The organism is Bacillus sp. DNRA2, assembly GCF_012843265.1.
In the GTDB taxonomy this organism is placed as follows: Bacteria; Bacillota; Bacilli; order Bacillales; family Cytobacillaceae; genus Bacillus_BU.
This window is the reverse complement of sequence record NZ_JABAIT010000001.1, coordinates 288,357-346,027: the sequence shown is the minus strand read 5'-3', so window position 1 is coordinate 346,027 and position 57,671 is coordinate 288,357. Positions and strand designations below refer to the sequence as shown.

At 39.7% G+C, this 57,671-nt stretch carries 54 protein-coding genes, 1 tRNA gene and 1 other RNA gene (2 of these 56 cut by a window edge); 14 read left to right on the top strand and 42 right to left on the bottom strand.

What is annotated here, in order from left to right; translation table 11 throughout:
- On the bottom strand, positions 1 to 349 hold the 5' end (the start) of the coding sequence (locus HHO41_RS01600; RefSeq protein ID WP_169095055.1) for a ThiF family adenylyltransferase. The gene continues 677 nt to the left of window position 1, outside the view; the window shows 349 of its 1,026 coding nt (coding positions 1-349); its start codon is at positions 347 to 349; the stop codon falls past the left edge of the window.
- 159 nt (positions 350 to 508) lie between these two features.
- Here HHO41_RS01600 and HHO41_RS01595 point away from each other — a divergent pair, with 159 nt between their 5' ends.
- Both HHO41_RS01595 and HHO41_RS01590 read left to right on the top strand, forming a co-directional pair.
- A complete protein-coding gene (locus HHO41_RS01595; RefSeq protein WP_169095054.1) occupies positions 509 to 2,344 on the top strand; it encodes an aldehyde ferredoxin oxidoreductase family protein in 1,836 nt (611 codons plus the stop codon).
- 535 nt (positions 2,345 to 2,879) lie between these two features.
- The gene (locus HHO41_RS01590) at positions 2,880 to 3,848 is read left to right on the top strand and encodes a nuclease-related domain-containing protein (RefSeq protein WP_169095053.1); all 969 of its coding nucleotides are present in this window, start codon (positions 2,880 to 2,882) and stop codon (positions 3,846 to 3,848) included.
- A 97-nt stretch (positions 3,849 to 3,945) separates the two neighbouring features.
- Here the strand turns inward: HHO41_RS01590 and HHO41_RS01585 are convergent, their stop codons facing one another.
- The 5 genes from HHO41_RS01585 to HHO41_RS01565 all read right to left on the bottom strand — a co-directional run bounded on the left by HHO41_RS01585 (position 3,946) and on the right by HHO41_RS01565 (position 8,328).
- Positions 3,946 to 4,230 carry a MoaD-like domain-containing protein gene (locus HHO41_RS01585; protein WP_169095052.1) on the bottom strand — a complete coding sequence of 95 codons (285 nt, stop codon included), beginning with the start codon at positions 4,228 to 4,230 and terminating at the stop codon, positions 3,946 to 3,948.
- A gap of 48 nt (positions 4,231 to 4,278) precedes the next feature.
- The gene (locus HHO41_RS01580; RefSeq protein WP_169095051.1) at positions 4,279 to 4,551 is read right to left on the bottom strand and encodes a ubiquitin-like small modifier protein 1; all 273 of its coding nucleotides are present in this window, start codon (positions 4,549 to 4,551) and stop codon (positions 4,279 to 4,281) included.
- A gap of 238 nt (positions 4,552 to 4,789) precedes the next feature.
- A complete protein-coding gene (locus tag HHO41_RS01575; protein ID WP_169095050.1) occupies positions 4,790 to 6,229 on the bottom strand; it encodes an NAD-dependent succinate-semialdehyde dehydrogenase in 1,440 nt (479 codons plus the stop codon).
- 44 nt (positions 6,230 to 6,273) lie between these two features.
- On the bottom strand, positions 6,274 to 7,635 hold the full coding sequence (gene gabT / locus HHO41_RS01570) for a 4-aminobutyrate--2-oxoglutarate transaminase (RefSeq protein ID WP_481747074.1): 1,362 nt from the start codon (positions 7,633 to 7,635) through the stop codon (positions 6,274 to 6,276).
- 69 nt (positions 7,636 to 7,704) lie between these two features.
- Positions 7,705 to 8,328 carry a YczE/YyaS/YitT family protein gene (locus HHO41_RS01565; RefSeq protein ID WP_169095048.1) on the bottom strand — a complete coding sequence of 208 codons (624 nt, stop codon included), beginning with the start codon at positions 8,326 to 8,328 and terminating at the stop codon, positions 7,705 to 7,707.
- A 135-nt stretch (positions 8,329 to 8,463) separates the two neighbouring features.
- Between HHO41_RS01565 and HHO41_RS01560 the strand changes: the two genes are divergently transcribed.
- The 3 genes from HHO41_RS01560 to HHO41_RS01550 all read left to right on the top strand — a co-directional run bounded on the left by HHO41_RS01560 (position 8,464) and on the right by HHO41_RS01550 (position 11,614).
- Entirely contained in the window at positions 8,464 to 9,519 is a 1,056-nt protein-coding gene (locus tag HHO41_RS01560; protein WP_169095047.1) for a lactonase family protein, read from the top strand.
- A 560-nt stretch (positions 9,520 to 10,079) separates the two neighbouring features.
- Positions 10,080 to 10,745, top strand: coding sequence for an NAD(P)H-dependent oxidoreductase (locus HHO41_RS01555; RefSeq protein ID WP_169095046.1), 666 nt, complete (start codon positions 10,080 to 10,082; stop codon positions 10,743 to 10,745).
- 146 nt (positions 10,746 to 10,891) lie between these two features.
- Positions 10,892 to 11,614 (top strand): C39 family peptidase, encoded by a 723-nt coding sequence (locus HHO41_RS01550; protein ID WP_248278318.1) that lies wholly within the window; start codon positions 10,892 to 10,894, stop codon positions 11,612 to 11,614.
- 150 nt (positions 11,615 to 11,764) lie between these two features.
- On the opposite strand, the gene HHO41_RS01545 is transcribed toward HHO41_RS01550, so the two are convergent.
- From HHO41_RS01545 to HHO41_RS01510, 8 genes are all read right to left on the bottom strand, one after another.
- Positions 11,765 to 12,940, bottom strand: coding sequence for an ABC transporter permease (locus tag HHO41_RS01545; protein ID WP_169095045.1), 1,176 nt, complete (start codon positions 12,938 to 12,940; stop codon positions 11,765 to 11,767).
- Complete coding sequence (locus HHO41_RS01540; RefSeq protein WP_211170993.1) at positions 12,937 to 13,638, bottom strand: ABC transporter ATP-binding protein; 702 nt, start codon at positions 13,636 to 13,638, stop codon at positions 12,937 to 12,939. The genes HHO41_RS01545 and HHO41_RS01540 overlap by 4 nt, the downstream gene beginning before the upstream one ends.
- Positions 13,635 to 14,672 carry an efflux RND transporter periplasmic adaptor subunit gene (locus tag HHO41_RS01535; RefSeq protein ID WP_169095044.1) on the bottom strand — a complete coding sequence of 346 codons (1,038 nt, stop codon included), beginning with the start codon at positions 14,670 to 14,672 and terminating at the stop codon, positions 13,635 to 13,637. The genes HHO41_RS01540 and HHO41_RS01535 overlap by 4 nt, the downstream gene beginning before the upstream one ends.
- 55 nt (positions 14,673 to 14,727) lie before the next feature.
- On the bottom strand, positions 14,728 to 15,660 hold the full coding sequence (locus HHO41_RS01530) for a DUF4405 domain-containing protein (RefSeq protein ID WP_169095043.1): 933 nt from the start codon (positions 15,658 to 15,660) through the stop codon (positions 14,728 to 14,730).
- 216 nt (positions 15,661 to 15,876) lie between these two features.
- Positions 15,877 to 16,068 carry a hypothetical protein gene (locus HHO41_RS01525; RefSeq protein ID WP_169095042.1) on the bottom strand — a complete coding sequence of 64 codons (192 nt, stop codon included), beginning with the start codon at positions 16,066 to 16,068 and terminating at the stop codon, positions 15,877 to 15,879.
- Between the two features lie 205 nt (positions 16,069 to 16,273).
- Entirely contained in the window at positions 16,274 to 18,211 is a 1,938-nt protein-coding gene (locus HHO41_RS01520; protein WP_248278317.1) for an ABC transporter permease, read from the bottom strand.
- A 15-nt stretch (positions 18,212 to 18,226) separates the two neighbouring features.
- Positions 18,227 to 20,143: an FtsX-like permease family protein gene (locus HHO41_RS01515; RefSeq protein WP_169095041.1), complete on the bottom strand. Its 1,917-nt coding sequence runs from the start codon at positions 20,141 to 20,143 to the stop codon at positions 18,227 to 18,229.
- Complete coding sequence (locus HHO41_RS01510; RefSeq protein WP_169095040.1) at positions 20,130 to 20,897, bottom strand: ABC transporter ATP-binding protein; 768 nt, start codon at positions 20,895 to 20,897, stop codon at positions 20,130 to 20,132. The genes HHO41_RS01515 and HHO41_RS01510 overlap by 14 nt, the downstream gene beginning before the upstream one ends.
- Before the next feature lie 182 nt (positions 20,898 to 21,079).
- Here HHO41_RS01510 and HHO41_RS01505 point away from each other — a divergent pair, with 182 nt between their 5' ends.
- Both HHO41_RS01505 and HHO41_RS01500 read left to right on the top strand, forming a co-directional pair.
- Positions 21,080 to 21,751 (top strand): response regulator transcription factor, encoded by a 672-nt coding sequence (locus HHO41_RS01505; RefSeq protein ID WP_169095039.1) that lies wholly within the window; start codon positions 21,080 to 21,082, stop codon positions 21,749 to 21,751.
- Positions 21,748 to 22,773, top strand: a complete 1,026-nt coding sequence (locus HHO41_RS01500; protein ID WP_169095038.1) for a sensor histidine kinase — start codon at positions 21,748 to 21,750, stop codon at positions 22,771 to 22,773. Before HHO41_RS01505 ends, HHO41_RS01500 begins: the two co-directional genes overlap by 4 nt.
- A 24-nt stretch (positions 22,774 to 22,797) precedes the next feature.
- Here HHO41_RS01500 and HHO41_RS01495 read toward each other — a convergent pair whose 3' ends face one another.
- The 10 genes from HHO41_RS01495 to HHO41_RS01450 all read right to left on the bottom strand — a co-directional run bounded on the left by HHO41_RS01495 (position 22,798) and on the right by HHO41_RS01450 (position 32,345).
- Positions 22,798 to 23,664 (bottom strand): sensor histidine kinase, encoded by an 867-nt coding sequence (locus HHO41_RS01495; RefSeq protein ID WP_348981202.1) that lies wholly within the window; start codon positions 23,662 to 23,664, stop codon positions 22,798 to 22,800.
- 290 nt (positions 23,665 to 23,954) lie between these two features.
- A complete protein-coding gene (locus HHO41_RS01490) occupies positions 23,955 to 25,298 on the bottom strand; it encodes an RNA-guided endonuclease TnpB family protein (RefSeq protein ID WP_169095037.1) in 1,344 nt (447 codons plus the stop codon).
- Positions 25,299 to 25,600: 302 nt separating this feature from the next.
- Positions 25,601 to 27,538, bottom strand: coding sequence for a CoA-disulfide reductase (locus HHO41_RS01485; protein WP_169095036.1), 1,938 nt, complete (start codon positions 27,536 to 27,538; stop codon positions 25,601 to 25,603).
- 86 nt (positions 27,539 to 27,624) lie between these two features.
- Complete coding sequence (locus tag HHO41_RS01480; RefSeq protein ID WP_169095035.1) at positions 27,625 to 28,020, bottom strand: DsrE/DsrF/DrsH-like family protein; 396 nt, start codon at positions 28,018 to 28,020, stop codon at positions 27,625 to 27,627.
- 163 nt (positions 28,021 to 28,183) lie between these two features.
- Positions 28,184 to 29,059: a peroxiredoxin family protein gene (locus tag HHO41_RS01475; protein WP_169095034.1), complete on the bottom strand. Its 876-nt coding sequence runs from the start codon at positions 29,057 to 29,059 to the stop codon at positions 28,184 to 28,186.
- Between the two features lie 227 nt (positions 29,060 to 29,286).
- Positions 29,287 to 29,520, bottom strand: coding sequence for a glutaredoxin family protein (locus tag HHO41_RS01470; RefSeq protein WP_169095033.1), 234 nt, complete (start codon positions 29,518 to 29,520; stop codon positions 29,287 to 29,289).
- Positions 29,521 to 29,690: 170 nt separating this feature from the next.
- On the bottom strand, positions 29,691 to 29,924 hold the full coding sequence (locus HHO41_RS01465; protein WP_169095032.1) for a thioredoxin family protein: 234 nt from the start codon (positions 29,922 to 29,924) through the stop codon (positions 29,691 to 29,693).
- A gap of 51 nt (positions 29,925 to 29,975) precedes the next feature.
- Positions 29,976 to 30,980 (bottom strand): permease, encoded by a 1,005-nt coding sequence (locus HHO41_RS01460; protein WP_169095031.1) that lies wholly within the window; start codon positions 30,978 to 30,980, stop codon positions 29,976 to 29,978.
- 15 nt (positions 30,981 to 30,995) lie between these two features.
- Positions 30,996 to 31,349 carry an ArsR/SmtB family transcription factor gene (locus tag HHO41_RS01455; protein WP_169095030.1) on the bottom strand — a complete coding sequence of 118 codons (354 nt, stop codon included), beginning with the start codon at positions 31,347 to 31,349 and terminating at the stop codon, positions 30,996 to 30,998.
- 180 nt (positions 31,350 to 31,529) lie between these two features.
- A complete protein-coding gene (locus HHO41_RS01450; protein ID WP_169095029.1) occupies positions 31,530 to 32,345 on the bottom strand; it encodes an enoyl-CoA hydratase/isomerase family protein in 816 nt (271 codons plus the stop codon).
- 429 nt (positions 32,346 to 32,774) lie between these two features.
- Here HHO41_RS01450 and HHO41_RS01445 point away from each other — a divergent pair, with 429 nt between their 5' ends.
- The 4 genes from HHO41_RS01445 (at position 32,775) to HHO41_RS01430 (ending at position 36,187) form a co-directional block, all read left to right on the top strand.
- Positions 32,775 to 33,284, top strand: a complete 510-nt coding sequence (locus HHO41_RS01445; RefSeq protein WP_169095028.1) for a DoxX family protein — start codon at positions 32,775 to 32,777, stop codon at positions 33,282 to 33,284.
- A gap of 204 nt (positions 33,285 to 33,488) precedes the next feature.
- Positions 33,489 to 34,391: a DUF2935 domain-containing protein gene (locus tag HHO41_RS01440; RefSeq protein WP_169095027.1), complete on the top strand. Its 903-nt coding sequence runs from the start codon at positions 33,489 to 33,491 to the stop codon at positions 34,389 to 34,391.
- Positions 34,392 to 34,560: 169 nt separating this feature from the next.
- The gene (locus HHO41_RS01435) at positions 34,561 to 35,730 is read left to right on the top strand and encodes a hypothetical protein (RefSeq protein WP_169095026.1); all 1,170 of its coding nucleotides are present in this window, start codon (positions 34,561 to 34,563) and stop codon (positions 35,728 to 35,730) included.
- A gap of 49 nt (positions 35,731 to 35,779) precedes the next feature.
- On the top strand, positions 35,780 to 36,187 hold the full coding sequence (locus HHO41_RS01430) for an LAGLIDADG family homing endonuclease (RefSeq protein WP_169095025.1): 408 nt from the start codon (positions 35,780 to 35,782) through the stop codon (positions 36,185 to 36,187).
- 341 nt (positions 36,188 to 36,528) lie between these two features.
- On the opposite strand, the gene ssrA is transcribed toward HHO41_RS01430, so the two are convergent.
- The 5 genes from ssrA to secG form a co-directional block, all read right to left on the bottom strand.
- Positions 36,529 to 36,865: a transfer-messenger RNA gene (gene ssrA / locus HHO41_RS01425) on the bottom strand.
- Between the two features lie 216 nt (positions 36,866 to 37,081).
- Positions 37,082 to 37,549 carry an SsrA-binding protein SmpB gene (smpB, locus tag HHO41_RS01420; protein ID WP_169095024.1) on the bottom strand — a complete coding sequence of 156 codons (468 nt, stop codon included), beginning with the start codon at positions 37,547 to 37,549 and terminating at the stop codon, positions 37,082 to 37,084.
- Positions 37,550 to 37,652: 103 nt separating this feature from the next.
- Entirely contained in the window at positions 37,653 to 39,998 is a 2,346-nt protein-coding gene (gene rnr, locus HHO41_RS01415) for a ribonuclease R (RefSeq protein ID WP_169095023.1), read from the bottom strand.
- A gap of 36 nt (positions 39,999 to 40,034) precedes the next feature.
- Positions 40,035 to 40,781 (bottom strand): alpha/beta hydrolase, encoded by a 747-nt coding sequence (locus HHO41_RS01410; RefSeq protein ID WP_169095022.1) that lies wholly within the window; start codon positions 40,779 to 40,781, stop codon positions 40,035 to 40,037.
- Positions 40,782 to 41,112: 331 nt separating this feature from the next.
- Positions 41,113 to 41,346 (bottom strand): preprotein translocase subunit SecG, encoded by a 234-nt coding sequence (secG, locus tag HHO41_RS01405; RefSeq protein ID WP_169095021.1) that lies wholly within the window; start codon positions 41,344 to 41,346, stop codon positions 41,113 to 41,115.
- 172 nt (positions 41,347 to 41,518) lie between these two features.
- Between secG and HHO41_RS01400 the strand changes: the two genes are divergently transcribed.
- Positions 41,519 to 42,499, top strand: a complete 981-nt coding sequence (locus HHO41_RS01400) for a nuclease-related domain-containing protein (RefSeq protein WP_169095020.1) — start codon at positions 41,519 to 41,521, stop codon at positions 42,497 to 42,499.
- A gap of 248 nt (positions 42,500 to 42,747) precedes the next feature.
- Here HHO41_RS01400 and eno read toward each other — a convergent pair whose 3' ends face one another.
- From eno to HHO41_RS01350, 10 genes are all read right to left on the bottom strand, one after another.
- Positions 42,748 to 44,043 (bottom strand): phosphopyruvate hydratase, encoded by a 1,296-nt coding sequence (gene eno / locus HHO41_RS01395; protein WP_169095019.1) that lies wholly within the window; start codon positions 44,041 to 44,043, stop codon positions 42,748 to 42,750.
- Between the two features lie 71 nt (positions 44,044 to 44,114).
- Positions 44,115 to 45,650: a 2,3-bisphosphoglycerate-independent phosphoglycerate mutase gene (gene gpmI / locus HHO41_RS01390; protein WP_169095018.1), complete on the bottom strand. Its 1,536-nt coding sequence runs from the start codon at positions 45,648 to 45,650 to the stop codon at positions 44,115 to 44,117.
- The gene (gene tpiA, locus HHO41_RS01385) at positions 45,650 to 46,405 is read right to left on the bottom strand and encodes a triose-phosphate isomerase (RefSeq protein WP_169095017.1); all 756 of its coding nucleotides are present in this window, start codon (positions 46,403 to 46,405) and stop codon (positions 45,650 to 45,652) included. The genes gpmI and tpiA overlap by 1 nt, the downstream gene beginning before the upstream one ends.
- Positions 46,406 to 46,430: 25 nt before the next feature.
- Complete coding sequence (locus HHO41_RS01380) at positions 46,431 to 47,615, bottom strand: phosphoglycerate kinase (RefSeq protein ID WP_169095016.1); 1,185 nt, start codon at positions 47,613 to 47,615, stop codon at positions 46,431 to 46,433.
- 273 nt (positions 47,616 to 47,888) lie between these two features.
- On the bottom strand, positions 47,889 to 48,896 hold the full coding sequence (gap, locus tag HHO41_RS01375) for a type I glyceraldehyde-3-phosphate dehydrogenase (protein WP_169095015.1): 1,008 nt from the start codon (positions 48,894 to 48,896) through the stop codon (positions 47,889 to 47,891).
- A 116-nt stretch (positions 48,897 to 49,012) separates the two neighbouring features.
- Complete coding sequence (locus HHO41_RS01370) at positions 49,013 to 50,035, bottom strand: sugar-binding transcriptional regulator (RefSeq protein ID WP_169095014.1); 1,023 nt, start codon at positions 50,033 to 50,035, stop codon at positions 49,013 to 49,015.
- Between the two features lie 133 nt (positions 50,036 to 50,168).
- On the bottom strand, positions 50,169 to 50,414 hold the full coding sequence (locus HHO41_RS01365; protein ID WP_169095013.1) for a glutaredoxin family protein: 246 nt from the start codon (positions 50,412 to 50,414) through the stop codon (positions 50,169 to 50,171).
- Between the two features lie 60 nt (positions 50,415 to 50,474).
- The gene (rpoN, locus tag HHO41_RS01360; protein ID WP_169095012.1) at positions 50,475 to 51,791 is read right to left on the bottom strand and encodes an RNA polymerase factor sigma-54; all 1,317 of its coding nucleotides are present in this window, start codon (positions 51,789 to 51,791) and stop codon (positions 50,475 to 50,477) included.
- 232 nt (positions 51,792 to 52,023) lie between these two features.
- Positions 52,024 to 52,686: a class D sortase gene (locus tag HHO41_RS01355; protein ID WP_248278316.1), complete on the bottom strand. Its 663-nt coding sequence runs from the start codon at positions 52,684 to 52,686 to the stop codon at positions 52,024 to 52,026.
- A 122-nt stretch (positions 52,687 to 52,808) separates the two neighbouring features.
- Positions 52,809 to 54,149 (bottom strand): adhesive domain-containing protein, encoded by a 1,341-nt coding sequence (locus tag HHO41_RS01350; protein WP_169094776.1) that lies wholly within the window; start codon positions 54,147 to 54,149, stop codon positions 52,809 to 52,811.
- A 488-nt stretch (positions 54,150 to 54,637) separates the two neighbouring features.
- Between HHO41_RS01350 and HHO41_RS01345 the strand changes: the two genes are divergently transcribed.
- Positions 54,638 to 54,709 (top strand) — tRNA-Arg (locus tag HHO41_RS01345).
- Positions 54,710 to 54,936: 227 nt separating this feature from the next.
- Complete coding sequence (clpP, locus tag HHO41_RS01340; RefSeq protein WP_348981210.1) at positions 54,937 to 55,563, top strand: ATP-dependent Clp endopeptidase proteolytic subunit ClpP; 627 nt, start codon at positions 54,937 to 54,939, stop codon at positions 55,561 to 55,563.
- Between the two features lie 194 nt (positions 55,564 to 55,757).
- Here the strand turns inward: clpP and HHO41_RS01335 are convergent, their stop codons facing one another.
- The 3 genes in view from HHO41_RS01335 to HHO41_RS01325 are tightly spaced (at most 43 nt apart) and all read right to left on the bottom strand, a layout consistent with a single transcriptional unit that may run on beyond the window.
- The gene (locus tag HHO41_RS01335) at positions 55,758 to 56,015 is read right to left on the bottom strand and encodes an HPr family phosphocarrier protein (RefSeq protein ID WP_147534052.1); all 258 of its coding nucleotides are present in this window, start codon (positions 56,013 to 56,015) and stop codon (positions 55,758 to 55,760) included.
- Positions 56,016 to 56,029: 14 nt separating this feature from the next.
- Positions 56,030 to 56,986 carry a DNA-binding protein WhiA gene (gene whiA / locus HHO41_RS01330; RefSeq protein WP_169095010.1) on the bottom strand — a complete coding sequence of 319 codons (957 nt, stop codon included), beginning with the start codon at positions 56,984 to 56,986 and terminating at the stop codon, positions 56,030 to 56,032.
- Between the two features lie 43 nt (positions 56,987 to 57,029).
- On the bottom strand, positions 57,030 to 57,671 hold the 3' portion of the coding sequence (locus HHO41_RS01325; protein WP_282434252.1) for a gluconeogenesis factor YvcK family protein. It continues 327 nt past the right edge of the window; the window shows 642 of its 969 coding nt (coding positions 328-969); its start codon lies beyond the right edge, outside the window — the gene reads right to left on this strand; it ends in the stop codon at positions 57,030 to 57,032.

Here is a 57,671-nt window from a genome sequence, read left to right as displayed (position 1 = left end):
TCAACAGGTCTTCGGCATTATCCAAATTCAAATCAGAAAGGATTGGTTCGATAACGACCCCGGAATTAATCGCTTTAAGGTGTTTTTCCGCAGCGATAACTTTTGGCAAATTATGATTGGCGTCTTCTTCAGTATATAAAATTTGGCGTTGCAGATTGGAGTGTTCAACAATATCGCGGTCAATGATCCGAATATGACCAACGCCTGCCCGCACAAGATGATTGGCAATCACGGTTCCTAAAGCGCCCATGCCCACCACGACTACCTTGCTTTCGATAATCTTCAATTGGCCTTCTTCACCAATTGGCTTAAACAACATTTGTCTAGAATACCGATTTAATTCGACCATGGCCAGCCTCCTTTATATTTTTCATTATAAAATATTATTCAAGTAAAATTTATTAATAATTTTAGAAGTCAGAAAAAAAGGATTTTTTTAAATTATAGCTAATTTATTAGAGGTAGTACATTTTATCACTATAGAAAAGAAAGAGGTGTTTGTAACACGATGAATCTTGGTGGTTTTAAAAACAAGGAAGTTGTTGTTGATTTAACAAGCGGTGACATTACTTACAGAGAAATCAATGAAGATTTAGCCAGAAAGTACATCGGCGGTCGCGGTCTGGGCGTAAAGTATGTCCTAGATAATGGACCAGAGGTGGACCCTTTTTCCCCAAACAATATTTTATGTATTATGACTGGTCCTGTAACAGGATCACGCTCTTCCATGAGTGGAAGACTTGCTGTTGTGACTAAATCCCCCCTTACTGGAACAGTTACCGATTCTCACATGGGTGGTTGGACAGCAGCGCGTTTAAAATGGGCTGGTGTCGATAATATCATTATTAGTGGAAAGAGCGATAAACCAGTTTACCTTTATATTGAGGATGGCAAAGCGGAAGTCCGTGATGCTGCAGCAATTTGGGGCATGGGCACTCGCGGTGCTATCGCGGCATTAAAAGAAGTACATGGCGCAGACAACCTTAGTGTAATGAGTATTGGTCAAGCAGGCGAAAACCGCGTTTTATTTTCCGGCTTTATCAATGAGCATGATCGCTCTGCAGGTCGTGGTGGCACTGGTGCAGTTGCCGGTTCCAAACTATTAAAAGCAATTGTAATTAAGGCAGCTCAAAAAGGCAATATGCCGGAGCCAGCGTTAAAGGACGAATACAAAGAGGCAAATAAAAAAGCCGTTAAAGCAATCCTTGAAGGCGGATTAACTGCACCAAACAAAGGTGGTTTATCCGTTTACGGTACAAACGTGTTAACAAATCTCATCAATGAAGTTGGTGCGCTACCAACGAAAAACTCTCAGCTAACCCACTGGGATGAAGCTGAAAAGCACAGTGGCGAATACGTAAACAAACACTTGCTTGTTTCCAATAATACATGTCATGCCTGCCCGGTCGGCTGTAAAATCGAGGTCGAAGTGAAAGAAGGCAAATACAAAACGCGCGTCGAAAGTATCGAGTTTGAATCAGCTTGGTCAGTTGGTGCCAACTGCTTAGTCAGCGACGCTGAAGCCATTTCGTATATCATTGATAGCTGTAACGAATATGGCCTTGATACAATTGAACTTGGACACGCTTTCTCAGTTACAATGGAAGCTTACGAAAAAGGCATTATCGACGAGATACTCGAATGGGGCGATGCCGATGCGATGATCGAGTTGACTCGTAAGATTGCCTACCGTGAAGGCTTTGGAGCGGTACTGGCTGAAGGACCGGCACGTGCGACTGCGGCGTGGGGTGCACCGGAACTGTCCATGTCCGTAAAAGGTCAATCAATTCCAGCATATGACCCGCGCGGAATTCAAGGTATCGGCCTTGGTTATGCGACAAGTAACCGCGGCGCCTGTCACTTACGCGGCTACACTGTTGCCAGTGAAATCGCTGGTATCCCTGAACCGACTGATCGCCTTGAAGCGCACGGTAAAGGTGAACTGTTGAAGATTTTCCAAGATTTATTATCATTCTCTGATTCTATGAATATCTGTAAATTCTCATCGTTCTCTGAAAACGCCGAGCACTACGCTGAGCAATACGGCACAATGACCGGTGTACAATTAAGTGGCGAGGACGTCATGAAGATTGGAGAGCGCATTTACAATCTCGAGCGCTACTACAACAATTTAGCAGGGTTTAACCACCGCGAAGACGACTTCTTACCGAAGCGCTTTACAGAAGAGCCAGCTACCGGCAACAGTGCCGGCTATGTCAGCCGCATGGACATCATGCTTGATGAATACTATCAAGTCCGTGGTTGGAAAGACGGTGTCGTTCCTACGGAAAAATTGGTTGAACTCGGCATAATTGATGCTGGGGAAGCGGTTGGGGAGAAATAAGTGCTAGAAATTAGAAGGAGCAAAGTAATTGTTCTTTGCTCTTTCTTAAAATTACATATGATACCTTTTTTTAATTGTAGCTGCAGTATCCCATCGAGCAAATTGGCGAATAAAAGAGCACAAAAGCTCATTGTCGCTCATATCTTCATAAAGCTGAGCAAATAGTGATTATAGCGAGCATATTATAATGAGCCATTATTGAAGTCGAGCATAAATCCCCCAAATTCGAGCATAAAATTCGAAAAGCCGAGCATAAATCTTCGAAAGTCGAGCATATCCATCCGAAAATCAGGTAATTTAAAAAAGACCTCTTGGTATGCTTACAAAAAATCGCTCATTACACCCAAATCCCTTAATTTTAATGAAAATAAATCAATGTTCACATTTTTTATTTCCCCCATTTTATTGCTACAAGCAATTTCACTGAAAAAAATGCCATTTCCACACTGATTTTCACTACTTTGTCACATCTGAACCATTCAATCAAACTAGTAAATCCTATTCTTATTTTTCAAACAAAAGGAGAAATGCATTTATGTTCTTATCCCAACGTGAAGTCCCGATTGAAGCACAAAAATGTGAGGCATTACTGCGGAATATTTCCGAATTCCATCCTCGAATACCTGATATTAAAGCCCTCCTCAGAAGGAAAATGTCAGGGTTCTATGGTGAGAAATCATTAGACTATCATTTAAGCTCATTAAATCAAGATTATTATGATATTATTCCAGGAATTAGACTATCAAATAATGAGCGGAAGTTCCAAATTGATACATTAATATTATCAAACTTCTTTATATTGATTATTGAAATCAAAAATCTTAGAGGAGAATTAGAATTTGACTCAGCAAAAGGGCAATTAATTCAAAATGTCGATGGTAAAACTTATGGTTACGATGACCCTTTTGCACAAGTCAACGAACAAAAATTTCAGCTGATGAAATGGATGGAGAATCGAAAACTTCCACCAATTCCAATTGAAACCCTAGTGGTACTTTCAAACAATAATGCACTAATCAAAAAGGTTACCGGCTCTTCAAATAATTATTGGAAATTATGCAGATGTATTAATGCAAATGAAAAAATTCGCTATTTTGAAAATATGTATAAAACGGAGTACATATCACACAAGGATCGAAGACGACTTGGAAAATATATACTAAAACATAATATTCCAATTGAATTTGATATTTTATCTCGTTTCAATATCCCTCCAACAGATCTATTACCTGGAATCCAATGCACTCAATGTTTAAAGCGCCCAATGATATATACATACGGAAAATGGAATTGCCAACAATGTGGATATATATCAAAAAATACACATGAGCAAAAAATCTTTGATTACTTTTTGCTCTTTGAACCAACCATTACCAATAAACAGTTTAGAGATCAAGTATGTTTGGAATCACGCCATCAGGCAACCCGCATCCTCAACTCCATGAACCTTCAGCAACAAGGCACTAATAAAGGTCGAATTTATTTCCCGTTTCCGGAAAAATAAAAAAGCCGAGGGCGCTTTACAAGCAATCTATCCCTCGACTAACTATGAAACTACGCTCTTCCAAACCGCGAGACAGAGTGCATAAACAAGCAATCACTTAGCCCCCCACCCTCGTCGTTTTATACCGATATTTTTTCAAGAGCTCAGTAAGGGCCACTTCATCTTCGGCAACAAACCTTATCTTTACAGCATTCACCTTAAACACTGCCGTAAACGCCAGTTCCTTTTCACTTACAATATGGCCTTCCCAACCATCGCCAACAAACAAAATAGGAAACGAATCAACCGCCTCGGAACCCAGCCGCTTTCCTCCAAGCTCTTCAAAATACAACTCCAAATGACGCCGATTGATGCCACGAAATTCCAAATCACGGCTAATCATCGCGTGAGCAACCTGACCAACAACTATACGCAGCAGACTGTATCATCATTATCCACCCGCGACCGGAGGAAAGAGCGCAAACTGATCCGTTTCCTTAACAACACTAAATAAACCTTCACCGTGAACGATATTTCGACCGTTCACATACACGTGGACGAACGGCTTAAGTGTCTTATCTTCGGTAAATATTTCATCATGCAAGTCTGGAAACATTTCAATCATCGTATCTAGCACATCGATTACCCGTTCGCCATTTGGCTTGACTTCTACTGTAACCCCGCCGCAAATCTCGCGGAGGTTTGCAAATACCTTCACCTGCACCCTCATCGCTCCTTTCGTTCTATTTTCATATTAAAATCAAAAAGTAGAGTTGTCACTATTTTAATATTATTATAAAGAAAAGCGCAAGGCGCCCGCATATCGGCGACAAGCACAAGACGAGCCGGCCGGAAGGTTGCCTTTTACCTTCTGGACGGATTGGCTTGTGACCTCGAGCCGATGGCGCCTGAGCTAGACAATAAGCCAAAACCCCGTCCGAAAAAGAGAACGGGGCCGAACACTAAATCTCCAAACCTATCGAAATATACTTTATTTCTAAAAATTCATCGATGCCGTAGTGACCACCTTCTCGGCCGAGGCCGCTTTCCTTGTAGCCGCCAAATGGCGCTTGCGGGATGGATGGGAGGGCGTCATTTAGGCCAATAATCCCGTATTCAAGTGCCTCGGTAATTCGGAACGAGCGACTCAAATCATTGGTATAAACGTATGCCGCCAAGCCAAATCTCGAATCATTGGCACGGGCAATGACCTCTTCTTCTGTTTCAAATGTCGTGATTGGGGCAAGTGGACCGAAAATCTCATCTTTCATACAATCCATATCATCGGTTACTCCGGTTAAAATGGTCGGAGGATAAAAATAGCCTCCTCCAGCGCTATCCGGAAGCATTCCAACATAGCTTACTTTCCCGCCTTTTTTCTGAACATCATCAATAAAACCTTCTACCTTAGCTAAAGCTGCCCCATCGATTAATGGGCCGATATCGACACCAGCTTCCAAACCATTACCAACTACAAGCTTAGCCAATTCCTTTTGAAAAACCTCAACAAATTGCGGTGCAACACTTCTTTGCACATATACGCGGTTGGTACAAATACAAGTTTGCCCAGCGTTGCGGAATTTTGATTGCAATAGTCCGACAGCAGCCTTCTCTAGATTAGCATCTTCCATGACAATGAACGGTGCATTCCCGCCGAGCTCCAGTGAAATCTTCTTCACATTCTCAGCTGCACCTCTCATCAACGTTTTGCCGACTTCTGTTGAGCCTGTAAAGGTAATTTTCGTGACGCGAGGGTCGCTTAACCACGCTTGACCGATCTCACCTGATTTCCCAGTAATGACATTCAACACTCCGGCCGGAATTCCAGCTTCATGAGCCAACTCTGCAAGTTTCAAAGCAGTAAGCGGGGTTTGGCTAGCAGGTTTCACTACTGCGGTACAACCAGCGGCAAGCGCCGGAGCAACCTTTCTCGTAATCATTGCTGCTGGGAAATTCCACGGCGTAATCGCCGCAATCACCCCAACCGGCTCCTTGCGCACAAGAATCCGCTTGTTTGGTGCAGATGCCGGAATCGTTTCACCATAGACGCGCTTGCCTTCCTCAGCAAACCAGGAAATAAAGCCGTTGGCGTAATTGACCTCACCGAGCGCTTCGGACAACGGCTTTCCCTGCTCCGTCGTCATGATTCTAGCAATCTCTTCTTTATTTTCATCTATTAAATAATGCCATTTCATTAAAATTTTATAGCGATCCTCAGCTGTACGCTTCGCCCAACCCTTAAAGGCTGCAGAAGCAGCATCAACTGCGGCTCTGGCTTCTGCCCCACCTCCAGTAGGAACAGCGCCGATTACCTCTTGCGTAGCCGGGTTCACTACCTTAGTAAGTTCACCCGCTTCACGTCCTTGCCAATTCCCATTTAAATACATTGGATAAACCTTCATAGACCCCATTCCTCCATCTCCATTGATTGCCATAAATCCTGGTTCTAATGAGCCAAATCCTCTTGTGAAAGTACTGTTGTAACGGCATCTACCAAAATCGCCAAGCCCTCGTCAAGCTCAGCATCGGAAATCGTTAACGGCATCAAAATTCGGATCACATTACTGTACAGGCCGGCACTTAAAATCAATAAGCCTCGCTCACCAGCCGTCTTAATAATTTTACTAACAGCTGCTTTATTAGGGGTTTTGTTCGATGCCCCGTTCACGATTTCCATTGCCCACATCGCACCCAACCCACGAATATCACCGATTTGCTCTAACTTCCCACTAAGCGCAGTCATTTTCGTGCGGACTCGCTCCCCTAACACTTGCGCGCGGTCATTAAGCTTTTCAGACTCAATAATGTCCAACACAGCTAAAGCCGCCCGACAACCCAGCGGACTTCCACAATAGGTCCCCCCGATTTCGCCAACATCTGCTGCCTCCATAATTTCAGTTCGGCCGATGACACCACTAATTGGGACACCTGCACCGAGCGATTTAGAAACAGTAATCATGTCGGGCACAACACCAAAATGATCAATTGCGAAGTACTTGCCTGTTCGTGCAAAGCCGGTTTGAATTTCGTCGGCGATAAACAAGATTCCATATTGATCGCATATCGCACGGACTCTTTGAACAAATTCGACGCTCGGAACAATAAACCCTCCCTCACCTTGAATCGGTTCCATCACAACAGCAGCAATTGTTTCCGGTGCCACCTCAGCGAGCAGAAATTGTTCAAATTGTTCAATCATCATCTTGTTATATTGCTGCTCCGTCATCCCCTCCGGACGACGAAATGGATACGGATAGGGTGCCTTGTAGATTTCCGGAGCAAACGGCCCAAAGCCAAACTTATACGGTTTGACCTTGCTTGTCATCGTCATCGCCAGTAACGTCCGTCCGTGAAAACCTCTTGTAAAAGCAATAACGCCTTGGCGTTTTGTAAATTTCCGGGCAAGTTTCACTGCATTTTCAACCGCCTCCGCCCCACTGTTAAAAAATGCCGCCTGCTTTGGAAAAGCACCAGGTGCAAGTCCACACAACCGCTCAGCCAAATCAATATACGATTCATACATCATCACATTAAAGCCGGTATGAATAAAATCGTTTACTTGCTCGTGGAGCGCACTTACCACCTTCGGATGGGCATGACCGACATTCAGCGTTCCAATTGCGCCGGCAAAATCAATATAGGTGTTTCCATCCACATCCTCAACCAACGCCCCATTTGCCCTTTTCACAAAAGCTGCGCTGTTATTACTAATGCCCTTAGGGACAAATTGCTTCCGCCGCACTAATATTTCTAATGATTTCGGTCCTGGTACGGAGGTTTGCTGCTTTACAAATTTCCGTTCCATCACCCTCACCTCCAAGAAATTTTACTTCCTAATACTATTTTTATTTTTATAAAAATCACTACAGACTCCGATTCAAACAATAAAGTTAATCTTTCCATGAAACACGCTCATCGAAAGCTTATGGAAAAATTGAATCAGCTGACCAATGATCAGAAAAATAATAATGGTCCCCACTCCGACACCAACAGAACCGCCGACTACAAAGCTTAACAAAACTGCTGTGCCCTCTAAAAACGTGCGCGAAATAGTAAAGCTGATATTGAACTTTTTACTCAAGGCCACCATCGTTCCATCATAAGGCATTTTCGGAAGGTTCGAGGTCAAGTAAACACCTACCCCCATGCCGATTAATACCACTCCGCCAATAAAGACACCCCATTTTTCAAGGGGAGCAGCCGCGCTTAAATCAACATCCTTAAAGATGATTTCCATCCAGAAATCGATGAAGAGGCCCCAGATTACAAGCGTAATAAATGCCGCAAATTCTGGCCGTTTTTTTAACAGAGCCGCATTTACGAACAAAAAGAAGGCCTGAAACAACGCCATCCACGTCCCAAGAGTTAAGCCAACCTTCTCAGTTAAACCAATATTCACGATATCCCACGGTCCTGCCCCTACCCCGGAGTGAATAATCAAGCTCACCCCTAAACAGGCGATGGACAGCCCAATCAGATAATAAATCATCTGTTTCAGCATGTGCGAACATTCCTTTGTCTAAAGATACTCTAATCTATGTCACACAAAATGGAGTTCATGCTATTTTCGTTCTAATTTTAAAAATCAAAACAGGATTGCTATAATAATGAAACATACGCTTAGGAGGTACAACTAATGAATCAAGCAAACTTTACTGGATATATCGGTACATATACAAAAGGCGAGAGCGAAGGAATTTATTCGTTTAAGTTAGATAGTAAGTCAGGTAAAATCGGCGCAATTAAACCGGTTGCAAAGCTTGAAAATCCAACCTATGTCAATCTATCAGACGATGAACGATTTTTATTTTCCGTAGCTAAAGAAGGCGAACAGGGTGGCGTTGCGTCTTTTTCAGTGAATCACGAGACAGGCGAACTGACGAAAATTAATCAGCAACTTTCTGAAGGAGCGGTACCTTGCCACGTTAGTGTTGATCGCAAAAATCAAACGGTTTTAACCGCTAATTATCATAAAGGAACGGTTGAGGCCTATACAGTTAATGCTGAAACCGGAGTGATTAACCAAGACTGTGCTGTTGCCCGGCACGAAGGTTCTGGTCCAGACCCGCGCCAGGAAAAGGCCCACACCCACTTTGCCGGATTTACTCCAGATGAGAATTATCTTGTGGTTGTTGAATTGGGAATTGATCAAATTTTGACCTACAAGCTGTCTGGAGGAGAGTTAATAAAAGTGAGCAGTTTGGCGGTAAAACCCGGCAGCGGACCGCGCCATCTTGCTTTTCATCCAAATCAACGAATGGCTTATGTCATGACCGAGTTTAGCTCTGAAGTCCTCGTACTAGAGTATGATGCAAATTCTGGTCAATTTACGCAACGCCAAGCGATTTCCACTCTACCGGCTGATTTTACCGAAAACAATCAGGGCAGCGCGATCCATGTGACAAGTGACGGGAAATTTCTTTATGCTGGAAATCGCGGGCATAATAGTATTGCTGTTTTTGCGATTGATGAGGAATCGAATTTGCTTAGTCTTATCGAGTTTGTGGGAACGGAGGGCGACTGGCCTCGTGATTTCGCGCTTGACCCAAGTGAGCAATTTATTGTTGCTGCAAACCAAGAATCTAATAATCTTACCGTTTTTTCTAGAGATTCAATCAGTGGCAAACTTAGCTTATTGGAAGCAAATATCAAAGTCCCAAGCCCTGTTTGTGTAAAATTTAAACGGAGCTGATTTATGTTTTTTTGATTGGAGCGGAGGGAGCGAAGACTCCTGCGGGAGCAAAGGGCATGGGGAGACACCGCAGGCGCTTTGCGCCGAGGAGGCTCCCCGCACCGCCCGCGGAAAGCGAAGCTCCCGGAGTGGAAATCAAATAAACATAACACTAATCTAATCTTCATAACTTCCACATAAGTTCCACATAATATCTACACAGGTGTTGAGTAAGATTAAGACAAGGTAAGACGCGGAGTTGCCAACGCAGCTTCCACCCAATCAAGCATAACTCAACTGATATATTGAAGGTTCGGAAAAGCCTTCTTTCTAAAAATCGAATGATTAAGGACCCCGATTTTTAGGTTGTACTGATGTAACAAATCTTTCTGTTTTCTAGTTTTTTTTTAAAACCTCTCTATTATGGATGAGCTGGCCCCGATGGCCAGCTTCTTTTTTTTGTTTAAAAATGGCAATTCTGACACAGAAGGTTAGAAAAATCGTAATTTGTTCATTCCGTAACTCTTTCTTTATTTTTATATAATAAAAAAGTAATTATTTTAATGATGGGAATGATAGTTTTGACAAAATTACTTTATATAACTGCTAATCCCAAGGGCTTAGAAAAGTCTAAAGGGCTCCAAATTGGCGAGGCTTTTCTTGAAGCATTCCTCGAGGCTCAGCCTGATGCGGAAATAAAACGACTTGATTTATTTGAAGCAGACCTTCCGAAAATGGATGCTGATTTAGTATCAGCACGCGGCAAGATTGGCGGTTATGGCTATAAGCTTGATGAACTTCCGGAAATCGAACGTGAAAAATACATGGCGATGCATGCTGTTGCTGACGAATTTGTTGCTTATGATTATTATGTGTTCATATCACCAATATGGAATTTAAGCTCACCACCAGTAATCAAGCAATATTTGGACAATCTATTTGTGTCAGGTAAGACGTTCAATTATACGCCTGAGGGAGCAAAGGGTGCGTTAACTGGCAAAAAGGCACTTCACATCCAAACTCGAGGTGGATTATATAAAAATACCCCAATGGCAGAGCTAGAATCTGGCGACCGCTATTTAAAAATTGCGCTTCGTTTCTTAGGCATCGACGTGATGGAAACAGTGGTTGCAGAGGGCTTTGATTATTTTCCGAAGCAGGTAAACGAAATCGTTGAGGCTGCGAAAGCGGAAGCTAGATTGGCAGCAAAACAAATGACAGCTCAAGAGAATTTAATTTTATCATAAGTGGTAATGAATGGGTCTCAGCAATGAGGCCCTTTCGTTTTGGAATTTCGCAAGCAGCATGATTGATTTTTTGGTATAATAATATTTTAGTAAAGTATAGATTTTGACAGACTCCTTTTTAAAAATGAGTTTTGGGGGAGAGTCATTTGGCTAAAGTTGGAAGACTCAGTTTAGGCATGTTAATTATTGCACTCAGTGTGTATTTTAGTATCGGGACTTTTCAGGATGATGAATTGTATTTCAATATTTCCGAAGAAAACATTGAAGCGGCAGAAGAGGTCAAAATCGCCCAGGAGGCCCTCCTTAATGTTCCTTTGCTTAATCAAATGGATGCACCACAACTTAAGAGTGGCTGCGAGGTGACCAGCCTGGCAATGCTATTAAGCTATAAAGGCGTTGAAGTTAGCAAAAATCAGTTGGCAGATGAGATTGCCAAGGTGCCGTTTAAATATCCAACTGGTGAAAACGGCAACCCGAATTTCGGCTTTGTTGGTGATATGGCGAACGGCGCCGGACTTGGCGTGTACAATAGGCCGATTGCTGAACTGGCCGAGAAGTATGCTGGTGACCGCGTGATTAATTTAACCAATCAACCGTTCGATGTGTTGCTAAATGAAGTGGCAGCAGGAAATCCAGTTTGGATCTTGACGACGAAATCATTCGCGCCTGTTTCCGATTTTAAGACGTGGGAAACACCCCAGGGAGTCGTTGATATTACCTATAGCATGCATAGCGTAGTGATTACGGGGTATGAGCCGGAAAATATTATCATCAATAATCCCTATGGCCAGAAAAATCAAAAATGGCCACGCGACAGCTTCATCCAAGCCTGGCAGCAAATGGGCAGCCAAGCCATTGTGATTCGATGATGGATGTGTGCGCCGTGACATGACGTGGCGTTTTATCCGTGGATCTCGAGTTTTATCCGTGGATTCCACCACTCTATCCGTACATTAAAACAATTCTAATTTTACCAGCCACACAACAAAAAAGTAGAGGACACGAATCCTCTACTTTTTCTATTGATAGCGCAATGCTTCGAGCGGGCTAAGGTTGGCTGCTTTGTTGGCTGGAAAGATGCCGAACACGACACCGATTAATACGGAGAAGCTGACGGCGATACCGACCGACCACCATGAAATCGCCACCGCATACTCAAGCGCTGCTGACAATATTTGCGCACTGCCAATTCCAATTAACACACCAAGCACTCCGCCAATTCCACTCAGCACAATTGCTTCTATTAAAAATTGACCAAGAATGTCTTTCTTTTTCGCACCTATTGCTTTGCGAATCCCGATTTCTCGCGTTCTTTCTGTTACTGATACGAGCATGATATTCATGATACCAATCCCGCCAACAATCAAGGATATACCTGCGATTCCGGCCAACAGCATCGTCATCGTATCCGTTACAGAGGTTAACGCTTCGGCAATATCTGCCTGATTTCGAACACTATAGCTCGATTCATCGCCACCAAAGGCAATATTTAAGTTACGTTTAATCATCGCCATTCCTCGATCGACGGTATCTTCAGAGGTCATCTTCACCGAAGCTGAGGTAACAACAGTTTGTCCTAAAAAGCGTTGGGCTGTTGAGAATGGAATAAGGACTTTGTCATCGACAGACCCCTGTAATTCATCACCCTCTTCTGTAAGGACGCCGATTACCCTAAACGTTGAGCCATCAATTTTGACTTCCTTATCGACCGGATCAGTAAAACCAAATAATTCAGTTGCCACATTTGCACCGAGCACGACGACTTTATTGCGATTGTCCTGATCAATTGGTAAAACAAAACGACCTGAACGGACAGAAGTTTCTTCAACATTTTGATAGGATGGGGTCACACCTTGAATTGTCACGCTATCCATACTGGTTGTTCCGTTCTTTAGCGTGCCACTTCCTGAAACCGTTGGTGCGACTGCCTCCACCTCTTCAAGATCTTCGAAGGCTAAGACATCCTCATACGTGACCATTTCTTCTTCGGAATTTCCAGATAGGTTAATGGAAACCTTCGTTGTTCCTAAGCCGGAAATATCATCTGATACAGATTTTGATGCCCCTTGCCCAAGCGATACGAGCGCAATTACAGCTGAAATACCGATGATAATTCCGAGCATCGTTAACATCGAGCGGAGTTTATTAGCTAAAATATTTTTAAAGGCTATTTTTAAGGCTTGGCCAAATTTCAATGATAGACAACCTCCTCTCTTGCTAAAATCTTACCGTCATGGATACGGATAATTCGCTTTGCTTGTTTGGCAATATCCATGTCATGAGTAATTAGGACAATCGTATGCCCCTGTTTATTCAGTTCTTTCATTAATTTTAAAACCTCTGCACCAGTTTTACTGTCTAATGCCCCAGTTGGTTCGTCTGCCAACAGGAGGGGAGGATTCCCAGCAAGGGCGCGAGCTATAGCGACCCGCTGCTGCTGTCCACCTGATAATTCGGTGGGGCGATGACTCGCCCTTGAGTCCAAACCAACTTTTTCCAGGGCGCTCATCACGATTTCTTTCCGCTCAAGCCCACTCAAGCCCCGATAAATTAGTGGCAATTCAACATTTTCATACGCCGTTTGCTTTGGCAAAAGGTTAAAGGCTTGAAAAATAAAACCGATTTTTTGATTACGAACATCTGCCAAATCGTTATTTTTCAAAGAAAAAACATCTTTTCCATCAAGGTGATATTCGCCTTGATCTGGGACATCGAGGCAACCAATCATATTCATAAGCGTTGATTTACCAGAGCCTGACGGACCAATAATCGCGACAAAGTCGCCTTTTCTGACAGAAAAGCTAATATCATCCAGAGCTTTCAGCGTTTCTCCACCCATTTTGTAATACTTAGACAAGCTTTTGATTTCGATTATTGGTCGTTCGTTTGTCATTGTCCAGTTCCTCCTTGGTTACGCATTCCGCTACGATCACCAGGAGGCATACCACCTTGTCCCATGTTGCCGCCGTTAAAGAATCCACCTTGGATCATGTTTTTTTGATTTTGGTTATTACTATTATTGGAGTTAAGTGTTGGTAGCACGACCTCATCTCCCTCAGTAAGTCCGCTCACAATTTCAACCAAAGTGTCGGTTTGAAGTCCGATTTCAATAGTTTGTTGCTTCGTTTGGATGGTTTGTTGTGTTTTGTTCTGATCATTTGTTGAGCTTTCGGTTTGAGCAGAAGTAGCAGCTTGATCCTTAGAAGGAATCAGCACATAGTATTGATCATCCTGTTTTTGAATCGCTGCGACTGGTACGGTTAACACATTTTCCTTTTTATCAATCGTAATCGTTGCTTCCGCGGTCATTCCGATTTTAATTTCGGTTGGTTCGTTAATCTTAATATTCACCTGATATTTAGCCGTAGAACTGGTTGAATCTTCATTTGCCTCTTTGGCAACACTTGTAACCGTTCCAGTAAACTCCTTATCACTCAGCGCACTTACTTCAACTTTTGCGGTTTGTCCAACCTGTACTTTACTAATATCTAATTCATCAACATTGACAATCATTTCAAGGTTGTTGTAGTCCGTTACCGTAATTAGCTCAGTTCCCATTTGAACGTTACCATCAACGTCAACGTTTAATGCAGTAATTTCACCTGAAAAAGGAGCAACAATTGGGTCTATTTTGTCATCAACAAACGTAAGTAGTTCATCTCCTGCTGTCACTGTATCCCCCACTGCGACATTCACAGCCTCAACCGTTGCATTTCCTTCAGCCGTAATTGCTTCTTTATTTTCAGCAGAAATGTTCCCAGTTCCACTCACAGTGACTTCCACATTACCCAATTCCGCAGCAGTTGTTTGGGTTTGAATCGCTGGAGATGCGGCCGTTTCGTTTTTATTGGTAAAATAGTTGTATGCTGCAAATCCACCACTAGCAACAACGATGACGACCACGATACTAATGATCCATTTTTTCATGTTCTTCGTCCCTTCTTAACATATTTTGGAGTCTATCAATTGAATCCTTCATCGATTACATCAGTGGACTCTCTTTGCGCTTTAGCTTGATTTTTCCTAAGTAGTGGGTAAGAATCACAAACACCGCCATGATACCAAAGTAAGTAGCAATGACTCCTAAAGCACTAGGGCTTTCGCCAAATCTGCCCTTTTCACGTCTCATTTCATCACCATGAAAGCCGCTTTGTTCATCATCATTTCCTTGGAAATCTCCATCAGGAGGTGTTGGCATGTCGTCATTATCGCTAAAGCCTGAATCTGGTCTTGATGGCTTTTCACCATTAAAGCCTTCAGGTGGCTGACCATTTTCTCCAAATTGACCTCTTTCAAATCCTCGACCTTTTTGACCTTCAAATTGCACTTGCTGTGTACCGGTAAAAATATTAGCGGAGGAAGCTAAGTGTGATCCAAAGCCAGTCGCATACATTTCAAAAGCACCAAATAGAAACAGAGCTACAACCGCCATTTTCACACCATAATCAAACCAATTCGGAAGAGCTTTAACCTTGAAGATTTTTTTCGAAAGCTGGATGACCCATTGCCAATGAAGTCCGGTATGAACAGCAACTAAAACCAGCGTAATATAAGAAACTGAAATATGGAGCATTTGTATCCAACGCTCGTTTCCGATTGATAGGTTTGGGAAAACAACCCTTGAAATGATAATTCCTGTTACAATAATCGCTATCATGGCCACCAATAAGAGTAAATTTAATAAATAGCTAATTCGTGTTTTCCATGACAGCTTACGATTGAACAATTTTAACGTAACATTCTTCACCCATTTCACATTAAATAAGACGTGGGCCAGAATAGCACCGCAAATGGCAAGCCCGGCAATTTCATGAAAGGCCAATCCTCCTAGCACACGGTCATTGTAAAATAACGCAAAGGTTACGCCCATGATCAAATCCAGACCATATTGAACATACAGGATTTTCTTTTTCAAATCACGATTCTCCTAACTTGATAAATTTATCTTCTTTCATTACATAATGAAATTTTAAGCATTAAGTATGTCCAAACTATTAAGAAGCTTTGACTGAGACATTAAAGAAATTGGGCGAATCCGTAAAACTTTGGCAGCTCGTATCAATTTGAATAAAAAAAAGCCTCCATTCCCCTGAAAAGGAATGAAGGCTATCTAAAACATATAACAAATGAATTATTGCCAATGAGGTGATTTACCAAGTTCTACTAAGGCCCAAATAACATTAAACATAAAGACACCGATAGCAATTGGAATGGCAATTAATACCGTTCTGCCCATTTTTTCTTTAATAATCGCAAGATAATACCCACTGCCAAACAAAGTTGCACAAGCAAGAACCAGCATGACTACCAATACAATATACATCTTACCTAAACTCTCCCCTTATAAATCTGAATTTGTAATTCCTATTTCCATATAAAAATTAATACAAATACCCCTTGTCCTATTATAAGACTATTTATTGCAAAATTTAAATCATTTTGTCTAATTTTATTGTTTTTTTAATTTCCATAGTAAAAACTATAAAAAAGAAAAGGAGAATTTTTTAATCCTTCTCCTTTTTATAGCTCTAGCTATTCACAATTCGATTGTAGGTATTCACTGTCATTAGGTAATAACCCAAATATATCATCACAAATGCTGCCATTGCTGAAACGATTGGCACAACCAAACTAATCCCTATCAAATCGGAGATAAAGTTACTCGTGAATTTTAATATCACACAGCCATGCAAAATCCCTACTGTTAACGGGAGTCCGAATACGAACAACATTTGCTTGTTGATAGTGTGACGAATACCCTTTGTATTCACACCTATCTTCCGTAAAATAGCATAATCCTGCTTTGACTCAGTTGCCTCAGTTAACTGTTTAAAATAAATAATGCTACCCGTTGCACCGAGAAACACCAGTCCCAAAAAGCCAAGGATGAACAGCATGAGTGCGTTCCCTTCCATGCCCTCTTTATATTCGGAATAGTAAGCGGAGTAAGTTTGAAAATCCTTGCCGACCAACTCATTCACCGCAGCTGACGTTTCTGCAGCACTATTTTCACCCTTAACTTCATAAACCTTGTAGTTGAGCGGCCTCATCCCTTCACTTAATTCAACAAATCTTTCATCGCTTACTACAACCACAAAATCAGGATAAGCAAATGGCAATATGCTTCCATCAAGCATCGTGACAAATGTATACTGTTCATTTCGGTCTGGCAGCCGTAACACAAAATTTTTTCCCGCAAAATCAGCAGCAGTAAACTTGGTGAACCGTGGTTTAATTGCCGCGGCCTCATTCCCTGACAACGAAATGTCTTCCCCATCTCGATCCAAAGCTTCCATAACTTGATTCATTGTCGTTTCCGAAATAACTTGAAACGGTCCGGCTCCAGTTTCATAGTCCAATTTAAAGTCAAGCTTACCTTCAACGTTAATCACCGCTATATCTAACTGAGCGATAATTGGATGCTCCTTATCACTGGCAATTACCTGTTCGACTTTCTGGTCAAACTCCTCACCTTTGGACAGATGACTGTAACTAAATGGCACAACATCCTTGGTGCTTTGCTCATTACTATAGTAACCACTATAAGTTGCACCAAAAAAGCTAATCGTTGCCCCGCTCATTAAAGCAATCATACTGAAGGTACGAGCATTTCCCTTAATCCGATGCAATAGCTGCGTTGTTTCAATTAAATTGGTGCCTCGGTAGTAACGATGTTTATTTTTCTGAGACCATTTCAAAAGAAAAACGGTCACAAAGCGGAAAAATAAATCTGTACCAACTACAAGCATTAAGAGAGCAATTCCGTAATTCGTAAAAATATATGTTTCAGATAATTCCTCAGGAAATGGTCGTAAAATTAACCAGTAACTCACACCTAGAAGTATGAGTCCGACAACTGTTGAAAGTACTGAAGACTTTGGTGCATCTTCCCCTTTTTTCTCAGCCTGAAATAATTCGATTAATTTATAACGATAAATCATCCGATAGCCTTGAATTGAGGTGAACAAAATCAAAATCATAAAAACTAAAACCGTCTGCCCGATTGCCATCAGGGAAATACCAAAATCGACCTCTGCCGACGCCCCCATTAACTTGACTAAGATCATCGCAAACAATTTTGATAACAATGTACCGAGCAAAATGCCAATCACAAGAGCAATAAGCCCCATCATCACGTTTTCAAAGAAAAGCATTTGACCAATCGTTTTCTTACGCAAGCCAAGCATCGAATAAAGTCCAACTTCCCGCTTTCTTTTTCTCATAAAGAAGGAATTGGAATATAGAATAAATAAGGCAACGAACAAAATTAACACAAATGACGATGCCATAAACATAAACTTCATCGAATCTGAAATTAAGATGCTGTCCTGAATCTTTTCGCTATATTGGAGCGACACAAACGTATAATATATAACAATACTAAATACCAATGAAGTAAAATAAACCAAGTAATTGCTGAAATTCCCCTTGATATTTTTCATTGCTAATTGAAATAACGTCATCATATTCACCTCCATCTATTATGAATTGACAATTTGGTTGTAAGAATTAACCGTAAACAAATAGTAAACCAAATATATAAGCAAATATGCACCAAACGAAGCAAGGACAGGTGCAAGAACATTAGCCTCCATTAAATCAACACCAAAGATTGCTTTTAAAATAACGATACAATGCAAGATGCCAATTATAAACGGTAACATGAACACGAACATCGTTTGCTTCGCTACAGTTTTAAGAACTTGTCTTTTACTTACTCCTAGTTTACGAAGGATTTTATAACGATTTTGATCAAGTTGCGCTTCTGAAAGTTGTTTAAAGTAAATAATGCTGCCAGTCGCTGCAAGAAACACAAGCCCCAAAAACCCTAACAGAAAAATATCCATTCCAGAGGACTGTAATTCATTTTTATAGGTTCCATAAAAAGTGGAAAGCTGGGATTTGCTTTTACCAAGCTGAATCAATTTATTTGCCGTTTCCTCAGTTGTCTTTTCATCTTTAACCTTATAGGACTTTAACAAAAGTGACTGATTTGTTTTTCCAAGCTCAGCAAAAAGCTCATCACTCACAACGAAATTCATATCTGGAGAGCTCCAATATAGAACACGATCTTCCATCATCTTCTCAATTGTCAAATTGATAGAATCTTCATTTGTGATAAGTTTCAAAGTTTTATTGGAGTAGTCTTCAGCGGTGTTATCCTGCCATGGCCGAATCGCTACTGCTTCATTCCCTGTAAGCTGAATGATTTCATCACGTTGTAGAGATTTTTGAATTTGATTAAAAGTGGCGACTGAAATCAGATTTACCGGAACATCTTCTGGTTTGTAGCCATATGGAGTATAAGGAAGCCTGGATAGGTTTCCTTTAAGCGTGATAATTGGAATATCTAGCTTAGCCGTGATAGGATGCGCTTCATCATTTTCAATTATCCTCTCTACCTGTCGATCAAAGTTATCATTTATTGAAAAATGACTATAGCTAAATGGCATAAATTTCACAGCACTCTTTTCAACATTATAGTAACTTCCGTAACCGATACTGATCGAACATAAAGTAACAGCACTAAGTAAAGAAATCATTGTTAAGGTCGTCTGATATCCTTTAACTCGATACAACAACTGTGAAGTCGTAATCAAATTCATTCCTTTATAATAGCTCGTCTTATTCTTTTGCGCGGCCTTTAATATGAACACGATTAAGGATCGGAATAAAAGAAACGTACCAGCTACAATGCCGACTAAGAAAAGCAGTAATTGTATTCTTGGTTCTTCGATAATCGATTCAAAAATAATCCAATAGCTGGAATCTAGCAGGACAACAGCCATAACGGCACTGATAATTGACGCTCGTGGTACTTGTTCGCCTCTGTTTTCAGCCTGAAATAAATGAATTAACGAAAAACGAAAGATTAAACGATATGCCTGTATTGAGGTAAAGATGATGAGACAAAGAAATACAACCATGGTATTTAAAATGGCTTTGATTGAGATACCAAAACTGATATTAACTGGTATGTCCATCAGTTTAAGTAGAATCATTGCAAATAATTTCGACAGGATCGCCCCAAGTAAGACCCCTACAACAATGGCCGAAATACCCATGATTAAATTTTCATAAAAAAGCAGTTTCCCAATCGTTTTTTTCCTCACCCCAAACAAGGAGTATAAGCCAACTTCCTTCTTTCGTTTTTTTGTAAAAAAGGAATTTGAATAGAGTATAAAAACAGACACAAATAAAATTAATAGCAAAGATGCCTGAAAAAATACTGATTCCATTACATCCCATGATTCAATACTCGACTGAATATCCGGGCTAAATCGCAGCGATACAAATGTAAAATAAATCACAACGCTGAAAATCATTGAAAAGAAGTAAAGCAGGTAGCTTTTAACATTACCAAGCATGTTTTTCTTCATCAACCTAAATAACGTCACCTGCACCACCCCCAAGTGCCGACAATACATCTAAAACTTTTTGAAAAAATTCCTTACGAGTTCCCTTACCTTTAACAAGCTCGGTGAATAATTTTCCGTCCTTAATAAAGATGACTCGTTGACAATAGCTGGCGGCAAACGCATCGTGGGTCACCATTAAAATGGTCGCATGATCATGTTCGCTCAAACCTTTTAAGCTTTCCAACAAATCTGTTGCCGACTTCGAATCTAGCGCCCCAGTTGGCTCATCAGCGAGGATCAAGCTAGGCCTGGACACAATTGCCCGCGCTGCTGCTGTACGTTGCTTTTGTCCTCCTGAAATTTGATATGGGTATTTTTCTAAAATCGAGGTAATACCAAACTTATCAGCAACACGAGCAACGTCTTCCTCTAATTTGGTGGTATTGATTTTAGCCAAAGCCAGAGGCAACACAATATTTTCCTTGACGGTTAATGTATCGAGCAAATTGTAGTCTTGAAAAATAAATCCTAATTTGTCGCGTCGAAATTCTGATAATTGCGCTTCGTTCATCTTTAAAATATTAGTTCCATCAACGTTGATGCTTCCTGATGTCGGTTCATCAATGGTTGCCAATACGTTTAGCAAGGTCGTTTTTCCCGATCCTGACGGTCCCATGATCCCGACAAATTCACCCTCTTGAACCGTTAAATCAATTTCATTTAAAGCATTTACAATGACACCTTTTGAGCCATAAACTTTTTTAATTCCGCTTGCCTCAACAATGGTTCTCATCTATGTCAATCCTCCAGTTTAAAAGTTGCAATCCTTTGATACTTTCATTCTACCGTAATCATCCATAATCAAAGCTTACAGATCCGGCATACAACCTTACAATATTGTAAGTACGATTGCATTCCCGTTTTTTTATGGGATAGTATAAAGATGAAGGGGTAGAACCACACGGAGGTTATGTTATGAAAATCATGATTGTAGAGGATGATCCAACGATAAAAGATATGCTTGGTGAGTCACTTATCAAATGGGGCTTTGAGATCGCTAAAGTTGAAGAATTTGATGATATCCTCCAGCAATTTATTAATGAAAATCCTCACCTCATTCTCTTAGATATTAATTTACCCGCCTTTGACGGATTTTACTGGTGCAATAAGATTCGTGAAGTTTCAAAGGTACCGATTATCTTCATTTCATCCAGAAATACACCGATGGACATGGTGATGTCAATGAATATGGGTGGAGATGATTTTATTCAAAAGCCCTTTGATACCGATGTGCTGGTCGCAAAGATCAATGCACTATTGCGCCGTGCCTATTCTTATATTGATTTACAACCAAGTGTCCTCGAACATAATGGAGTCGTCCTTAACTTAAAGGATTGGGAGGTTTTTTGTGGCGAAGCAAAAATTGACCTATCAAAAACTGAATTTATTATTTTGCGGATCTTAATGCAGCAAAAAGGGGCGATCGTCAGTCGGAACAAAATCATGCGCAGTCTCTGGAAGGACGAAAGCTTTGTTGATGATAATACGCTGACTGTCAATATCAATCGCCTTCGCAAAAAGCTAGCCGAGTTAGGCAAAGACAGCTTTATCTTGACGAAAAAAGGGGAAGGATACATGATCCAATGAGTTTTATTGAGTATGTAAAGGATAAGCGTTATTTCCTGTTATTTTTCATGATTGTCATGGTCTTCACCTCGATTATCCTCATTGTCAGCGTTGATGGTGAGCCACTGTTGAGCAATCTTTTATACATGAATATCAGTTGTATGATATTTGCAGTTGGATATTTGACGGCAGGTTATTTCCACCATAGAAGGTTTTACCTTGAATTAAAAGGAGCCATTGACAGCAAGCAGAGAGAAATAGCCGCTATTCTTCCAGAACCCCAGAATACTCAGCACAAGCTGTTTCTTGAGCTTATCGAAAAATTCATTGCTGAAAACGATAAACAGCTCCAAACACTTCTTGATGAAAAACGTGATGGGCAAGATTTTATCATGACATGGATACACGAGGTCAAACTGCCAATTGCTGCCAGTCGACTAATTATGGAAAATAGTTCGGGCAAAACTGTCGATTCTGTCGTCGATAAGTTAGAGGATGAGCTGAATAAAATTGATCAATATGTCGAGCAAGCACTCTACTACTCTCGCATTGATACGTTTTCAAAAGACTATTTTATCGCTGAGATATCTCTGAATAAAATTGTTAAAAACAGCGTCAAAAAATATGCAAAGCTGTTTATTAATAAAGCTATTAGGTTCGAGATGAAAGATATGGAGCAGTTTGTCCATAGCGACAGCAAATGGCTCGGCTTCATCGTCGATCAAATCCTTGCCAATTCATTAAAGTACACCGATGTTAGCGGTGAAATTGCGGTTTATTTTGATGAGGACAATAAGGCAAAACGTCTAATCATTCAAGACAATGGTATCGGGATTTCCCCTGAGGATATAGGTCGTGTTTTTGATAAAGGCTTTACTGGCGCAACTGGGCGCAGCCATACCAAATCAACGGGTATCGGTCTTTATCTTGCCAAACAGCTTGCACAAAAGCTTGGCCATCGGCTTACGATTGAATCAGAGCAAGGTAGCTACACAAAACTCATCATTCACTTTCCGAAAATAAGAAATTACTATCACTTATAAAAAAAACAGACCAACAGCACAGTACTAATACTCTGCAGTTGGTCTTAAATCTGTTAGTGGAAGCAATATCGTAAAGGTCGTCCCTTCACCTTCTGTACTTTCAACTGTTATTTTCCCTTGATGCAAATCAATAATTTTCTTCACAATCGAAAGTCCTAAACCATTTCCATCCATTAATCGATTTCTAGACTTATCACCCTTAAAAAAGCGTTCAAAAATCCGCATCTGGACATCCTTTGTCATTCCAATTCCTGTATCTTGAATACGAACTCCTACTTCCTTATTATCCATGACTCGTAAATCCATCATGATTTTTCCACCTGAAGGAGTGAACTTAATCGCATTATGAAGCAAATTAATCCACACCTGATCCATTAGCTCCTCATCCGCATCGATGCTTACCGGATCAAGCTCAACCTCCATTTCGATTTGTTTCTCATTCCATTGCGGTTCACATGAAAGGACAATTCGCCGTAGCTGACGATCGAGCCGGTAGTTTTTGGGGTCCACCGTTGGATGTTCGGCCTCCAATGACGTGAGCTTTAACAAATTTTCACTTAACTTAGAGAGGCGTTTACTCTCTGCTTCAATAATACTAAGATAATGATGTCGTTCCTCCACTGACAAGTCATTTTGTTTTAGCGCATGAGCAAACCCACTAATTGACGTGAGCGGCGATTGGATTTCATGGGAGACATTGGAGATGAACTCCTGGCGCATTTTCTCCAATTGCCCCAATTCATTCGCCATGTGATTAATACTTTGGGCCACTTCATATAGTGGATTTTCAGGTGAATGTACTTGCTTGATGAACACAGATAAATCAATATTGAAATTTCCTTGGGCAATCATTTCCATCGCTTCAATGATCGGTCGGTCAACTACCCCCACTGAGGTGAATCTTTTCAGTGGGGGCTTGAGTTAGAACTCTAGGTCTTCTCGTCTATTGCTAGACTATTTGACGCTCTAGCGTTCATGCCACCTTACGGTAGCACCCCAAGTTAGTTTTTGGTCGGTACTGGCGACGAACTATCGTTTTCCCACTTGCACCCTCCCTGTAATAAGTTAAGGTTCTCCGAACGAATTCGGTGAAGTCATAGCCTTACGAACCATGTACTACAAGCCCCGGCACATATGTGACGTGTACACACGGATGGTTGACACACCCACTAAGCCATGCGCTAGACAACAGCCTTACGTTTTTGAACTTTTAATAGGATTGGTGTTTTCACTTTGAAATTTTCATCCAATTCTACAACTTCTGATTTTCTTAATGTATTCAATGCTCCGTTGATGTCGGCATGAATGCATTGTCCAGATTTACTTTGATACAAACCACGGGTGATGCGCTTTCCACTGAATTTATAGGTGGTTTTATCATCTTTTGACCAAACAGAAAGGGTATCTTTGTCTAGAAAACTAGCTTTTGAGGTATAGCTTTCTTCTTGTCTGAGAAAACGGATGCCTTCTTTTAAACATTTATTTTCTATGGCAGATATGAGTTTCTGAAATGGAATTTGGACAAACTGCTGATTGTTCCTTTTCCCCATATCACATTCTTGTTTCCAGCCCGCGTTATAGCCAATTACGATTGTATCAATGTTGAATTCTTTTACCTTTTTAAACAACAAGCCGACGGCTTGTGAAAAGTATCCATTGATTTGGTGCTCTCGTTTATTCCAAAACCCAGCTAGTTTGTTGGTCACGACCCGTTTAGAAATGCCGTTTTCGATATTTTTCTGCTGTAAATTACTTATGGCTTTATTAAAGTATTGGTTGATAGATTTTAACTTTTTCCCATCAATTAAGAAGGTATCCCCTATATTTGTCGCACAGCTTAACAATCTATCTACACCTAAATCACAACTTAAAGCGTTCACTGTGGTTGTAGGCTGTTTTTTCATTTGAGCGATTTGCACTTCATAAGTGTAATGCACCTCAAAGAACCGACCTTTTTGCTTTGGTTTGATTTCAATGTAGGAGATTTTCTGGTTTAATAAGTTCTTCGGCATACGGATTTTGATAGAACCGAAACGTTTTCTGAATTCCACATTCATTGGAATTGACCAGTATCCGTCTTTATCTGCTTTTGGAATTTGATAGATTTCAATAATTCGTTTTTCAGTGGAGCCGGAATACTTCGGAAACCTCGGACGACCAGTGAATTTTTCTGGATTCTTCTTCCACTGTTCCAATGCTTTAAAAAAGCTTTTCGCCTCTGAAAATAGTGTTCTACGTATAGCTTGAACCGAGTTCGATTGCACACCCCAATAGTTGACATCGGTCTGCATGGCAGTATCTACTTCTTTCACCGTTGCCATCCTATTGTTGTTTAAGGAACATTGTTTTATCGCATATAACCCAACATTCCGCAGTGCTTTTGAACTATGAGTCATACGTTGAAGTAACCGAAATTCTTTAGCCGTAAGACTAGCTCGTCCTAAGTTCTGTTTTTGAGTGAATCGTTGAATGTTTTCCGTTTTCTTTTGCTTTCGCAATACTTTAATTGCCTTTTTCCTTGTCATTTTGTTCACCGCCTTTCAAGTTGAATTTAATGTAATTTAATTTTAGCAATAGACAAAACGAGAATCGAATATTTGCTCCGTTATTGAGAAAAAGAATTCAAAAACACTTCAGCCTAACGGCTGACGTCAATTCATCTCCACCTGAATTGTTGGGCTTCACCCGCAACACAAATCAGATGGAGTCTTCTTGCCGGAAAGGCTAAAAACTGAATATGAACGAATAAATATTTAAACATTAAAAGGAGTCAAACATTATCCTGGTCTGGATATCGCTTGACTCCTTCATCATTTATTATTAAGTTTTATTTTTTCTTAATCCAAAACTTAATGATTTTATTTTCCTGTTCTGTTTTTAATAATTCATGTCCTGCGTTTTTAGCCCACACAGGAATATCATTTAACGCACCACGATCTGTCGCCTGAAGCTCAATCACCTGACCACTTGTTAAAGTATCAATGCCCTTTTTTAATTTTACAATTGGCATCGGACAAGCAAGACCTGCAACGTCTAAAACGACATCTGTGTTCATGTTATTTTCAACAACCGTTTCACCGCGGTCGTTTGTTGTCGTTTCTACATTTGTTTGAATATTAGAGCCGTAAACAGCAGAGTATGTTTTCCAACCACCATCAACATTTTTAACGTGATAGCCATGATTTTTAAGAACCCGGCTGGCTAAATAGCCACGCAGACCAACCTGACAGCTTACATAAACAGTTTGATCTTTTGGTATCTCATTTAATCTGTTTCTTAAGTCATCGAGTCGAATATTGATTGATCCTTCAATAAAGCCAAATTCTCGCTCCATTGGCTCACGGACGTCGATTAGTAGACCACCATTAGCGACAATCTCATCAATTTCATGCCATTGAACATGTTCCATTTCACCTTCAATAATATTAGAAGCCACATATCCAGCCATATTCACCGGATCTTTTGCGGATGAAAACGGTGGCGCATAAGATAGCTCTATGTTTGTTAAATCCTTAACCGTTAAACCACCTTTAATGGCTGTTGCAATTACATCAATTCGTTTGTCGGCACCATCCGCACCCACAGCTTGTGCACCGTAAATTTTCCCAGTTTCTTTGTCAAAGATTAATTTTAATGAAATTGGTGCTGCACCAGGATAATATCCCGCATGAGAACTTGGGTGGATATGAACCACTTCATAAGGAACGCCTAAACGCTTTAACGTTTTTTCATTATTACCAGTTGCGGCCACTGCTAAATCAAATACTTTGGCAATTGAGGTCCCAAGTGTTCCTTGATATTCCTCTTTTTTACCCATCATGTTGCTTGCGGCAATTCGGCCTTGGCGATTCGCTGGTCCAGCTAATGGAATCATTGCCTTTGTACCACTAATATAATCGACAATCTCAACTGCATCACCAACAGCAAATATGTCTTCATTAGAGGTTTGGAGATATTCATTCACAATAATGCCGCCACGGTCACCCAATTCCAATCCAGCCGCTTTTGCCAGTTCGTTTTCCGGTCTAACTCCGATTGATAGAATCGTCATATCTGTCTCAATTTCTGTTCCATCTGATAAAAGAACCATTTTACCCTTTTTGGCAAATGACTTCACGCCATTTTCAAGAACGAGCCGAACCCCTTTTTCTTGTAAATGTCGATGTAAAATGCTCGCCATTTCAAAATCAATTGGCGCCATGATTTGATTAGCCATTTCAACAATTGTCACTTCGATACCACGATCAACAAGGTTTTCAGCCATTTCAATTCCGATAAAACCACCACCGATTACAACCGCTTTTTGTGGCTTTTGCTCATCAACATAAGCTTTAATTTTATCTGTATCCGGGATATTCCTTAGTGTAAACAGACTTTCATTCTCTTCAAGTCCAGGAATCGGTGGCACAATTGGTTTCGCACCTGGTGATAACAAGAGCTTGTCGTAGCTTTCCTCGTATTGCTCATTTGTTGTTAAGTTCTTAATGGTAACCTTTTTATTTTCAGGATCTATGCTCAATACTTCACTTAAATTTCGAATATCCATGTTAAAACGGGCAGACATTCCTTCAACCGTTTGCACTAATAGCTTACTGCGATCTTTTATTGTTTCACCAATGTAATATGGTAAACCACAGTTGGCAAACGAAATATATTCTCCACGTTCAACAAGAATAATTTCCACATCTTCACTAATACGTCTTAGCTTCGCTGCTGCTGTTGCACCACCTGCAACACCACCAACAATAATCACCTTTTTTGTCACTGTTGTTTCCTCCTAGTTGACTGTCTCTTCACCCAATATTAGTATATGATTACCCACCGAGGTATAATATTAACGAAAAAAATTGATTAGAACGTTAGGGTAATATCTGCATCTTTGGCAAACTGTAAAAATGTTACAGCGCCTCCAACTTCAACACCATCTACAAAGGCTTCTAACTCTAATCCCATAACATCCATCGTCATTTGGCACCCGATAAATTTAACCCCTAACTCTTGAGCCATCGCTACTAACTCTGGAATTGCCGGAACATTGGCATTCGCAAAACCTTCTGCGAAATGCTCTTTTCCCTCAGGCATTGGCAGTTGTGCGTTTGCCTCTTTATGAATTAAATTTAATCCTTCAAATGTAAAGAAAATGGCTACTTCTTGGTCTGAGGCAGCTGCAGCTGTTGCGATATTAAAAACTTTATATGCATCAAATAATCCACCATTACTTGCGATAATTGCTACTCTTGTTGTCATGTGTAATTCCTCCAAAATGTTATTGAAACGAAACCTATACCCGCATAGGTATATTAGTATAATAATAAAAACCAAATCCGTTGTCAACAAATTATAAATAAAAAGCTGATGATGCTCATTATTATGCTCACATCATCAGTTTTTTATTATTTTAATATACTAATCAATCAGCGTTACTGATCAGTTTCTTAAGTTTTTCCTTATCGACAGGTCCAGTAATTTTTTGAACAATTTTTCCGCTCGGGTCAATTACATAACTTGTTGGAATTGTCATAGCCTGGTAAGTATCGGCGACCACTCCGTTTACGTCTAATAGCACTGGGAACGATATACCGTAATCCTCCATAAATTGATTAATATGTTTTGGATTCTTTTCTGATGTTGTTAGATTCACCGCAAGAATTTCAACTCCATCTTTACGATATTCTTCATAAAATTCTACTATATGCGGCATTTCCGCTTTGCAGGGCGGGCACCAGGTTGCCCAGAAATTCACAATGACAGTCTTCCCACGCATATCTGAAAGCTTTACCGCGTTTCCGGTAACAGATTCCAATTGAAAGTCAGGAGCTAAATTCCCTATTTGAACCCCTTCTATTTGTGATTCGTTTACTTGTTCTTTTCTATCTATTAACAGAAAGCCTGTAATCTGATTCGTAATTATGGTTATAAATATAAACATAATAATTGTCTGTACCGCTAACTTTTGGGGTACTTTTCGATATGTTGATTTTACAAAAAAATAAATGAGTGCAAACATGATCGCAAAGACGAGACCTTTAGTGCCACCAGTAAAATACAATAAGGAGAGTAGGCTTTTAAACACCAAGCTTGGCTCAAATATGATAAGACTTAACTTCCATATAATAAAGCCCCAAAAAAGACTGTCAGTCATAAGTTCGAATACGTTTTTACTAATTTCCTTTGTCTGGGTGCGATTGAGCATTAGTTTGACAAGAATAAGACCAAATAGGATTGCGCCACCGAGGATGAGCCATTTTAGGGCAATCGTAATCGAACCAATCTGAATATATTCCATTTTCCACTTCCTTCAACAAATATTCGTGCTTTTTGATACGAAAAAATAAGAGACTACTTCTAGTCCCTTAGAAAAATTTTGATATCATATAAATGACTCCTACCAGGAGCCAGAGCAAAACCCCAGGTCATATCGGTGGAATAATCCGTTTCTTGTTAGGGTCTTTTGGTTGGATTCCTCAGGAATTATTGCGGCAATCGCTCATCATGACTCCCCTTTTTATTTATTTAGCCTCTTAAAGCAAGCATAATATTTTGTGGGTCATAACCTAATACCCATTTTCCGTTAATTTCCGTTTGCGGCACACCCATTTGCCCAGTTTGACGCACTACATAATCCATCATTCCAGGTGATGCTTCCACATTTACCTCTTTAAACGGAATATTTTGATCAGCCAAGAAATTTTTTAACATTACACAATATGGACAACGATTAGTCGTATAAACAGTTACTGTACTCATTTGAATTTCCCCTTTGTTCATTACTTATCGCAGGTATTTGCGATGATTTAGCTTCATTATATACCCTGGTAGGTATTAGTTCAACCGATTCGCTCTTGATGAAATAAAAAAAGGAGCTTGGAAATTATCCAAACTCTTCTTAGTTATATTCCTATTCAATGGTCGCCAATTTAATTTTTTAGAATTGCAACAATTTCTTTTGGTTTCAAAACCTTTCCATTAGAAACAACTTTTTCATCAATAACTAAACCGGGTGTTGTCATAATCCCATAGGACATGATGTCTTTAAAATCAGTCACTTTAACTACTTCAGCTTCGATACCTAACTCTTTAATAGCAATCTCAGTGTTTTCTGCTAATTTCACACAACTTTTACATCCGGAACCTAAAATTTTGATTAACATATAACTTCACTCCTTAAGTTTCTAATGATAAAAATCCACATCAAACCATGTTTATAAAAATATATATCCAAAAGTATTAAAACTGTATCCTACGATGATAATTCCAACCGTAACGATTCCAAAAAATGTCGCTAAAAGCTTAGTCTTCACCACTTTTTTCAACATAATTAAAGATGGCAAAGAAAGAGCTGTAACCCCCATCATAAAGGCTAGTGCAGTCCCAATCCCTACTCCCTTTTCAACAAGAGCTTCGGCAATTGGCAATGTTCCAAAGATATCAGCATACATCGGAACCCCAACCACAGTTGCTAATAAAACAGAATACCACTTATCTTTGCCTAGTAATGCTGTGATGATGGACTCAGGTATCCAATTGTGAATAGCAGCACCGATCGCAACCCCAATGAAAATATATAACCACACCTTTTTAATGATGTCGATTACTTGTTCCTTTGAATAGTCTAATCTTTCAAGAGTTGATAATTCTTCTTGTTTGGAATCAGGCATCTTATTGTTATAGACAAATGATTCTACATATTTTTCTAGTTTCAACTTACTAATGATGCTTCCACCAATAACTGCTAAGATGAGGCCTACAACAACATAGGAAATAGCAATCTTCCAGTTAAATATACTTGCCAACAATATTACCGAAGCTAAATCGACAAGAGGTGATGAAATCAAGAATGCGAAAGTCACACCAATTGGCAATCCAGCACTTGTAAATCCGATAAATAATGGAATAGATGAGCAGGAGCAAAACGGTGTAACTGTACCAAGTAACGCACTCAGAATATTGGCTGTGATGCCATTAAACCTTCCTAAAATTCCCCTTGTTCTTTCCGGTGGGAAGAAGCTTTGAATATAAGAAATAACAAAAATTAGAACTGAAAGTAGGATAAAAATCTTCATAACATCATAAATAAAGAAATGAACACTTCCACCAATTTTACCATTAACATCTATACCGAAAACGTTACTTACCAACAATGTAACCAGATTATAGAGCCACTCCATTTTTAATATCTGGTTGTTTATCCATTCAAACACAAACATTGAATCATCTCCCAATTATTTTTCAAGCAAATTAGGGATTAGATTTATTAATTTTTCCTTATTTAAATGGTAGATCGTAAATTTCCCCTCTTTTCTTGATTCAATAATCCCTCCTTTTTCCATAATCCTTAAATGATGGCTGATGGTTGATGAAGCCCCATTCAACCCCGATACAATTTCACACATGCACATATCCTCAATCCAAAGCAGCGAAATAATCTTTAACCTCGTTTCATCTCCTAACCCTCTAAAAAAGTCAGCAACGCTTTCCAATTCCGCGCTGTTCAATACTTTTGGGAATTGCGACTCTGCTGAATGTCGAATTTTGTCCATTTCATCATTAGATTTCAAGTTCCATACCGTTTTCATCCCCAATTTCTCCCTCCTTTGTTTTGAATACTCTGGATGTCTGTGATCTTATTAATTATTATACATCTATTTTTCTAGTTTTATAGTTTTGTAAAGTGAACGTTTTTCGAAATACTCCATTACTTAACAACAGAAAAAGACTGCCATGTCTCGACAGTCCTTGTTACGTGATTATTTCAGCTAAAACTTTGGTTTTCGCTTTTCAATTATCGCATGTAAACCTTCTTGATAATCAGGATGTTCAGTTACGATTCCCATGAACGATGACACCATATCCAATGACGTTCTTAAATCTGTTTTTAACCCTTGATAAACGGTTCGTTTAATAAGGCGAATTGCTGTTTGCGGACCATCTGCAAGTTGATTTGCAAATTTGTATGTCTCCTTCATTAATTGGTCATGCTGCACTCGGCGCGTAATTAAACCGATTTGACTCGCTTCCTCAATATCAATAATTCTTCCTGTCAATAATAAGTCAAGCGCTTTATCAACGCCAATCAGTCTTGGCAATAAGTAGCCTCCACCGTCTCCAGGCACAATCCCAACCTTAACATACCCTTCGCCAAATCTAGCTTGGTCTGAGGCAATTCTAAAATCACATTGCAAAGCCATGTCGAGCCCCGCACCAATCGCATCACCATTGACTGCCGCAATTGTTGGCTTATCAATTTCCTCCATCAGTAAGGGAATTCTTTGAACATACTTCCATAAACTATTCTTTCTAGCCAGACTGGTGCTCGAAAAATCCTCATCTTCATACCCTGTAAGGTCTAGAAACCCTTTTCCCGCTTTCATCGATTTTATATCTCCACCCGCGCAGAAAGCCCGTCCATTTCCGGTTAATACTAAAACCCGAATTTCATCATTATCTCTAACTTCTTCCAGAGCCTTAATCCAGGCTTCAATCATTTTCAAACTAAAAGCGTTCCTGGCATCTGGACGATTAATGGTAATTGTTGCGATCCCCTCTTGTACTTCGAACAATAAATCTGACATTCTCCCATCCCCTTTCTATCTATCCATTATAAGGGGAAACACCTAGCCATCTCTTAACGACAATTTTACAAATTCCTCCATAATAAGATCGTTTCTGGCAAATTTAGTGTTTTATCGGAGACATTTTATATCTTGAAAATTAGGAATAAATTGCCATAGTATTTATTTTCGTCTCAATGAAATAGGTGAATCAATAACCTCCCCGTAATCCTGTAAACCCATATCCATTTAATTCCCAGCTCCTTAGCAATCCTAATTTTAATATATTTTATTTTTAAAGCCCTGATATGCACTTTTTAAATAATGTTCATTTTTATTTTACATAAATGTGAAAACCTAAAAGCCCTACTTTAAAACATCTCGAATTAGAGATATATTTTCATTGTGTTTATACAATAAACTCAAATAAATATTTAGGAGTGTTTTAACATGGTTAAATGGTTAAGAGAAAATACGATAGCTGCAGGAGTTTTGACTTTACTCCGATTGTTTATAGGATATTCTTGGTTGACTGCTGGATGGGGCAAATTATCTAGTGGTGCATTTGATGCTACTGGATTTTTGAAAAATGCTATTGCTAATCCTGTAAAGGGGCCAGACGGAAATGTTGTTTATAGTTGGTATGTATCGTTTTTAGAAAATATTGCGCTTCCAAACGTTGACGTATTTAATACAATCGTTCCTTTAGGGGAATTCTTAATCGGGTTAGGACTTATTCTTGGATGTTTAACTACTGCAGCAATGTTCTTTGGTTTAGTGATGAACTTCTCATTTTTCTTAGCAGGAACTGTTTCTCACATTCCAACAGACCTTTTCATTGGAGCAATCATTTTATTCTCTGGTTATAATGCTGGAAAATTCGGTTTAGATCGCTGGGTCATCCCCTTTATCAGAAAAACTGTATTAAAAAAATATAGTCCTGTTACAAAAAAAGGATAAGAAATGAAGTAACAAAACAAAACGACAAACTCTTAAGTTTTTTACTAGGAGCTTGTCGTTTTTGTATTTACTGTAAAGAACAGAAATGCTTTCACTTTTCGTATCTGTATTTGAGCGCTATAAAAACTTATTCTTTCCATTCATAATATCGATTTACAGATAATAACAATAGTATGAAAGTCATGAATAGAATGGAGGGATATTATGCAATATCATCCTCAACTCCCTGGTCATGTGAATATCGACCAATATAATCAGATGTTAGTCGCACCTGAAACCTTTGCTGCAAAACCTGAGTCTATTACCGAGCAACTATTTGTTGAACGTTCATTAACTGAAAATAAGTTCTGGTTAAGAATTATGAAAGAACATGCATTATTTTTAGGAGAAGGCTTCAACCGAAAGGATACTCATCTTATTCAACAAACTGATCGTTTTTATCAGTTTTTTGAACAACAAGAAAGGAAAGCATATCAAATCCCCAATAATGTAGAATTAGTTCGTAAATTTAACGAAGAAAGTATTGAATTGGTATTTGGCTTTAGAAATTTCAAGAGGAACTTACTAATCTTAATCATAAATTGTAAAGTAAGTGGTTTCAACTTTCCATTATTAGTTGATCATATTGCACGAGAAGCTGAATATTTTATGCGGACATTAAAAAAATTCAATCAAGGTATTATTGAGCCAATTCAGGATTCAATCATTAATGAAAATGTTTTCTGGTTGCGAATCATGATGGAACATTCTCGTTTTATTGCCTCATTGCTCGACCAATCTGAACGCAATTTAGTCAACACTGCCAGGAAATTTGGTGATGACTTTGAAACACTTTTAAACCAAGCCAGAGATGTTGAGTCCATGTTATCTAAAAAACAGCCAACTTATCCAATTATCGGAAAAATGAATAAAGACAGCGAAACCGCTGCTCAAGAGATACTTGCTTTTAAGAAAACTGGGTTAGAGCTTATTAAGTCATGTCAAATTCGTAATGTAATTAATCCCTTATTAGCAGACCATGTTGTTCGTGAAGCTGAGCACTTTCTCTATATGATACACGTATTAGAAGGACGCTTAAATGCTAAAAAGATGAGTGATATGCAGTAGTATTTTGAAACTCGCGTAGCTACGCGGGTTTTACTTTTTTTATTAGATGTCCAACATTGCTATCTTTTGGACAAAAAAATTTGAAAAAAGATATTTTTAAAAAAGCTCTCAAAAAACTAGAACATTTGTTCTTGTTGTGGTACATTAATCCTAAAGGAAGGTGACAGTAATGAAAAATAATACTTTTATTGGTGCACCTCATGATTTTCACAAATTAACGAAACAAGAAATTGGCGAATTGCTTCATTTTTCTCCAAAAGAAGTTAGAGCACAAAAGAAGGAATGCCTGCTATGTAAGCTGCAAGGTCAATTGAAAGGAAATGATATTTTATTTAAAAGCATTTATAAAAAACACGCTTTAAAGCTAGGAATGCACCCAAATCAAGTCGAGGAATACTTGAACATTACCAAAACTGAAAGATTGCGTTGGACAAGTCAGGAGAGATTAGTTGTAGTTGAATGGGTCCCTTTTAAAAAATGGGGTAAAGAATTAAAGTATCCGCTTTACGACACATATCAAATTAAAAATATTAAATTGAAAACAATCAACGACTGGCGCCGGGAGCATCAACAACAAATAAAAGAACATCGATTGCACGCAATAAAGAAAGCGCAGCAAACTAGAATCGAAAGCATTCAATTACATAAGGACTTTTATGCGAATAAATGGAAAGCCATGTTAGCAGATTGGTACAAAGACAACGGTAAATTAGGTGCAAGCTTGCAACTTTCATTCTGGACTATGTGGATCAGTCGTTGGGCCAAAGAATACCAACGTAAAGCCTATAAGGCAAAAAAGAATACCGAGGAGTATTTTAAAAAAAAGGAACTATTCTATTCAATGAAGAATGAAGCAATTCAGCGTTTAACACTATCACCCTATTCTTCACTATCATTTTACCAACCACCAAATCCTAAAAAAATCACCCACCTCGAGTTTTGCACACATCACTTCGACTTATGGAAACTGGAACGAGAAAATTTCGGTTATCTTTCCAAGTTTGACTTTTATTATGATAACGAAGTAGCAATTCACAACTGCGACTCATGTGAAGTCGACATAGAAGAGAACTATTACTCTTTATATTATCTAGCAATCGGCTATCAAGATTATCACTTTTCTTTTCACACACCTTACCCCATTGGTTTAGACTACTTACCCTCAAAAGATTCACTACCATCCATCTCACACGAAGAACTAGAAGGCATGTTCCGATTCGGACGACCACTATTTGACGAGGAAAAAATCATCTTTAGCGAAAAAGAGGTCATTAAGCACTTTAATGAAGCAATAGTAAAATTTGATTTGTATTTTGGGGCTGCGGTTAATATATGCTAAAAAATTTTATTACTTTCATAATTATGTGATTTAAAATGAGGTGGCTAAAATGGAGCCCTGGGAAGCAGCGTATGTCGCTGGGATTATTGATGGAGAAGGGAGCATCACATTGACAAGAATGCATCAGAAAGAGTTTCGTAGACCCAATATTACCATTGCATCAACAGACCTCGAATTACTCATCTATATTCAAGGATTAACAGGCGGAAATATAAATAATAAGAAAAATTACAATCCCGAAAAACATAAAAGGTCATATACCCTAAATATAAAGAAAAAGATAGAAATCTTATATACACTAGAAAAAATAACTCCATACCTCAGGATAAATAAAAAAAGAAACCGAGCAAACTGGATATTGAATCAATATGATGCTGTTACTATAAGAAATGGAAAATATACAGAAATTCAAAGGGAAAAGAAGTTAACATTTGAAAAAGAATTTTTTATGTTATAAAAAAGACTAGCCCGTTATCGGCTAGTCTTGTATTCCACCTATGTATGGTGGAGACGGTGGGACGTGCACTTCCATGCTTTCGTCATGGCACTGACTATATCTTGAACCTGATTTATTAACAGGTCCCCTGGCGTCTTATGCGAAACATAGTTTTTTACCTGTTAGGTAAGCATTTCGCATCCTAGTACTACCACTATTTGTGGAAGTCTATGAGTCGATACACGGCTGTTGAATTACTTCACATACCGCTCGGCATTGCCTTATCGCAATTGTTGCGACTTAGGTTTCACCGATAAAGCCAGGTTTTCACTCATGTGTTACCACACAAGGCGACTAATTACTAATCGAACCCACGTCCAGAAATATCGGCACTTAAGCTTCTACGAGTGTAGTCGGCATATTGGCGTTTCGCTGCATCTTTTGCCTACCGACAGGCGGCCGAGCAGCTAGTCTGGTTGTTCTCTTCCTTCTCCCTCAGACGGCGAGATCCGGCGTAGTCCACTAAGAGTGAGTCCCTTACCCTACCACATGGACGATGGAGGGAGGAACCGCTAAGCGCTTATTAAGCTGCTAAAGCGAAAGATTTGTTTGAGTTGCCAGTTATTGGCTTTGACGTTTTAACGAGGCCGATCCCCTCGACTCGCAACCTAAGCTCGAACTACCCCTGTCGAATCCGTAGCGTCCCCATGTTAGAATGGTCAGTGCGCTATTCACGACACTTGACGTTAGGATTGCTCATTGATTGTCTCGAGCAAAAGTTATCTTGCCACCAACTCGGTGACATTTATTATTATAGCATAGCGGGAAGGTTTTGCAATTGTTACTTCCTACCTATATTGCCATGGTAGCTTCTGCATATTAATCGACAAAATTCGGGTGGTGCCTGGTACCGAGTTACATCTTTTGTTTTTCGCGGAAGGCACGATCGATTTCACGTTTCGCTTCTTTCTTTTTCAAGTCTTCACGTTTATCGTATTTTTTCTTACCTTTCGCTAACCCAATTAACACCTTGGCAAAGCCATTTTTTAAATAGACTTTTAATGGAACAAGCGCATAGCCTGCTTCCTTGGTTTCACCAATTAAAGTATTAATCTGCTTGCGATGAAGCAATAGCTTACGAGTCCTAAGCGGATCGTGATTGTAGCGGTTTCCCTGTTCGTATGGACTTATATGAAAACTGTATAAATACATTTCACCATTGTGTATCCGAGCATAGGAATCCTTTAAATTACATTTGCCTGCACGAATTGATTTAATTTCTGTTCCTTGCAGAACGATGCCTGCTTCGTACGTTTCTTCAATGAAATAATCATGATAAGCTTTCTTATTTTGGGCAACAACTTTTCCTTCACCTTTTGGCATCGACTTCCCCCACTTTCTATCTCTTTATTTTAGCAAAAATTGACTTCAGTCACAATCATACTTAAAAGAGAGCCGCTAATAAGAAGCCGGCTCTCAGCAAACTCTATTTACGCTTTTTCTTACCCTCACGTTTAGCTTTTGAAGAATTATCGTAAGACTTCTTATTCTTCTTTTTCTTGCCGTCCTGCTTAGAAGAAGATGAGGACGATGAAGCTCCACCAAAACGATTATTACTACCACGACGAGGTTTCTTTTCACTGCTGCCAGTCTTAAACACACGTGGCTCGTCGGTACGTTCACGGCGTCTTGTTCCCTTCATGCCGACGATTTCAAAATCTATCGAACGCTCATCTTTATTGACATTAATGACTCGAACGGTAATCTCATCGCCAATCCGGTATACATTGCCAGTGCGCTCGCCAATCATCGCGAAATGACGTTCATCAAAGCGATAGTAATCATCCGTCATATAGCTGACATGAACAAGTCCCTCGATGGTATTTGGCAACTCAACGAACATCCCGAAGTTCGTAACAGAGCTGATAATTCCATCGTATTCCTCACCAATTTTATCAGCCATAAATTCTGCTTTCTTGAGTTCATCAGTTTCACGTTCAGAGTCAACAGCACGTCGCTCCATTTTTGAAGAATGCTCGGCAATCTCCGGTAGTCGAGCATCCCACTTCTCCCTAGTTGCCTGCTCCAGTTTCCCTTCAATTAAGTAGGTGCGAATTAAGCGATGCACGATTAAATCCGGATAACGGCGAATCGGTGACGTAAAATGCGTATAAAATTCAGTCGACAACCCAAAGTGCCCTAAGCTTTCTGGGTAATATTTAGCCTGCTGCATTGAACGTAGCATGACGGTCGAAATAACCATTTCCTCAGGCTTACCTTGAACTTCTTCAATTATTTCTTGAAGCGCTCTTGGGTGCACATCATTTGCTGTCCCTTTTACGATATAACCAAAGTTCGTAATAAACTCAAAGAAACGTCTTAGCTTATCCTCTTTTGGGTCCTCATGGATACGATAAATAAATGGAACATCCATCCAGTGGAAATGTTCAGCGATAGTTTCATTGGCTGCAAGCATAAATTCTTCAATGAGACGTTCTGCTACTGAGCGTTCACGCAGAACAACATCAGTTGGCTTCCCTGAATCATCAACTAAAACCTTTGCTTCTTTAAAATCAAAATCGATAGCGCCTCGTTGCATTCTTTTTTTACGCAATATTTCAGCTAGTTCACCCATCATTTCAAACATTGGAATGAGTGGTTCGTATCGTTTTAATAATTCTTCATCACGATCAACTAAGATCTTTTTCACATCTGAATAAGTCATCCGCTCTGTCGTTTTAATGACACTTTGAAAAATCTCATGGCTGACTACTGCACCATCCGGGTCAATTTCCATCGTACAAGAAAGTGTCAAACGGTCTACCTTTGGATTTAAGGAACAAATTCCATTTGAAAGGCGATGTGGGATCATCGGAATAACTCGGTCCACTAAATAAATACTGGTTCCACGATCTTCAGCTTCACGATCAATCGGCGACCCTTCCGTTACATAGTAGCTAACATCAGCAATATGAACACCTAGCTTGTAGTTTCCATTTTCAAGCTTCGTTACTTGAACGGCATCATCTAGGTCCTTCGCATCAGCGCCGTCAATGGTCACAATCACTTCAGCACGAAGATCACGGCGATTGGCAATTTCACTCTCATCAATAGAATCTGGTGTTTCATTAGCCTGTTTCAACACTTCTTCTTCGAAGGCAAGTGGAAGGCCATGCTTATGAATCACCGAAAGAATGTCCACTCCAGGGTCATTTTTATGACCAAGAATTTTGATAACCTCACCCTCGGCACTTTTTCGTCCTTCCGGATATGTGGTTAATTTTACAACCACCTTATGACCTTCAACAGCACCACCTGATGCTGCTTTTGGAATAAAAATATCACTGGCAAACTTCTTATCATCCGGAATGACAAACCCGAAATGTTTGCTTTCCGTGTACGTTCCAACGATTTGCTGAATGCCGCGCTCTAGAATTCGAACAACAGTGCCTTCACGGCGTTGGCCTGAAGTAGCAGTAGCCACCCGAGCAAGAACGATATCACCATGCATCGCATTGTTCGTTTCATTTGGTGGAATGAAAATATCATCCATACCAGGGTCATCAGGAATAACGAATGCAAACCCCTTAGCATGCCCTGTTAATTTTCCGCGAACTAAATTCATTTTTTCAGGAAGACCATACCGATTGCTGCGTGTCCGCACAACCATACCCTTCTCTTCCATCACAACAAGTGCTTTGACAAAATCCTTAAATGCCGATGAATCCTCAATCCCAAACGCCTGTTCAAGTTCCTGAACAGTTAACGGTTTGTACGCTTCATCTTTCATGTAAGTTAATAATCTGTCAATATGTTGCTGTATCTCATCCATTACATTCCCTCCTTTTACGAGAACTTTCCTTTTATGTTACTCTTTCCAGTCCAATTTTTCCAAAAATTGCAGAATATCCTCGTGTAACATATCTCGCTCCTTATCGAGCGTAATCACATGTCCTGATTCTTCATACCATTTTATTTGTTTAGTATGTGACTCTACTTCGTTATAAATGATATCGGCACTGTTGGTGTTAATCATGTGATCATGGCGTGCTTGGACGACAAAGGTCGGAGCATAGATCATATCGATATTATCTCTAACCTCAGAAATCAAATCTTGTAACGCCTTTAGCGTTTTCATCGGAGATTTTTGGAACTCTCCCATTTCTATTTCGATTTGTTCAGGCGTTTTACCTTCACGTTGTTTAAATTCGCGAGCATACTCAAGGATTCCTTCATACATTACCGCTTCGCTCTTTATGTACATCGGGGCACACATTGGGACAATCCCCTTTATAGGAACAGTGTATCCTAATTTCAGTGAAAATACGCCGCCGAGCGACAGCCCAGCCACAGCAATATCCTCATAACCAAGCGATTTCAAATGCTGATAACCGTTTGTGACGTCTTGCCACCAATCTTCTGGTCCGGTTTCAACTAAATGCTCTGGTGGTACGCCGTGCCCCTTATAGAGCGGAGCATGACAAGTGTATCCATTCTTTTCAAGAAAACGACCGAGCATGCGTACGTCTGCAGTATTTCCGGTAAACCCGTGCAGCAGCAACACGGCCCGTTTTCCTGCCTGAAATGTGAACGGCTTAGAGGCAACAACTTTCATATTCGCAACACCTTCAATCTATGTATGTATCCATCTTATTTTTTAACAAAGATTACTGTTACATTCCATTAATATGACTTAGTTTTAAAAATAAAGCTGTGTTAAAGCTTATTATTGATTTTTCGCAAGTTGATTGGAGCGGAAGGCACGAAGACTCCTGCGGGAGCAGCGGGACAGGTGAGACCCCACAGGTGCTATAGCGCCGAGGAGGCTCACCGCCCGCCCCTAAGGTGCGCGAAGTGCCTGGAGCGGAAATCAACATTCATGTGTAGCACAGCCAAAAATAAAAAAACCTGAGCCGCTTTTCGGGTTCAGGTTTTGATGTTTATGATTAAAGTTTAAAATAAGAAACTAAAATCGTCAAAATAAAGAACAATACGGATAACACGATTGTGATACGGTGGAGAATTAAATCAAGTCCCCGTGCTTTTTGCTTTCCAAATAATTGCTCCGCTCCCCCAGAAATCGCTCCAGAAAGACCTGCGCTTTTTCCTGATTGAAGAAGTACAACCGCAATTAGACCTATACTAACGATGACTAATAGGGTAACCAATAATGCATGCATGTAGTCCACCTCCTGAAAAACGTACGAATTACAGTAGTTTTAATGTACCATAATTTAAAACTAGAAACAATAGCCATTAGTATTACGAAAGGGTGAACAAATTAAAGTTAAAAAGGGTATTGATTTAACATTAGCGAATTACTTTATATCTAAATAATAAAGGTGTGATGTAATGATTATCGGAAAACAGCGACAGGTCCCGAGGAAGCTGTTATTTTGCCAAGCCGCAAGGGCGCGACTCGCAGTCAATCACCCGCTCATTCCAATTATTGAAGAAGACATTCGCCGATGTGAGGCTGGGTTCGCGGGAGAAGAGCGGCTCGATCGCTTATTGGCGGCAAAATATCATGACCAGAACTCTCACCTCATTCAAGGTCTCCAACTTCCATTTTGTAAGGACTCCAACTTTCAAATTGATACACTCCTACTAAAACCTACCCATATTGTTCCAATTGAAGTTAAAAATATGACAGGTGAATTGTTTATCGATAGACAAATTGGGCAAATGATTCAATCCATCGGTGATAAACGCTTCGTTTACGAGGACCCGCTAACACAAGTTCATATTCAAGCTCAGCATCTTTATCAATGGATTTTAAGACATGGCTTTCCAAGTATAATGGTTGAGCCGCTCGTGATGATGAGTAATTCTAATTGTATTTTGCGTATTGAAAATAATGATGCCGAAGCTCAATCTCGAATCTGTCGCGGACGAAAGGTTCTGTTTCGAATTGATGATTTTGATAATAAGCATCGAACGAATATACTAACACCTAATCAGTTGCATGAGATAAGTCGATTGATAGTCCAAGAAGATATGGAGCAATGGTACGATTTTGAGAAAATCTATAAAACACCTCGTTCCCATTTACATCCTGGTGTACAATGTTCGAATTGCCGATGCTTAGGTATGAAATATTATCAGGGCTGGTGGATTTGTCTACGCTGCAGGCACAAATCTAGTGATGCTCATTTAGCTGCCTTGCGGGATTATTACCTTTTATGGGGACCAGAAATCACAAATGCGATGTTTCGGTGGTTTTTGGGGATCGACTCCATTCATGTAGCTTCAAAATTACTTAAAAAGTTGAACCTTCCTTACAAAGGTCAAAATAAGTATCGAGTATACACACTTCCATTTGAAATTTTTTAGTTTGCAATTTTTTTATTAGCCGATTTCCGGGTTCTATTAGCCGATTTTGAGGTTCTATTAGATAATTTCAGTGTTCTATTAGATAATTCCGGATGTCTATTAGCCGATTTAGCACTCTTATTAGCCGATGCCATATTTCCGTCACAATTACAACCATTCTTACATGCCGAAACACAATATGCGACCACAATCCCACAAAAAAACACCGGCAGGCTCAAGCCCGTCGGTGTTCCCGTAAATTCAAAAATTTACTTTTTCAAGTTATAGAAAGATTTCAAACCATCATATACTGCTAAATCGCCTAGTTCGTCTTCGATACGTAGTAATTGGTTGTATTTTGCAATACGATCTGTACGAGACATTGAACCAGTTTTGATTTGACCAGCGTTAGTTGCTACTGCGATGTCAGCGATTGTTGCATCTTCAGTTTCACCAGAACGGTGAGAAACTACTGCAGTGTAGCCAGCGCGTTTTGCCATTTCGATTGCTTCGAAAGTTTCAGTTAATGTACCGATTTGGTTAACTTTGATAAGGATTGAGTTAGAGATTCCTTTTTCAATACCTTCAGCAAGCTTTTTAGTGTTTGTAACGAATAGGTCGTCACCAACAAGCTGTACGCGTCCACCGATGCGCTCAGTTAGTAATTTGTGACCTTCCCAGTCGTTTTCGTCTAAACCATCTTCAATTGAGATGATTGGGAATTCGTTAACAAGCTCTTCGTAGAAAGCAACCATTTCTTCAGAAGATAAACCTGTGCGGCCTTCACCAGCAAGATCGTATTTGCCTGTTTCTTTGTTGTAGAACTCAGAAGAAGCAACGTCCATACCAAGGAAGATATCTTTGCCAGCTTCGTAACCAGCAGCTTTGATTGCTTCGATGATTACTTCTAAAGCTTCACGGTTTGAACCAAGGTTTGGCGCGAAACCACCTTCGTCACCTACAGCTGTGTTTAAGCCTTTAGAAGAAAGAACTTTCTTCAAGCTGTGGAATACTTCAGCACCCATACGGATTGCTTCTTTGAAGCTTGGAGCACCTACAGGTAAAATCATGAATTCTTGGAAGTCAACGTTGTTGTCAGCATGTGAACCACCGTTGATGATGTTCATCATTGGAGTTGGTAATTGCTTCGCGTTAAAACCGCCAAGGTAACGATATAACGGAAGACCCACTAGGTCAGCTGCAGCATGAGCAACAGCCATGGAAACGCCAAGAATTGCGTTTGCACCTAATTTACCTTTGTTGTCAGTGCCGTCAAGCTCGATCATCGTGCGGTCGATGCCAACTTGGTCAGTTACATCCATACCAACGACAGCTTCAGCGATAATGTCATTTACATTTTTAACTGCTTTTAATACACCTTTACCAAGGTAGCGAGATTTGTCGCCATCACGAAGTTCAACAGCTTCGTATTCACCTGTTGAAGCACCTGATGGTACTAAAGCGCGACCAAATGCGCCTGATTCAGTGAAAACTTCTACTTCTACAGTTGGGTTACCGCGAGAGTCAAGGACTTCACGAGCATAAACGTCAGTAATAAATGGCATGAAAATTCTCTCCTTTTAAAAGAAAAATTATATTTATTTTTACCAAAGCATAATTGCTAAAGAATCTATCTTTATTTTTTAATCAAGGAAGTACCAGTCATTTCAGCTGGCTTTTCGATTCCTAACAAATCAAGCATCGTTGGGGCTAAGTCGGCAAGGATCCCGCCGTCACGAAGCTCCACGCCTGCTTTCGTTACGATAACAGGAACTGGATTTGTTGTATGAGCCGTCATCGGGTTGCCTTCAAGTGTGATAACTTCATCGGCATTTCCGTGGTCAGCTGTAATAATCGCTGCGCCGCCTTTTGCTAAAATCAAGTCAATAACGCGTCCTAAGCATTCATCTACTGTTTCAACCGCTTTAATTGTTGGCTCAAGCATACCAGAGTGGCCAACCATGTCAGGGTTTGCATAGTTTAAGATGATTGCGTCAAACTTGTCTTCGTTAATTGCAGCAATAAGTGCATCTGTTACTTCGTACGCGCTCATTTCTGGCTTCAAATCATAAGTTGCAACCTTTGGAGAAGCAATTAAGATTCTTTCTTCGCCCGGGAACTCTGCTTCACGACCACCACTCATAAAGAAGGTTACGTGCGGATATTTTTCAGTTTCGGCAATGCGAAGCTGTTTTAAATTGTTCTGCGCCAAAACTTCACCGACTGTGTTATCCAAATTAACTGGTTTGAACGCCACATATCCGTCAACCGTTTCACTAAAATGAGTCATACAAACGAAGAATAGGTTCTTCGGATGCTTCTCGCCACGATCGAATGAGCGGAAATCCGCATTCGTAAACGTGTTGGAAATTTGAATCGCACGGTCAGGACGGAAGTTGTAGAAAATCACAGCATCATTATCCTGAATTGTTGCAACTGGCTCACCGTTTTCACGAGTGATGACAGATGGCAGCACGAATTCATCATAGATACCTTTTTCATATGAATCCTTCACAACATCCATAGGGGTTGTGTATGAAGGACCTTCGCCGTAAACCATCGCACGATATGATTTTTCGACACGTTCCCAACGCTTGTCGCGGTCCATTGAGTAATATCGGCCAGAAACTGTTGCAAATTCACCAACGCCGATTTTTTTCATTTCATCGATTGTTTCTTGGATAAATCCATCTGCTGTTTGCGGTCCAACATCACGGCCATCAAGAAAGGCATGAACATAAACCTTCTCAACACCTTCGGATGCAGCTAAACGCAATAATGCAAACATGTGATTAATGTGGCTGTGAACCCCACCGTCAGATAACAAGCCAAATAAGTGCAGGCTTGTCCCTTCCTTTTTCACATGATTGATGGCGCCGACTAAGGTTTCATTTTTCTCAAATTCACCTTCACGGATTGCCACGTTCACACGTGTTAAGCTCTGGTACACAACGCGGCCAGCACCGATATTTAAGTGTCCAACCTCAGAGTTACCCATTTGACCTTCTGGCAAACCTACTGCTTCCCCGCTTGCAGTTAATTGTTGATTCGGGAAGGTTTTCCAAATGCGATCGAAGTTTGGTTTGTTTGCTTGCGCAACTGCATTTCCTTTTGTCTCATTACGGCACGCAAATCCATCAAGGATGATTAATGCCACGGGAGATTTACTCATTATAATCCTGCCTCCAATAATTGTAGGAAAGAATTAGCCTCAAGACTTGCTCCTCCTACTAACGCCCCGTCGATATCAGGTTGTGACATATATTCTTTGATGTTTTCTGGTTTCACGCTGCCACCGTACTGAATCCGAACAGCTTGGGCTGCTTCCTGTGAAAATTGTTCAGCTACTACTTGGCGAATATAGGCACATACTTCATTAGCATCTGAAGCTGATGAGGATTTGCCAGTACCAATTGCCCAAATAGGCTCATAAGCAATAACTGTTTGTTTAACTTGTTCTTCAGTTAATCCCTGAAGTCCATTTTTTATTTGACCACCAACGAAATCGTTCGTTTGACCTGCTTCACGCTGTTCTAATGTTTCTCCGCAGCAAACGATTGGTGTTAAGCCATGGGCAAAAGCCGCATGAGCTTTCTTGTTCACGCCCTCGTCTGTTTCATTAAACATTTCACGACGTTCAGAATGGCCAATAATGACATATTTTACGCCAATATCGCTTATCGCAACAGGGCTAATTTCGCCGGTGAAAGCACCGCTGTTTTCAAAATGCATGTTTTGTGCACCAATTTCAACGTCAGAACCATCCGAAATGGTGACTAATTGCTCAAGAAATAATGCTGGAGCACATACAACTGAATCAACCTTGTCCTTTGAAGGGACAGCTGTTTTAACTTGCTCCAAGAAGCTTTTCGCTTCAGACAGAGTTTTATGCATCTTCCAGTTACCTGCAATAATCGGTTTACGCATGATGTACTTCCTTTCTGTGTTTACCTTATTTATCGTTTAATGCTACGACTCCTGGTAATGCTTTGCCTTCCATGAACTCTAATGAAGCACCGCCTCCAGTTGAAATATGACTCATTTTCTCAGCTAAGTCAAATTTTTCAACTGCTGCAGCTGAATCGCCTCCACCGATCACAGAATATGTATCCTTGCTCTCTGCTAATGCATCGGCTACTGCCTTTGTACCACCTGCAAATTTATCCATTTCAAAAACACCCATTGGACCATTCCAAATGACCAATTTAGAGTTTTTGATCACGTCGCTGTATAGCTCACCAGTTTTTGGACCAACATCTAATGCTTGCCAGTCTGCTGGAATTTCATCTACACCAACAATCTTAGAGTTAGCAGTTTCTGAGAACTCATCCGCAACAACCGCATCAATTGGCATGTAGAATTTAACACCCTTTTCTTCTGCTTTCTTAATAAAAGATAGTGCTAAATCCATTTTGTCTGCTTCAAGTAGTGATTTTCCGATTTCGTGGCCTTTTGCTTTAATGAAAGTCCATGCCAAGCCGCCACCGATAATTAGATTATCAACCTTATCTAGCAGGTTATCGATTACGCCAATTTTGTCTTTTACCTTAGCACCACCAATAATCGCTGTAAATGGACGCTCTGGATTTGATAGTGCTTTACCTAAAACATCAAGCTCCTTTTGCATTAGGAAACCTGATACGGCTGGGATATAATGAGCAATTCCCTCTGTTGAAGCATGTGCACGGTGAGCAGCACCAAATGCATCATTTACATATAGGTCAGCTAACTCAGCAAAAGCTTTTGCTAATTCAGGATCATTTTTTTCCTCACCAGGATAGAAACGAACGTTCTCAAGTAAAAGAACATCACCTTCTCCTAGAGTAGCAATTTCAGCTTTTACGGATTCACCGTATGCTTCATCTGTCTTTTTCACTTCTTTACCAAGAAGCTCAGAAAGACGTTTTGCAACAGCAGTCAAACGCATTTCTTCTACTACTTGTCCTTTTGGACGGCCAAGATGGGAAGCAAGAATAACTTTTGCGCCTTGTTCTTGTAAGTATTGAATGGTTGGTAAAGCGGCACGGATTCTTGTATCATCGGTAACTTGTCCATCTTTCATTGGGCAATTGAAATCGACGCGGCAAAACACACGTTGACCTTTAACTGTTACGTCTTTTACAGATTTCTTGTTCATTCAGGATGGTCCTCCTCTTTTTAAAATAAAAATTGTTTCTTAACGGTTCTCTTGCATCTTTAGCTTAGTTTAACCAAAATATTTCACTTCTCGAAATAAAATAAATAAGGGAGGGGGGAATCATCCCCGCTCCCCTTTTATTCCATCCAATCGGCACAGAGCCCCGCTTATCAGGGGATAAGAACTTCCCGCTAATATAAATTGGTTAGTCTTAATCTTCAGACACACACCCTATACCATTATAGACGTTTGTGGAACATATATCCAATATTTTTAGAACCCTTTTTTGCCCATAAAATCTGCTAAATCGACAACACGGTGTGAGTAACCAGTCTCATTATCATACCAAGAAAGAACCTTTACCATGTTTCCTTCCATCACCATTGTTGATAGAGCATCAATTGTTGAAGATGCTGTGCTACCGTTAAAGTCAGTAGACACTAATGGAAGCTCAGTATAATCTAGGATACCTTTTAAATCACCTTCTGAAGCTGCTTTTAAAGCACCGTTGATTTCGTCTGCAGTAACAGACTTGTCAAGCTCAACAACTAAGTCAACAACAGAAACGTTTGGAGTTGGTACACGCATTGCCATACCGTTTAATTTACCTTTTAATTCAGGTAAAACTAATGCTACTGCTTTCGCTGCACCAGTTGATGTTGGAATCATATTTTCTGCAGCTGCACGAGCACGACGATAATCTTTGTGTGGTAAATCTAAGATTTGTTGGTCGTTTGTATATGAGTGAACAGTTGTCATCATACCGCGCTTGATTCCGAAGTTATCGTTTAGAACCTTAGCAAAAGGTGCTAAGCAGTTTGTAGTACAAGATGCATTTGAGACAATGTGGTGGTTCGCTGCATCGTATTTGTCTTCGTTAACACCCATAACGATTGTAATGTCTTCGTTGCTAGCAGGTGCAGAGATAATAACTTTCTTAGCTCCAGCTTCAAGATGCTTTGCTGCATTGTTGCGATCTGTGAAACGACCTGTTGATTCAACCACTACCTCAACGCCAAGCTCACCCCAGCCAAGTTGTGCTGGATCGCGTTCTGCTAGAACCTTTACGCGGTGGCTACCTACAACAAGATAATCACCATCTACAGATACAGCTTGACCAAGCTTGCCATGAACTGTGTCAAATTGTAGTAAGTGTGCAAGCATATTTGCATCAGTTAAATCATTAACTGCAACGATTTCAACATTCGGATTATTTAAAGCTGCACGGAAAACATTTCGTCCAATACGTCCAAATCCATTAATACCCATTTTTACTGCCATTATATTTTCCTCCTTAAGGTTGTGCATTATTAATTATTTTTTAAAAGGGGAAACTCCCCGTATTAACCGTTTAACCAATGTGACTATTAAGGTATGCATAACGTGTGGAAAGGAGATTAACCCTTCAACATTTGTTTTGCTGCACCTTCATCAGTAATTAATATCGTTGATGATGGTGCTTGTTTTAAGTATGCTTTAATCGCTTTAGACTTCGATGCCCCTCCGGCAACAGCGACAACATGCTCAATACTTTTAATATCAGGAAGCTGTAGCCCGACCGTTAAAACCTTATGGACAACCTCACCTGATTCATTAAAGTAGTAACCAAATGCTTCGCCAACCGCATGCCCTTTTTTAATTTTTTCAAGAACATCCGGAGTTGTGTTACGGCGTTCTGCCATTGATATAGCTTCTCCAATACCATGTAAAACCATGCTAGCTGAATGAAGCAGTTCAAGGACTTCTTGAATGTATGGTTCTTTAATGAAGGAATCGTATATTTCCTGGCTAACTTGGTCAGGGACATAGAATACCCGATGCTTCGCCCCAGCATTTTCTGCCATATTTGCGCAGATCGTATTGGCTTGATTTTTGACAACCTCACCAACTCCGCCACGTGCTGGCACAAACAGCAATTCATGATGATGTGGATCAGGGGTTAACATCTCTGCGACGGATGCCATTGTTGTTCCACCTGTTACAGCAATGATATTTTTTCCTTGTAATAACTCTTTCATACAATTAGCTGTCGCTCGACCCAGTTCACTTTTTACCCATGGGGATTCATCACTATCACCGGATACAACGATAACCTTTTTGATACCCAGTCGACGCTCTAATACCTCTTCAATCTGGGCAATACCTGTTACTTCCCTCATTACACCTTCAAGTTTTTTTAATAGTTGCATTCCCTCGGCTGTTAAACTCATTCCAACACTTGAAATATCAATTAAATCTTGGTCCTTAAGAAATTCGACTTCACTTCGCAGTACTCTTTCCGTAAGGTTAAGACTTACCGCTAAGCTTCTTCTTCCAACAGGCTGCATTAAACGTACGTATTGAAGAATGGAATAGCGCTTTTGCATAACTTGTAAGAGGTCAGGTAATAATCTTTTTTGTAGCTCTAAAATAGAGTCCATGGTAATCTTCTCCTCATATGGACAATATATGTCCCGCATAGACATATTATGTCCCGCTTGTTCAAAAAAAATCACTCCTTAACCTAGCCTCATTCTAACAGGAGTGATTTGAAAATTCAACTGATAAAAATGATTATTTTTTCTGTAAACGTTTACGTATGACATTTTTGTCAACTTGCCCATATTGAACCTCTTCTCCGTCCATGACAACAACCGGAATCATCAGCCCATATAGCTCCGTTAACCGATCTTCAGTATCGATATCGACTTCCTCCAGTATAAAATCAAACTCGGATTGCAAATCGCTGATGGCCGCTTTGGCATCCTCACATAAATGACATTTTTCTCTTGAATAGAGTGTGATTACTGGTATACTCACTGGTTCTTTTCCTCCTAAAAATAAAGCTGTGAGATTTGCTCTGAATATCGGATTAAAAAATTAATCGTACCGTTTCCGTTTCGAAGACGAAGGAATTCCAAGTTGCTCACGGTACTTAGCAACCGTTCTTCTTGACACAACAATTCCTTCTTTAGCTTTGAGCACTTCAACCATATCTAAATCAGATAATGGCTTTTGTTTATTTTCCTCTTTTACTAATTTTTGGATTGCTAATTTGACTTTGCTTGAAGATAGCGCTTCACTGGAAACCGAATCGATTGCACTTGTGAAAAATGACTTCAGCTCAACCGTACCAAAAGGTGTCTGCACGTATTTTTCCCTTACTGTCCTACTTACCGTCGATTCATGGATACCCAATTCCTCAGATATCTCCTTCATTGTCATTGGCTTCAAAAATTTCGGTCCTTTTGAAAAATAATCATGCTGCTTTTCAACAATTTTTTCAGTCACGTTGACAATCGTTCTTTGGCGTTGTTCTAGACTCCGCACAATCCATTGATAATCCTGCTGCTTTTCACGCAGAAAATTGTTGACACTTTTATCATGAAGGTTGGAAAAGTTAGCGATATACTCTTTATTTAATTGAATTCTTGGCAATAAATTATCGAAAAGCTGAACAATAAATAAATCGCCTTCTTGTACAACCATCACATCGGGGATAACGTAAGGCGCCTTTTCATAGTGGTACGCCGCTCCAGGTTTCGGATTTAATGTTAAAATAAAATCAAAAACTTGCTGGATTTCTTTGACATCTTTTCCGATTAATTTTGCAAGCGCTTTCCATTTTTTCTCTGCAAACATAGAAAAATGTTGTGCAATAATTTCTTCCGCCAATTGATTGCGCTTTTTCTGGCGCTGAATTTGGATTAGCAAGCACTCTTGTAAATTGCGGGCCCCTATTCCTGCTGGTTCGAGCTTCTGAAGCATGTGCAAACACTCTTCAGCTATTGAGCCTGAGATTTGGAGGCGGTCGGTAATCTCTTGTAAGTCACCTGTAAAATAGCCATTATCATCCAAATGATGAATGTAATGTGACAGGATTTTTCGATGAAGCATACTCGTCCTCATATCGAGAATTTGTGGCATTATATGATCCGCCAGCGAAAAACGTTGATCACTGATTTGATCAATCCAAGATTTTTCATTTGCTTTTGAAACGTCATTTCGTTTCTTTTTCCGCTGTAATATCTCTGAGCTGTTTTTTATCTGGAGAAGCGGATTTTCGAGCGTCTTATTCTCAAGAAAATCGACAAGCTCAATTGAAGAATACTGTAACAATGCAATCGCTTGTGATAATTCTTGTGTCATCGATAATTTTAATGTCTGCTGCTGCGATAACCCTGGTCTTAAATCCATCTACCACTCCCCCTGCTATTATTTTACATCAGCGAATCAATAAGTTCACGAAAAAACAACTAATATCACTTTCATTTCATCTTATTCAATAATAATTAGGAGTTGTTAAACTTGCATGTTGATTTCCGCTGCAATCAACATGCAAAAAATTTTACACAAAAATACCTCTTCGCATTGTATAAAGCGCAGAGGTACTTAATGACGATTGTCATACTTCAATTAATAATCATTGCTATTCCTGTTCATTTTTTACAGGATAAGCATATATCACAAACCGATCAGGGGCATCACCTATATAATTAAATGGATAACAAGTAGAGACAACAAGAACCTCTTCACCCATTTTTCTAATCACGGTCGTATCATCTGCGTGTACAATGACTGTTGATCTTATTTCATACGTGTAGGAGCCATATGGCATATTAATAATAAATTGATCCCCAATTTCTAATCGATCAAAATTTCGAAAAACGGTATCACGATGTCCAGATATTAGGATTTGTTCATTTTGTCCTGGGAAGACGGTCCCGGTAAAATGACCTACACCCTGGTCAAGTACATTGGCATCAGTACCTTCAATTAAAGGAAGTTTACGATTAAGCTTAGGTATTTCTACTGTTCCTAAAGGCTCATTATATACAGCAGAAAAATTCATTATTTTATCATTTCTAGCATCAATTTTTGGAACAGAAAGGTTTTCGATTTCAAGCTTTTTTTCTGCGGCTTCCAATGATTGAATTTGAGCATTTTCACGACTGTAATATTGATATCCGAAAACACTTAGATAATATAAACTGAAAATCATCATAATTGCTCCTAGTAATTCCATTCGATTTACATGTTGACCGATTTTCGGTTTAAATATTTCTGTGAGAATCAATTCAAGGTTTTTCATATAAGCACCTTACTTCCCATCACAAGTGTTCATACTAGCAGAAATGAGTATGTAAGAAATTATTCAAAAAGAAGCAAATGCTTAAATAAAACGCATTTGCTTCTTCCTCTTTTGTCATTTAACTATTTTCTTCTTCTTCCAAGATAACGAGTACCGATACCAGCCATCATTGTACTAATGCCTGTAAGACCATAAACCCACATGTCTGTAGAGGTATTAGGTAATGTACTTCCACCAGTTGTAGTAGTTGTGGTAGTAGTCGTTGTTGGTGTTGTAGTAGTTGGTGTTGGTGTTATTGGTGCTTTTTCACTAAATGTGATCGTATCATAATCCACAAGGCTACTTAACAATGGTAAATCGATTACACTGTCATTTATTACAGCTCCATAAACCTTAACGTCACCATTTAAACCTGATGGCTTTTTAATAGTTACATCATTAAGTTCAACAGTAGTGGATCCTAAAACTTGTATAGCTACTAATTCTTCTACAAGGTCTAGGATATCTTGTGTAAGGGTATCAACTACTGGTTGAATTGTTTCTTTTAAAAGTGTTTTAACTGGTCCTAAAATAAGGTTAGCATCAATTGTAAGTTGGTTGGTCAATTCATCCAAAATATCTTCAACTGTGGTAATAATTGGATCTACAGGAACAATTACGCCAATAATATCGAGAACTGGCTGCAATATTCCACTTTCTCCAACAAGAGTGCTTAATACACCATCATCTACATTTGAAAGATCAACTATTACGTTTAAAGCATCAACTTGAGCCAGTAATTGATTGACCAATGGAAGTACTACACCTCTTACTACTCCTTCAAGACGTTCACCTAAACCGTCTGAGAATGTAATAGTAAATTCTCCATTATCTCCTTGAACGACTGTAATATCATCTTCATATACAAGGACATCATCCAGAGCATCAACCAGAGCTTCATCGATATTATCCAATGCTGCTAAAGTATCATTAAGCTCATCTAATCCCTCAATAGTAATAACTCCACCTGTTAATCCGTTATCATTAATGAGAGCATCAACATCGCCCACTAAGCCACCAACTATACCTGTTACATCTGTTACCAATCCGTCAACGGTACCTAAGATTGGTGTAAGTAATGGTGTTAAGTCTTCTAAAGTAATAGGAAGGAGTTCAGATGTAACATGCGCTGTTCCATCCTTATCCCATTTATCCGACAGTTCTTTTGCATAAAAAACGACTGTTTGATTAGGGTTTATTAAATCAACATTAGCTAAATCAGTGGCATCAAGTTTTAAATCCAAGGTATATGGGCCAGTTCCAGTTACATCACCAAGGCTTGCTTGGACATCCACATTTTTGAAAACACTTACCTCGGCCAAGCTTTTTGCACTTACATATGATGATAGGTTTAGTAAAAGGATTGCTGCGATAGCTGAAAGTACCAAGAACTTTTTCATTATTTTTTTATGTCGTATTTTCATTATGCACACTCCTTATCTTTAAGAATTTTTGTTCCCGATAGCTCATCATAGATAGCAAGAAACAAGTTCCAAAGACAAAGTAATTGCCGCACAAACATTGTGGGGTGTTAAACAGCCCACATCCTTTCAACCTTCATCTCCTTTGGTGGATTTTTGGAATGATAAGGATCTCCTCGTTTATGTGCAATGCAAATCTGGCGGTGCAAAACTTAAATATGTTTGTGGAGTTCTTTACCACTCACTACGATACATTGGACTGGTAATATTATGTATCTATAATAGTTTTAACCCATAAAAATTTTTCTTTCAACTAATAACACGAACAATTCATCCTATTGTCAATATTTATTATTTATTTTATTTTCAGATTACAAACCGTTATAACCATAAAAAATATTCCTAATATAACGTTAATGCTATAAAAATAAAAACCCCTTGCAAACAAGCCAATCATGCCATATAATATTAAAACGTACCGTAATTAAAATGCCCTCGTGGTGCAACGGATAGCACGTAAGATTCCGGTTCTTGAGATGTGGGTTCGATTCCTGCCGAGGGCGCTAAAATTAAAACCTCTTACCTTCTTAGGTGAGAGGTTTTTTCGTTATTTTGATTAAAAAAATGCAGTTTGGCTATCCTGAAATGCGTGGATGTTTTTCTACATAAGTTGTTGTCGAACAAATCCCGTCATAACTAGTGCGATTCGTTTGACCTTAATTGACCATCAGTGTATGATAACAATACATAAGGTTTTTTCACACTACTTAAAAAAAGTTTAGCTCGAAAGATCAGATTAAAGGAGGAACAGAAAATGAATTTGATTCCTACAGTAATTGAACAGACAAATCGCGGCGAGCGGGCTTATGACATTTATTCCCGTCTTCTAAAAGACCGCATTATTATGCTTGGAAGCGGAATTGATGACAACGTTGCCAATTCAATCGTTGCGCAACTATTATTCTTGGAAGCCGAAAATCCTGAAAAAGATATATCCATTTACATTAACAGCCCAGGCGGTAGCATTACAGCGGGTATGGCTATTTATGACACAATGCATTTCATTAAACCAGACGTTCAAACCATCTGTATCGGTATGGCTGCTTCAATGGGAGCATTCTTACTAGCTGCAGGAACAAAAGGCAAGCGTTATGCATTACCAAACGCTGAAGTGATGATTCACCAACCACTTGGTGGTGCCCAAGGTCAAGCAACCGAAATCGAAATCGCTGCTAAGCGAATTCTCTTCTTGCGTGACAAGTTAAACGGCATTTTAGCAGAACGTACTGGTCAACCTCTTGAAGTGATTGAACGTGATACTGAGCGTGATAACTTCATGACTGCTGATAAAGCAAAAGAATACGGTTTAGTTGACCACATTATCGAACGCAGCACAGCTGTTGAGAAAAATAAATAAGAAAAGCGTAAGGCGCTTAGCCTATCGGCGACAAGCACAAGACGAGCCGGCCGGAAGGTTGCTTTTTACCTTCTGGACGGATTGGCTTGTGACCTCGAGCCGATGGCGCCTGGAGCTAGACACTGTTCTAGTCGAAAATTTATACTACCTTTTCTTTAGACAAAAAAATCGCGCTCTTCTTGAGCGCGATTTTTTTATGCTTCATCACAGATATATTTACACAATGCTTCAATTGCTTCATTTTCATCACTGCCATTAGCAATTAAGGCTACCTCAGAGCCAGAGCTAATGGCTAAACTCATAAGCCCCATGATACTTTTAGCATTAACCTTTTTACCATCCTTTTCAAGGAAAATATCGGATGAAAAGCGGTTTGCTTCTTGTACAAAAAGCGCAGCTGGACGCGCTTGTAAACCCGTTTTCAGTTTAACTTTTACCTGTTTTTCTAACATATGATTTCTCCCCTTTAAATTTCTCTATTATTTATCGGTTCGCTAGCCCGCAATTTTTCGGCAATTTCATCTATCTTTCTTAACCGATGATTAATTCCAGATTTACTAATTGTTCCTCCCGAAACCATTTCACCAAGTTCTTTAAGAGTAACATCCTGATAATTAACGCGGAGCTCGGCGATTTCTCTTAGTTTCCCAGGCAATATCTGTAATCCAACCGTCTGTTCGATGTATCGAATATTCTCTACTTGGCGTAAGGCTGCACCGATTGTTTTATTTAGATTGGCTGTTTCACAATTCACAAGTCGATTGACTGAATTCCTCATATCTCGAACGATTCGGATATCCTCGAACCTTAACAAAGCAATATGTGCCCCGATAATATTTAAAAATTCGGTAATTTTCTCAGCTTCTTTTAAATAAACGATATAACCTTTTTTACGCTCTAGCGTTTTACTATTAAGCGAAAAAGTGTTCATCAATTCACACAGCGCATCGTTATGCTCCTTATATAAGGAGGATATTTCCAAATGATAGGAAGAGGTTTCAGGATTATTAACTGATCCCCCAGCTAGAAATGCACCTCGTAAATAAGAACGCTTACAACATTTCTTTTTGATTAACTCCTCAGAAATATTATGAACAAAGGTGAAACCTTCTCTTAATATTTTTAAGTCTTCAAGGATTGTTTTTGCTTGATCTGCCAATCGAACAATGTAGACATTATTCTTTTTTAAGCGCATTTTTTTCCGAACAAGCAATTCAACCTGAGCATCATAATTCTTTTTAATTAATGTATAAATACGTCGGGCAATCGCTGCATTTTCGGTTTGAATATCGACGACTAATTTTCGATTGGAAAATGACAAAGAACCATTCATGCGAATTAAAGCGGAGAGTTCGGATTTACTACAGCAAGCTTTTACTTCGATATTTGTGAGTTCCTTTTTTGTTTCTGAAGCGAAAGACATTCCTTAACCACCTCCATCCGCTTACAGCTATTTCATGATATCTTTATTTAAATTCGTTCATGATCAACGCATATAATATTTGCGCCACCTTATTCGTATCATGACGAATGACCCCGTCCTGCAAGGATACAAATTCATCTTGTAACAATTCCATACCCATATCCAGCAGATTTTGAACGTCATAGTGAACAGGTTTTGCAAATTCCTTTTGGTATCGTTTTTGGATTTCCTCTGGAATCGGTTTGTTATTCACGAGGATTGTATCAATAAATTGGCAATTCAAATGATCATAAATCGCCTTAACATGGTCGCTTGCAGAATAGTCCAAAGTTTCTCCGGCTTGAGTCATTAGATTACATATATAGACCTTCTTAGCCTGAGCATCACAAACTGCCTTACCCAATTCAGGAACTAGTAAATTTGGCAAGATGCTCGTGTAAAGGCTACCAGGGCCAATAATTATGATATCAGCTTGATTTATTGCTTGCAGTGACTCAGGTAATGGGTCGATTTTTTCCGGTGTCAGAAATACCCTCTTGATTTTCTTACCTGAAAAGGGAATTTTTGACTCACCCGAGACAATCGTACCATCTTCGAGCTCCGCGTGCAAAATAACTCCTTGGTTCGCGGCAGGTAAAACCTTGCCGTGTACGTTTAGCACCTTGGACATTTCTTGAATAGCGTG

Bases quoted from the DNA above. Each gene is read 5' to 3' on its own strand.
- HHO41_RS01595 (WP_169095054.1), top strand. From the start codon at position 509: ATGAATCTTGGTGGTTTTAAAAACAAGGAAGTTGTTGTTGATTTAACA.
- HHO41_RS01590 (WP_169095053.1), top strand. From the start codon at position 2,880: ATGTTCTTATCCCAACGTGAAGTCCCGATTGAAGCACAAAAATGTGAG.
- HHO41_RS01585 (WP_169095052.1), bottom strand. From the start codon at position 4,230: ATGATTAGCCGTGATTTGGAATTTCGTGGCATCAATCGGCGTCATTTG.
- HHO41_RS01575 (WP_169095050.1), bottom strand. From the start codon at position 6,229: ATGAAGGTTTATCCAATGTATTTAAATGGGAATTGGCAAGGACGTGAA.
- HHO41_RS01565 (WP_169095048.1), bottom strand. From the start codon at position 8,328: ATGCTGAAACAGATGATTTATTATCTGATTGGGCTGTCCATCGCCTGT.
- HHO41_RS01560 (WP_169095047.1), top strand. From the start codon at position 8,464: ATGAATCAAGCAAACTTTACTGGATATATCGGTACATATACAAAAGGC.
- HHO41_RS01540 (WP_211170993.1), bottom strand. From the start codon at position 13,638: ATGACAAACGAACGACCAATAATCGAAATCAAAAGCTTGTCTAAGTAT.
- HHO41_RS01535 (WP_169095044.1), bottom strand. From the start codon at position 14,672: ATGAAAAAATGGATCATTAGTATCGTGGTCGTCATCGTTGTTGCTAGT.
- HHO41_RS01525 (WP_169095042.1), bottom strand. From the start codon at position 16,068: ATGTATATTGTATTGGTAGTCATGCTGGTTCTTGCTTGTGCAACTTTG.
- HHO41_RS01520 (WP_248278317.1), bottom strand. From the start codon at position 18,211: ATGATGACGTTATTTCAATTAGCAATGAAAAATATCAAGGGGAATTTC.
- HHO41_RS01510 (WP_169095040.1), bottom strand. From the start codon at position 20,897: ATGAGAACCATTGTTGAGGCAAGCGGAATTAAAAAAGTTTATGGCTCA.
- HHO41_RS01505 (WP_169095039.1), top strand. From the start codon at position 21,080: ATGAAAATCATGATTGTAGAGGATGATCCAACGATAAAAGATATGCTT.
- HHO41_RS01500 (WP_169095038.1), top strand. From the start codon at position 21,748: ATGAGTTTTATTGAGTATGTAAAGGATAAGCGTTATTTCCTGTTATTT.
- HHO41_RS01490 (WP_169095037.1), bottom strand. From the start codon at position 25,298: ATGACAAGGAAAAAGGCAATTAAAGTATTGCGAAAGCAAAAGAAAACG.
- HHO41_RS01480 (WP_169095035.1), bottom strand. From the start codon at position 28,020: ATGACAACAAGAGTAGCAATTATCGCAAGTAATGGTGGATTATTTGAT.
- HHO41_RS01475 (WP_169095034.1), bottom strand. From the start codon at position 29,059: ATGGAATATATTCAGATTGGTTCGATTACGATTGCCCTAAAATGGCTC.
- HHO41_RS01470 (WP_169095033.1), bottom strand. From the start codon at position 29,520: ATGAGTACAGTAACTGTTTATACGACTAATCGTTGTCCATATTGTGTA.
- HHO41_RS01465 (WP_169095032.1), bottom strand. From the start codon at position 29,924: ATGTTAATCAAAATTTTAGGTTCCGGATGTAAAAGTTGTGTGAAATTA.
- HHO41_RS01460 (WP_169095031.1), bottom strand. From the start codon at position 30,980: ATGTTTGTGTTTGAATGGATAAACAACCAGATATTAAAAATGGAGTGG.
- HHO41_RS01455 (WP_169095030.1), bottom strand. From the start codon at position 31,349: ATGAAAACGGTATGGAACTTGAAATCTAATGATGAAATGGACAAAATT.
- HHO41_RS01450 (WP_169095029.1), bottom strand. From the start codon at position 32,345: ATGTCAGATTTATTGTTCGAAGTACAAGAGGGGATCGCAACAATTACC.
- HHO41_RS01445 (WP_169095028.1), top strand. From the start codon at position 32,775: ATGGTTAAATGGTTAAGAGAAAATACGATAGCTGCAGGAGTTTTGACT.
- HHO41_RS01440 (WP_169095027.1), top strand. From the start codon at position 33,489: ATGCAATATCATCCTCAACTCCCTGGTCATGTGAATATCGACCAATAT.
- HHO41_RS01435 (WP_169095026.1), top strand. From the start codon at position 34,561: ATGAAAAATAATACTTTTATTGGTGCACCTCATGATTTTCACAAATTA.
- HHO41_RS01430 (WP_169095025.1), top strand. From the start codon at position 35,780: ATGGAGCCCTGGGAAGCAGCGTATGTCGCTGGGATTATTGATGGAGAA.
- smpB (WP_169095024.1), bottom strand. From the start codon at position 37,549: ATGCCAAAAGGTGAAGGAAAAGTTGTTGCCCAAAATAAGAAAGCTTAT.
- rnr (WP_169095023.1), bottom strand. From the start codon at position 39,998: ATGGATGAGATACAGCAACATATTGACAGATTATTAACTTACATGAAA.
- HHO41_RS01410 (WP_169095022.1), bottom strand. From the start codon at position 40,781: ATGAAAGTTGTTGCCTCTAAGCCGTTCACATTTCAGGCAGGAAAACGG.
- secG (WP_169095021.1), bottom strand. From the start codon at position 41,346: ATGCATGCATTATTGGTTACCCTATTAGTCATCGTTAGTATAGGTCTA.
- HHO41_RS01400 (WP_169095020.1), top strand. From the start codon at position 41,519: ATGATTATCGGAAAACAGCGACAGGTCCCGAGGAAGCTGTTATTTTGC.
- eno (WP_169095019.1), bottom strand. From the start codon at position 44,043: ATGCCATTTATTACTGACGTTTATGCTCGTGAAGTCCTTGACTCTCGC.
- gpmI (WP_169095018.1), bottom strand. From the start codon at position 45,650: ATGAGTAAATCTCCCGTGGCATTAATCATCCTTGATGGATTTGCGTGC.
- tpiA (WP_169095017.1), bottom strand. From the start codon at position 46,405: ATGCGTAAACCGATTATTGCAGGTAACTGGAAGATGCATAAAACTCTG.
- HHO41_RS01380 (WP_169095016.1), bottom strand. From the start codon at position 47,615: ATGAACAAGAAATCTGTAAAAGACGTAACAGTTAAAGGTCAACGTGTG.
- gap (WP_169095015.1), bottom strand. From the start codon at position 48,896: ATGGCAGTAAAAATGGGTATTAATGGATTTGGACGTATTGGACGAAAT.
- HHO41_RS01370 (WP_169095014.1), bottom strand. From the start codon at position 50,035: ATGGACTCTATTTTAGAGCTACAAAAAAGATTATTACCTGACCTCTTA.
- rpoN (WP_169095012.1), bottom strand. From the start codon at position 51,791: ATGGATTTAAGACCAGGGTTATCGCAGCAGCAGACATTAAAATTATCG.
- HHO41_RS01355 (WP_248278316.1), bottom strand. From the start codon at position 52,686: ATGAAAAACCTTGAATTGATTCTCACAGAAATATTTAAACCGAAAATC.
- HHO41_RS01350 (WP_169094776.1), bottom strand. From the start codon at position 54,149: ATGAAAATACGACATAAAAAAATAATGAAAAAGTTCTTGGTACTTTCA.
- HHO41_RS01335 (WP_147534052.1), bottom strand. From the start codon at position 56,015: ATGTTAGAAAAACAGGTAAAAGTTAAACTGAAAACGGGTTTACAAGCG.
- whiA (WP_169095010.1), bottom strand. From the start codon at position 56,986: ATGTCTTTCGCTTCAGAAACAAAAAAGGAACTCACAAATATCGAAGTA.